The sequence below is a fragment of the Roseicyclus persicicus genome, assembly GCF_012395815.1.
GTDB lineage: Bacteria > Pseudomonadota > Alphaproteobacteria > Rhodobacterales > Rhodobacteraceae > Roseicyclus > Roseicyclus persicicus.
Map to the genome: position 1 here is coordinate 54114 of NZ_JAAZQQ010000007.1, position 55225 is coordinate 109338.

A 55225-nucleotide genomic window follows, 5' to 3' on the forward strand; every position below is an offset into this window, starting at 1 on the left:
GGTGTGGCCGATCACGTCCACCGTGGTGTTGGGATACTGCTGCAGGTTGCGCGCCAGCGCCCGCAGGTCGGCCTGCAGCGAGGCGCGGATCGCGGCGCTGTCGATGTCGAATAGGATGCCCTCGGGCATGGTCACGACCAGCTCGTTGCCGGTGTTCTGGATGCGGATGTCGTCGTTGGCCAGCGTGCCGCGCAGGTCCTGCGCCTGCCGGTCGAGCGCCGCGCCGATGGCGCCGCCCGCGATGGCGCCGGCCGCCGCCCCGAGCGCCGCGTTGCGGGCGCGGTTGTCGTCGTCGGCGGTGGCGCCGAGGAAGCCGCCCAGCATGCCGCCGATGATGGCGCCGCTCTGGGTGCGCTCGCCCATGGGTTGCCCGCCGGTGCCCACGCAGCCCGTCAGGGCCAGCGCCGAGCCGGTGGCGAGGATCGTCAGTTTGATGCGCGAAATCATGGGTCTACCCTTCCGGACTGCTCTGGGCCCGGTTCCTCCGGGCGCCGTTTCGGGCCCTTTATAGCAAGCTGGCGCCGGCTGCGCAGGGGGAAATCGCGCCAAGGCGGAAACCCGCGCATCACGCGCGGGCGGCCGGTTCGGTGGTCGCCGCCTCCCAGGCGAGCATGGCGCGCTTGACCGGCAGGCCCCAGTGGTAGCCGCCCAGCCCCCCCGACCGGCGCAGCGCGCGGTGGCAGGGGATGAGCCAGCTGACCGGGTTGCGCCCCACCGCCGTGCCGACGGCGCGGGCGGCCCGCGGGCTGCCGATCGCGCGGGCGATCTCGGAATAGGTGGTGACGTGGCCGGTGGGGATGGCGAGCAGCGCCTCCCAGACCTTGATCTGGAACGGCGCGCCGATCAGGTGCAGCTGCGCCGCGCCCGCGCCCGCGCCTGCGCCCGCCCCGAAGGCCGCGGCGGCCAGCGGGGCGATGGCGGCGGCGTCCTCGACGAAAGCGGCGCCGGGCCAGCGCGACATGAGGTCGGCCAGCGCGGCCTCCTCGCCGGTCTCGGCGGTGAAGCCCAGCCCGCAGATGCCGCGGTCGGTCGCCATCACGATCGCCGGGCCGAAGGGGCTGTCGACCCCGGCCCAGCGGATCGTGAGGCCCGCGCCGCCCATCGCGAACTCGCCCGGCGCCATCGCCTCCCAGGTCAGGAACAGGTCGTGCAGCCGCCCGGCCCCGGACAGGCCCACGGCCTGCGCGGTCTCGAGCGTTGTGAAGCGGTCGCGCAGGAGCGCGCGGGCGTGGCCGAGCGCGAGGTACTGCTGGTAGCGTTTCGGGCTGACGCCCACCCAGCGCGAGAAGACGCGCTGGAAATGTGCGGGGCTCATCTGCATCCGGGCGGCGAGCGCCTCGAGGCTGAGCGGTTCCTCGGCGGCGTCGATCAAGTCGATCGCGCGGCGGATGACGTGGTAATGGTAGCGGGTGTCCTCGGTCATGGCGCGACCCTAGCGCGCGCCGGCCCCCGCCCGCGACCCGGAACTTGCGCCAAAACGCCCTTGCCGGGCCGGGCGCGAGCGGCCAAAAGAACCCCATGGCCAAGCAGCTGCCCTATCCCGTGATGCGCGAGATCTTCGCGCGGTTCCAGGCCGCCGAGCCGGAGCCGAAGGGCGAATTGCACCACACCAACGCCTTCACGCTGGTCGTCGCCGTCGCCCTGTCGGCACAGGCGACGGACGTGGGCGTGAACAAGGCGACGAAGGCGCTGTTCGAGATCGCCGACACGCCCGAGAAGATGCTGGCGCTGGGCGAGGAGGGCCTGATCGAGCACATCAAGACCATCGGGCTGTTCCGCAACAAGGCCAAGAACGTCATCAAGCTGAGCCGCATCCTCGTCGAGCAGTACGGCGGCGAGGTGCCGTCGAGCCGCGCGGCGCTGCAGTCGCTGCCCGGGGTGGGGCGCAAGACGGCGAACGTGGTCCTGAACATGTGGTGGCGGTTCCCCGCGCAGGCCGTCGACACCCACATCTTCCGCGTCGGCAACCGCGCCGGGATCGCGCCGGGCCGCGACGTCGACGCCGTGGAACGCGCCATCGAGGACCATGTCCCGGCCGAGTTCCAGCTCCACGCCCATCACTGGCTGATCCTGCACGGGCGCTACATCTGCGTGGCGCGCAAGCCGAAATGCGGCGCCTGCCTGATCCGAGACCTGTGTTCTTACGAGGAAAAGACCGAATGACCCAGACCTACGACCTTGTCGGGATCGGCAATGCCATCGTCGACGTCATCAGCCATGGCGACGACAGCTTTCTCGACAACATGGGGATCGAGAAGGGGATCATGCAGCTGGTGGACCGCGAGCGCGCGGAGCTGCTCTATGCCGCGATGCGCGACCGGGTGCAGACGCCCGGGGGCTCGGTCGCCAACACCATCGCGGGGGCGGGGACGCTGGGCCTGAAGACGGCCTTTCTCGGCAAGGTCCGCGACGACGCGCTGGGGCGGTTCTATGCCGCCGGCATGACCGACCAGGGGATCGCCTTTCCGAACCCGCCGGTCAAGGACGCGCCGGCGCCGACCTCGCGGTCGATGATCTTCGTCTCGCCCGACGGCGAGCGGTCGATGAACACCTATCTCGGCGCGGGCGCCGATTTCGACGCGGGCGACGTGGATGCCGAGGTCGCGGGCAACGCGCGCTGGCTGTTCCTCGAGGGGTATCTCTACGACAAGCCCGAGGGGAAATCGGCCTTTACCGCCGCGGCGGAGCATTGCCGCGCGGGCGGCGGCAAGGTCGGCATCACGCTGAGCGACCCGTTCTGCGTCGACCGGCACCGGGGCGATTTCCTGCGCCTGATCGAGGGGCAGATGGACTACGTGATCGGCAACCACGAGGAGTGGCTGGCGCTCTACCAGACCGCCGACCTCGACGCGGCGCTGGCGCAGGCGGCGACCATCTGCGACGTGGTCGTCTGCACCCATTCGGGCGAGCCGGTGAAGATCATCCGCGGGGCCGAGCGGGTCGAGGTGCCGGTGACGCGGATCACGCCGGTGGACGCGACGGGCGCGGGCGACCAGTTCGCGGCGGGCTTCCTCTACGGCATGGCGACCGGCCGCGACCTGCAGACCGCGGGCCGCATGGGCGTGGCCGCGGCGGCCGAGGTGATCCGCCACGTCGGGCCCCGGCCCAAACGCCCGCTGTCCGAGGTCTTCGCCGAGGCGGGGCTCTGAGCGGGGCCAGACCCTTGCAAGGGTCTGGCCAAGTCCTTGCAAGGACTTGGCGCGGTCCCTTGCAAGGGACCGGGCGATCCTTGCAAGGATCGCCGCCGCGGCCGCCCGCCGCGACACCGTCAGGGGCGACGCCGGACCGGCGGCGGCGCCGGCAAGGGAAAGGCACCGGCCATGGATGAAGCGCTTCTCCTGAACGGTATCCTGATCGTCGGGCTGGTCCTGAAGATCGGCGGGTTCCTGGTCCGGGACGAGCTCCTCCTGCGCCTGCTCGTCGCCGGCGGCATCGCCTGCGACGCGGCCTTCTACGGCTTCCGGCCCGAGCCGATCCTGCAGTCGGTGCTGGCGAACCTCGGGCTGGTGTCGATCAACCTCGCGCTGATCGCCCTGATCCTCTCCGAGCGCACCACCTGGCGCATGGGCCCCGACGACCGGGCGCTGTTCGCCCATTTCCCCACGCTCAGCCCCGGCCAGTTCCGCCGGCTCCGCCCGCTGATGACCCGCCGCACCGAGGAGGCGGGGGTGCAGCTCGCCTGGGAGGGGCGGCCGGTCGAGCACCTGATGCTGGTGTTCTCCGACCGGATCGAGATCCGCAAGGGCGGCGCGGGCTTTCCCATCGCGGGGCCGGCCTTCGTGGGCGAGATCGCCTTCCTGACCGGGCATCCGTCCTCGGCCGACGTGACGCTGCCCGAGGGGGGCACGGTGCTGCGCATCGACACCGCGGCCCTGCAGGCCCGGATGCGCCGCGCGCCGGCCCTGCACAACGCGATCGTGGCGCTGTTCGGCCGGGAGCTGGCGCGCAAGGTGGCCGACAGCGTGCCGATGGACCGCGCCGCGCGCGCCCGCCCGGTCGCCCCGGCGGCCGGCGCCCGGCCCGCGCAGCCCAAGGGGTGAGCGCGCGCGTGCCGCTAGGGTTTGCCAAGACCCGGGGTTTCGCCCATCCTCGCGCGCAGCGACCGCAGGGGGAGGCCACCCATGTCCCGTCGATCTGAGCCGCGGGCGCCGGGCCGGGCCGGGGCCGGGATGCGCCGGGCGCTGCTCCTGCTCGGGCTGGGGATGACGGCACTGATGCTGCTCCTGGCCTGGGCCGCGCCGCCGGTGCTCGACCGGGTCCGCGACCTGGTGTTCGACGGCTACCAGCGCGCCAGCCCGCGCCCCTACGACCCCTCGGTGCCGGTGCACATCATCGACATCGACGAGGCCGCGCTCGACCTTTACGGGCAATGGCCCTGGCCGCGCTCCTACCTCGCGGCGCTGACCGACCGGCTGGTCGACCACGGCGCGGCGGCGGTCGGCTACGACGTCCTGTTCGCCGAGCCCGACCGCACCTCGCCCGAGCGCATCGTTGAAAGCTGGAGCCGCTTTGCCGAGGGCATCCCGCCGGCGCTGCCCGACCTCGGCCTGCCGCCGCACGACGCGCGCTTCGCCGCGGCGCTGGCGGGGCGGCCGGTCGTGCTGGGGCTTGCGGGCGCCGCCGAGGGCGAGGCCCCCGTGGCCCGCGCGGGCGTGGCGGTGACCGGGCGGGTTCCCGACCGGATCACGCGCTTCCCCGCCGCGGTCGGCAACCTGCCCGAGCTGACCGCCGCGGCGGCGGGGCTGGGCACCATCTCGCTCGGGCGCACCGTCGACGGGGTCTCGCGCCGGGTGCCGATGGTCACCGACATCGGCGGCGTCCTGATGCCCGCCTTCTCGGCCGAGCTGTTGCGGGTGGCGCAGGGCGCGGGCGGGCATGTCCTGCGCACCTCCGAGGCCTCGGGCGAGGTCTCGGGCGGGGTGGCCAGCGCCGTGGGCATGCGCATCGGCGCGGTCGAGTTCCCGGTCGAGGCCGACGCCCAGTTCCGCATCCACTTCGCCGGGCAACAGGCGGCCCGCGTCACCCCGGTGGGCGAGGTGCTGGCTGCGGACGGCATCGACGCGCGGCTGGCCGACCGGATCGCGGGGCGGATCGTGCTGGTGGGCTCCTCGGCCGAGGGGCTGTTCGACATCCGCACCACGCCGCTCGACGGGCAGGTGGCGGGCGTCGTCCTCCATGCCGAGATCCTCGAGCAGATCCTGTCCGGCCAGTTCCTGTCCCGCCCCGACTGGATGCCCGGGCTCGAGGTGCTGCTGGTGCTGGTGGCGGGCCTCGTGCTGACGGTGCTGCAGTGGCAGGACCGGCCGCTCCGGGGGTTGGTCGCCGCGCTGGCGCTGGCGGGGGGCGCAGTGCTGGGCGGGCTCGTCGCCTTCGACCGGGCGGGGCTTTTGTTCGACCCGATCCTGCCGGTGCTGACGGTGCTGACGGTCTACCTGCCGGGCACCACGCTGGGCCTGTTCGCCAAGGAACGCGCGCGCCGGGCGATCCGCGACCGCTTCGCCTATTTCCTGCCGCCCACCCTGATCGGCCGGATCGAGGCCGACCCCGAGGCCGCCCTGACCCCCGGCGGGGCCGAGCGCGAGCTGACCATCCTGTTCGCCGACATGCGCGGCTTTTCCACCGTGACCGAGGGGATGCCGCCCGACCGGGTGGTGGCGCTGGTCAACACCTGGCTGTCGGCGCTTGCCGAGGCGCTGGTCGCCCATGGCGCCACCATCGACAAGTTCATGGGCGACGCGGTGATGGCGTTCTGGAACGCGCCTATCGCACGGGCCGACCACGCCGCGGCGGGGCTGGGCGCCATCGCCGGGCTGGAGGCGGCGGCGGCGCGGGCCAACGCGGCGCTGGCCGCGCAGGGGCTGCCGCCGGTCGCGCTGGGGATCGGGGTGAACACCGGGCCAGCCTCGGTCGGGCTGATGGGGTCGCGCGACCGGCTCAGCTACACCGCCATCGGCGACAGCGTGACGCTGGCCGCCCGGCTCGAGGGGCTGACGCGGATCTACGGGGTGCCGAACTGCGTCGGCGACGCCACCATCGCGGCGCTGCCGCCGGACCTGCGGGCGGTGCAGCTCGACCGGATCGCGGCCAAGGGCCTGTCGCGGGCCGCGCCCGTGCACCTGGTGCTGCCCGCCGCGACCGAGGGGCTGGAGAGCTTCGCCGCCACGCTGGAGGTGGCGCGCGCGGCCTATCTCGCGCGGAACTGGACCACCGCCGAGGACCGGTTCACCGATCTCGCGCAGCTACGGGTGGGGTTCTGCGACACGCCGCGCCTGGCGCAGCTCTACCTCGACCGGATCGCGGGCTTCCTGCGCCAGCCGCCGCCGCCCGACTGGGACGGGGCGGAACAGGCGCTGGCCAAGCGCTGACACCGGCGTCGCCGCTGCCGTCGTCAGCCGCCTTCGCCCCCGCTGCCACCGCCCAGCACCTCCATCAGGAAGTTGACGAAGGCGTCGTCGTCGAACAGCGCGGGGTCGAATTCTTCGCCCTCGGGCGACACCGGCCCGCGGTCCGACGGGTTCGGCCCGCCGATCCCGGTGCCCGGCCCGGACCCGGGCCCGAGCGGCGGCAGCCCGTCGAGGAGCCGCAGCAGATCGGCGAGGAACGCCCCCGACACCGAGCCCATGTAGCCGCCCGGCCCCAGCACCCCGCCCTGGCGGCTGGTGCAGCTGCGGGTGCCGCCCACGGTGATGCAGAGCCGGTCGCCGGCGATGAAGATCGCGTAGGTCTCGGACCCGCGGTGCAGGACCAGCGTGGTGGAGCCGCGGATGCCGATCGAGGCGGTGGGGGTGGTGATCGTCGCCTCCTGCCCGCGCGACAGGGTGCCGCCGATGAAGCGCAACGCGCCCTCGGTCAGACGCAGGCCCATCTCGCCCGCGCCGGTGGCCGGGTCGAACACGAAGCGGTCGAGCACGATGGTGGTGTTCGGCGCCAGCGTCAGGGTGCTCTGGTCGAGGAATAGGAGTTGGCCCCGCCCGCTGGCGGAGCTGGCCACGGTCTCGTCCTGCACCAGCCCCGTGCCGATGGCGAGGGTGCGCGTGGCGGCGCCGGGCGGCGTGCCGCGGAGCGTGGGTTCGGACGAGGCGACGGTGCCGATCTGCTGGGCCGCCGCGGGGGCGGCGAGCAGGGCGGTCAGGCACAGCAGGGGCAGGAGGCGCGGCATCTCAGAACTCCCATCCGATCTGGACCCCGTAGAAGGTCTCGGTCTGCACGAAGCCGAAGCCGAAATCGCGCTCCATCCGGCCGCCGCGGAGGTCGAGGAACACCGCCTCGGTCACATAGGCCCGCAAGGCCCCGCCATAGAGCGTGTCGGTGGTCTCGGAGGTGAAGAAGCCGAAATCCTCCTCGACCACGGCGCGCTGCACGAAGGCGCCCACCTCCCAGTTCCGGGGCAGGGCGCCCCGCAGCGCGCCGCCGCCGATGTCGAAGCTGTGCTGCGCCTCGATCCGCAGGCTGTGGGTGGTCTCGACCAGGCCGAAGTCGAAATCCTCCTGCCGCCAGCCCAGCGTGGCGCGGATCCGCGTGTCGCGCGAGGGCCGGTAGCCGGCCCCCAGCCGCGCGTCGTGGAAGCGGAACCCCTGGGAGAAGGAATTGACCGGATCGGCCTCGCCCGCCTGCAGGTCGGCATAGACCGTCCAGCGGGCGTCGATCGGGTTCTGGTAGGCCAGGCCGATGGCGACGCTGTCGTAGCCGTCGGTGAAGAACACCGAATCCTCGCGCAGCCAGGTCAGTTCCACGTAGGGCTGCAGCCGCGGCCCGTAGGCATCCCCGGCCAGCCGGAACTCGGGGCCGCTGCGCAGCCGCGTCACCTCGCGCTGGGAAAAGGTCTGCTCGCCCGGCAGGTAGGCGGCGTAGCTGAGCGCGGTCACCCACTGGGTCGCGTGACGGTCGCCGAGGTCGATCCGCCATTCCAGCGCGGCGCTGCCGAAGCCGCCCTGCAGGTCGGCCTCCCGCGTCCAGCCGCGCCCCAGCGCCACGAAGCCCTGCAGCTGCTGCGGCGCGTCGCGCTCGGCGGTCTCGTCGCGGTAGCGGGCGACCTGCGCCGCCTGCTCGGGCGTCAGCGCGCCCGACGCCTCGGCGGCGGCGAGGTGGTAGGCGGCCACGTCGTAGGCCCCGAGGGCGAAATAGGCGATGGCCAGCTCGATCCGCGCGCCGACGTTGCGCGGCTCGAGGTCGACGAAGCGTTCCAGCGTCGCCGCCGCGGCCTCGAAGTCGCGCAGCTGCACCGACAGCCGGGCGTATTGCAGCATCAGGGCGCGGTCGGCGGGGGCGGCCAGAAGCTGGGCAAAGACCGCCTGCCGCTGGCTCTCGAGCGCGGGCGCCTGGGCGGCGGCGGGACCGGCCAGCGCCAGGGTGGCGGCGACGGCCAGGGCGGTACAGGTCGGCAGGACACGGGACAGTGCAAAGGCCATGTCACCCTCCGGACGGGAACAACCACGCGAAACAGCGTCAGGCTAGGCACCGAAAGCGCTTCGAATCAACACCGGCGTGCGCCGAACCCGCGCCCGGGCCGCGATTGCGTCCTTGCGGCAACGCCCGGCCGGTCAGTCGCCCAGCTTGGCGTGGATCTCGTCGAGGTCGATCTCGCCCACCGGCATCTTGTTGCCGGGGTTCTCGAAGTCGTATTTGAACAGCTCGAAATCGCGGTGGTAGATCTCGTAGACGAGGTGCATGGCGAGGTCGTCGAAATAGGCCTCGACGGGGTGTTCGCGCTTCGGCCCGTGCCCTTCGCTCTCGTTGAAGCGCGGCACCGCCTTGAGGTCGACGGGCTGCCGCGTGTCGATCGCGTCCAGCACCTGCTGCATGCCCTCGTCGAACTTCTCGGTCCAGAAGATGCGGTCGTAGCGGCCGCCGTTGGCGATCAGCGTCGAGATGTGGCCCGCCATGGCGGACCAGTGGATGTCGGGCTCCATCGGGCGGCGCCAGCGGATGGTGTCGCGGGCGAACAGCAAAAAGCGCCGGAACGACGCGATCTGGTCGAACTCGCCCTTGCCATCCTCGCCGCCTACCTCGATCCCGTACTTCTGGATCAGGAGCGGCACCAGGTTGCCCCGGTAGCGCTTGCCGTTGCGCTGGATGCCGCAGATCTTGTCGAAAAACGACGACAGGATGCGGGTGTAGGGGTTGCGCACGCAGGTGAAGGTGAAGGACTTGTGCGCCTTCACGTTGCCCTCGATCAGGGGCTGGCTGGCCTCGATCGACCACTTGTGCAACCCCGACGTCGCATCGTGGATGTCACCGTCGTAGTAGGTGCCGTGGTCGGAGTAGTACATGATCTGCCCGATGGTCGAGCAGGCGCATTTCGGCACCACGCGGTAGACCACGCTTTCGCTTTCCGTCATCCAGGTTCCGGGAAACCCCATGCCCTCGCCTCGTTCCGTTGTCGTGTGCCCGGCCCCGCCGGCGTCGTCGCCATAAAGAGCAAACAAGACGTGCGTCTTCAATCTGCGTTAGGTATTGGTATGGGAACAAAAAGGAAAGATTGAGGCGAGCTGTTTCCGGCATGGCGAAGATAGCCTTCATCCTGCTCTGCCATAAGGATGTCCCCGCGATCATCCGCCAGGCGCAGCGCCTGACGGCGACGGGCGACTGCGTCTCGATCCACTTCGACGCCCGGTCCAAGGCGGCGGACTACGCCATGCTGACCGAGGCGCTGGCCGACAACCCCGCCGTCGCCTTCGCGCGCAAGCGGGTGAAATGCGGCTGGGGCGCCTGGAGCCTCGTGCGCGCCACGCTGAACGCGCTCGAGGTCGCCGAGGAGCGGTTCGCCGACGCCACCCATTTCTACATGCTGTCGGGCGACTGCATGTCGGTGAAATCGGCGGCCTACGCCCATGCCTTCCTCGACGCGCACGACCGCGACTACATCGAGAGCTTCGACTTCTTCACCTCGGACTGGATCAAGACCGGCTTCAAGGAGGAGCGGCTGATCTACCGGCACTGGTTCAACGAGCGCACGCAGAAATGGCTGTTCTACCGCAGCTACGAGTTGCAGAAGGCGCTGGGCCTGAAACGCGCCATCCCCGACGACATCGAGGTGCAGATCGGCAGCCAGTGGTGGTGCCTGCGCCGGCGCACCATCGAGAAGGTGCTGGAGTTCTGCCGCCAGCGGCGCGACGTGGTGCGCTTCTTTTCCACCACCTGGATCCCCGACGAGACCTTCTTCCAGACGCTGGTCCGCCACCTCGTGCCCGAGCGCGAGATCGAAAGCCGCACGCTGACCTTCAAGATGTTCAGCGATTACGGGATGCCGGTCACCTTCTACAACGACCAGTACGACCTGCTGCTGAGCCAGGACTACCTGTTCGCGCGCAAGATCAGCCCCGAGGCGACCTTGCTCAAGGACCGGCTGGGCGCGCTGTGGGAATCCGACCGCACCCGCTTTGCCGTCAGCCAGGAAGGCGAGAAGCTGCACCAGTTCCTGACCGGCCGCGGGCGCATCGGCAAGCGCTACGGCACGCGGTTCTGGGAACGCGAAAGCACGCTGGGGCCCGACCGCACGCTCTACATGCTGGTGTGCAAGAAATGGCACGTGGCCAAGCGGCTGCTCCATGCCGCCTCGGACCGGCTCGACGTGCGGGGGGTCGAATACCTGTTCGACGAGGCCACCTGCCCGGTGCCGCACCTGGGCGGGCTCGAACGCACGCTGGAAAAGCGCAACCGCCACCGCCGCGCGCTGATGCGGATGCTGTTCGACTACTACGGCACCGACCGCCTGATGATCTGCCTCGACCCCGGCAACATCGCCCTGATGAAGGATTTCATGTCCGACCGGGCCAACGCGCGCATCCTGGAACTGCAGTGCGTCTTCGACGACCAGTATCTCGTCGGCCACGCGCACCGGGTGGGGCTGGCCACCTCGGACACGCCGGGCGAGGTGATCGCGCGGATGCTGCCGACGCTGCGCCACGAGTTCGCCGACGAATCCGTGCGCATCCGCGACGCCGAGTTCCCGCGCCACTGGCGCATCCGCCAGGACCGTGACGCCCGCGAGAACGCCGAGGTGCTGGCCGATTTCTTCGACGCCGACCGCGACACCGCCCGCGCGCTGGCCGAAACCCCCTACCTGTTCGCCGACTGACGGAGCCCCCGATGCCCTACGCCTACGATCCCCAGAACATCTTCGCCAAGATCCTGCGCGGCGAGATCCCGAACCGGACCGTGCTGGAAACCGAGCACACCCTGGCCTTCGAGGACATCTATCCGCAGGCGCCGATCCATGTGCTGGTGATCCCGAAGGGGCCCTATGTGTGCGCCGACCATTTCGCGCTGGCGGCCTCGGACGCCGAGATCGTGGATTTCACCCGCAGCATCGGGCGCATCTGCGCCGATCTGGGCATCCAGCCGGGCGAGGGCGGGCAGGGGTTCCGCACCATCTCGAACGCGGGCGAGGTGGCGGTGCAGGAGGTGCCGCATTACCACGTCCACATCCTGTCGGGGCGGCCGCTGGGCCGGATGCTGCAAAAGGCGGGGTGAGCCGGTAACCGCGGGAAAACTCGAGTTTTCCCGTGCGAAAGACTCGAGTTTTTCGCCACGGAACCCGCGCGTTTCCCGCCGCCCCCGCGACGCCCGCGCCCCTTGCCCGGTGGCCTGCAACCTGCCATATCGCCCAGCGACGACCGCAGCCGAGGACAGACCCATGCCCATCGCCCCGCCCGAAACCGAGATCGTCACCGCCTGGCGCGTCGCCTGCGACGGCGGCGAGGGCGCGCTGGGCCATCCGCGCGTCTGGCTGTCGATCCCGCAGGACCGCGGCTGGGTCGAATGCGGCTACTGCGACAAGAAATTCGTCCACGCCGACTTCGCCGACACGGTGAAGGCGTCCGACTGACCATGCTGCGCGCCGTCCTCCGGGGCCTCCGGCGCGCGGTCACGGCGCTGGGCCTCGGGCTCGGCGCCTTTCTCGCCGCGGCGGCGCTGGGCGGCCTGATCCCCGGCCGCGCGGCCGACCTTCCGGCGGGCGACACGGTCGAGATCGCGCTGCTCTACGGGCCGATCCATGTCGATTTCCTGCTGCCCGCCACCGACGAGACGCGGGCGGCCTTTGGCTTCGCCGCCGGCGCGGGCGTGCCGGTGGGCCACCCCGACGTGCGGCACCTGATGGTCGGCTGGGGCGCGCGGGAGTTCTACACCACCGCCGGCACCTTCGCCGACATCACCGCCGCCGCCACGCTGCGCGCCGTCACCGGCGACGCCTCGGTCCTGCGCATCGAGGTGATCGGAGAGTTCCCGCCCGGCTTCGACCCGCCGCGCCTGCGCCTGTCGCGGGACCAGTATGCCGCGCTCCTGTCGGCCATCGCGGCCACCGCCGACGGCCCGCCGATCCCGACCGCGGGCTTCACCCCGACGGACGGGTTCGTCACGGCGGCGGGGCGGTTCCACCTGTTCCGCACCTGCAACACCTGGGTGTCCGACATGCTGCGCGCCGCGGGCATCCCCGCCGGGGCCTGGACGCCCACGCCCTACGCCGTCCGCCTCGGGCTGTGGCGCGCGGGGCTTCCGGGCTGAAAACCGGGGTCGCGGCCTGCGCCGGCCCGCGCTAGAACGGACCCGAATGAGGAAGCGGAAGGGGCACGGCATGGCATTCGGCAAGGGACATCACCTGCATCTCGTCGACGGCTCGGCCTTCATCTTCCGCGCCTACCACGCGCTGCCGCCGCTCACGCGGAAATCCGACGGCCTGCCCATCGGCGCCGTGTCTGGCTTCTGCAACATGATCCACCGCATGATCGAGGCCAACACCGGCCCCGAGGCGCCGACCCATGCCGCGGTGGTGTTCGACAAGGGCAGCCACACCTTCCGCAACGATCTCTACGATCTCTACAAGGCCAACCGCGACGAGATGCCCGAGGACCTGCGCCCGCAGATCCCGCTGACCCGCGAGGCGACCCGCGCCTTCAACATCGCCTGCCTGGAGCTGGAGAACTACGAGGCCGACGACATCATCGCCACGCTGGCGCGGCAGGCGCGCGAGGCCGGCGGCCGCGTCACCATCATCTCGTCCGACAAGGACCTTATGCAGCTCGTGGGCGGCGGCGTCGAGATGTTCGACGCGATGAAGAACACCCGCATCGACAGCGAGGGCGTCGAGGCCAAGTTCGGGGTCTCGCCGGACAAGGTGGTGGACGTGCAGGCGCTGGCCGGCGACAGCGTCGACAACATTCCCGGCGCGCCCGGCATCGGGGTCAAGACGGCCGCGCTCCTGATCAACGAGTTCGGCGACCTCGAGACGCTGCTGGCGCGCGCCGACGAGGTGCCCCAGCCCAAGCGCCGCCAGACCCTGATCGACTTCGCCGACCAGATCCGGCTGTCGAAGCGGCTGGTCACGCTGGATGCCCACACGCCGATCGACGTGACGCTGGACGACCTCGAGGTGCGGGAGCCCGACCCCGAGACGCTGCTGGCCTTCCTCGGCAAGATGGAGTTCCGCACGCTGACCAGGCGCATCGCGGACGGCATGGGCGTCGAGGCCCCCGCCATCCCCGACACCGACCCGCGCGGCGCCGATCCCGTGGCCGAAGAGGCGCCCAAGGCGCCCCCCATCGACCGGTCCACCTATGAGACCGTGCGCGACGCCGCGGCGCTCCGGTCCTGGATCGACCGCGCGATGGCGCGTGGCGAGGTGGCGCTCGACACCGAGACCACGGGCCTCGACGAGATGACGGCGGACCTCGTGGGCATCTCGCTCGCCACCGGGCCGGGGGTGGCCTGCTACATTCCCCTGACCCACAGGGCCGAGGCGGGCGAGGGGCTGTTCGGCTCCGACGCGCTGGCGGACGGCCAGATGCCGCTCGACGACGCGCTGGCGATGCTGAAGCCGCTGCTGGAAGACGGCTCGGTCCTCAAGATCCTGCAAAACGCGAAATACGACGTGAAGATCCTTGCCCGCTACGGGATCGACGTGGCGCCGATCGACGACACGATGCTGATGTCCTACGCGATGAACGCAGGGCTCCACGGGCACGGCATGGACGCGCTGAGCGAGCGCTACCTCGGCCACAACCCCATCCCCATCAAGGAGCTGATCGGCTCGGGCAAGAGCCAGGTCACCTTCGACCGGGTCAAGATCGCCGACGCCGCGACCTATGCCGCCGAGGATGCCGACGTCACCTGGCGGCTCTGGCAGGCGTTCCGCCCCCAGCTCCACCGCGCCCGTGTCACCACCGTCTACGAGACGCTGGAACGCCCGCTGGTGCCGGTGCTGGCGCGGATGGAAATGGCCGGCATCAAGGTCGACCGCGACGTGCTGTCCCGCATGTCCAACGCCTTCGCGCAGAAGATGGCGGGGCTGGAGGCCGAGATCCACGAGCTGGCCGGCGAACCCTTCAACGTGGGCTCGCCCGCGCAGCTGGGCGAGATCCTGTTCGAGAAGCTGGGCCTGCCCGGCGGCGAAAAGGGCAAGACCGGCAAGTATTCCACGCCCGCCGACGTGCTGGAGGACCTCGCCACCGAGCACGACCTGCCGGCCCGCGTGCTCGACTGGCGGCAGCTGTCCAAGCTGAAATCCACCTACACCGACGCGCTGCAGGGCCACATCAACCGCGACACGGGGCGGGTGCACACCTCCTACGTCATCGCGGGCGCGAACACCGGGCGGCTCGCGTCCACCGACCCCAACCTGCAGAACATCCCCGTGCGGACCGAGGAAGGCCGCCGCATCCGCGAGGCCTTTGTCGCCGACGCGGGCAAGGTGCTGGTCAGCCTCGACTATTCCCAGATCGAGCTGCGCATCCTCGCCCATATCGCGGGGATCGACGCGCTGAAGCAGGCCTTCCGCGAGGGGCAGGACATCCACGCCGCGACGGCGTCGGAGATGTTCGGCGTGCCGCTCGACCAGATGACGCCGGACGTGCGGCGGCAGGCCAAGGCGATCAACTTCGGCGTGATCTACGGGATTTCCGGCTTCGGCCTCGCGCGCAACCTGCGCATCCCGCGGGCCGAGGCGCAGGGCTTCATCGATCGCTATTTCGAGCGGTTTCCCGGCATCAAGGACTACATGGAGGCGACCAAGGGCTTCGCCAAGGCGAACGGCTACGTGCAGACGCTGTTCGGGCGCAAGATCCACACGCCCGAGATCAACGCCCGTGGCCCCGGCGCGGGCTTCGCCTACCGCGCGGCGATCAACGCGCCGATCCAGGGCACGGCCGCCGACATCATCCGCCGCGCGATGATCCGCATGGACGACGCCATCGCGGGCCTGCCCGCCCGGATGCTGCTGCAGGTCCACGACGAACTGCTCTTCGAGGTCGACGAGGGCGCCGCCGACGCGCTCATCGCCCGCGCGCGGGAGGTGATGGAGGGGGCCGCGCACCCGGCCGTGCATCTCGACGTGCCGCTGGTGGTGGACGCGGGGCAGGGCGCGAACTGGGCCGAGGCGCATTGAGCCGCCCCCGCCCAAGGCCCCGGACGCCCAAGGGCGAGACGCGGCTGATCGCGTTCAACAAGCCGATGGACGTGCTGAGCCAGTTCACCGATGACGGCCACTGGCCGGGGCTGAAGCGGTGGCTCGACATGCCGGGGATGTATCCGGCGGGGCGGCTCGACCGGGATTCCGAGGGGCTCCTGTTGCTGACGAACGACGGCATCCTGCAGGCGCGGCTGACCGATCCGAAATCGCACACGCCCAAGACCTACTTCGCGCTGGTCGAGGGCACACCCACGGCCGGGGCGCTCGATGCGCTGCGGGCCGGCGTCACGCTGAAGGACGGGCCGACGAGACCGGCCAGGGTCGAGGAGGTGGCGGCCCCCGGCTGGCTCTGGCCGCGCGACCCGCCGGTCCGGTTTCGGCTCAACGTCCCCGAGGCCTGGCTGAAACTGACCATCACCGAGGGCCGCAACCGGCAGGTGCGCCGCATGTGCGCCCATGTCGGCCTGCCCGTGCTGCGCCTGATCCGCTGGTCGGTCGGCCCCCACACGCTCGAGGGGCTGCCCCCCGGCACCTGGAAGGCGCTTCAGCCTTGATCTTGTAGAAGAATCACGCCAGCTGGTCGTAGGCCTCGATCGCCTTGGCCCCGTACATGTAGCCCGGGCCGCCGTTCATCAGGACGCAGACGTTGATCGTCTCGGCCACCTCGTCGCGGGTGGCCCCGGCGCGGATCGCGGCCTTCACGTGGAAGCCGATGCAGTCGACGCACTGCTTGGACACCGCGATGGCCAGCGCGATCAGCTCCTTTTCCTTGGTGGTCAGCGCCCCCTCGGCCAGCGCCGCGTCGTGCAGCTCGTGAAAGCCCCGGGCCGTGGCCGCCTGCTCGGCGCGCAGCGGCTTGAGGATCGCGGAGGTGTGGCGGAGCGTGTCTTTCCAGTCCATCGTCGGGCCTTTGCAACAGGGGGTGTCGCCCCCCGTTAAGGCCGCCGCCGGCCACGGGCCTTGCGGCAGATCAAACAACCGGCCGCCCCGAAAAAGACGAGGCCGCAGCGGTCATCCCGCGCGGCCCCGTCCTGTACGCGGCGCCACTCCTCCCCCGGACGCCGCTATTCCTTGCTCATGCAAGCATGACCATGGGAGACTCGAGGTTGTCAACGATAGCCTGCAGCAGCTCGGCCCCCAGCGCCCCGTCGATGACCCGGTGATCGACCGACAGGGTGACCGACATCACGGTCGCCACGGTCAGCTCGCCGTCCTTGCCCACCACGGGTTTCTTGACGCCCGCGCCGACGGCAAGGATCGCGCCGTGGGGCGGGTTGATGACGGCGTCGAAGTTGTCGATGCCGTACATGCCGAGGTTCGAGATCGCGAAGGTGCCGCCGACATATTCATGCGGCGCCAGCTTGCGGTCGCGGGCGCGGGTGGCGAGGTCCTTCATCTCGGACGACAGCGCCGAGAGGGATTTGGCGTGCGCGTCCTTGAGGACGGGGGTGAAGAGGCCCCCGTCGACGGCCACGGCCACGGCCACGTCCGACGGCTTCAACCGCAGCATCCGGTCGCCGGCCCAGACGGCATTGGCCGCCGGCACCTGCTGGAGCGCGTTGGCACAGGCCTTGATGATGAAGTCGTTCACCGACAGCTTGACGCCGCGCCCTTCGAGCTGGGCGTTCAGCTGGGCGCGGAACTTCATCAGCGCGTCCAGCTTGATGTCGCGCCGCAGGTAGAAATGCGGGATCGTCTGCTTGGCCTCGGTGAGGCGCGCGGCGACGGTCTTGCGCATCCCGTCGAGCTTGACCTCCTCGTAGGCGCGGCCCTCGTACATGCGCATGACCTGCGCCGCGTCCGGGCCCGCGGGCATGGCGGCGGGCTTGGCCGGGGCGGCCGGCGCGGCGGCGGCGGCGGCCGGGGCAGGGGCGGCGGCCTTGGGCGCGGCGGTCGCGCCCTCGACGTCGGCCTTCACGATCCGGCCATGGGGGCCCGAGCCCGCGATCTGCGCGAGATCGAGGCCCTTGTCCTTGGCGATGCGCCGCGCCAGCGGCGACGCGAAGACGCGGCTGCCGTCGGCGGCGGCCGGCGCGGCGGGCGCCGGGCTGGCGGCCGGGGCGGGGGCCGCGGCGGGGGCGGCTGCGGCCGGGGCAGGGGCCTCGGCCTTGGCCGGGGCCTTGGCGGCGCCCATGTCGGCGGCGCTTTCGCCCTCGCCCAGCAGGATGGCGATCGGGGCGTTCACCTTCACGCCCTCGGTGCCTTCTTGTACAAGGATCTTGCCGATCACGCCCTCGTCGACGGCCTCGAACTCCATCGTCGCCTTGTCGGTCTCGATCTCGGCCAGGATGTCGCCGGACGCGACGGTGTCGCCTTCCTTGACCAGCCACTTGGCCAGCGTGCCCTCCTCCATCGTGGGGGAGAGCGCCGGCATCAGGATTTCCGTGGGCATCGCGTTCTCCTCAGCGGTAGGTGACGGACTTGACCGCCTCGATCACCTCGGCGGTCGAGGTGAGCGCCAGCTTCTCGAGGTTGGCGGCGTAGGGCATCGGCACGTCCTTGCCCGTGCAGTTGATGACCGGCGCGTCGAGGTAATCGAAGGCGTTCTGCATGATGTAGGCCGACAGGTGGTTGCCCATCGAGGCGACCGGGAAGCCCTCCTCGACGGTGACGCAGCGGTTGGTCTTCTTCACGCTCTCGATCACGGTGGCGTAGTCGATGGGGCGCAGCGTGCGCAGGTCGATCACCTCAGCCTCGATGCCCTCCTTCGCCAGCTTCTCGGCGGCGTCGAGGGCATAGGTCATGCCGATGCCCCAGCTGACGAGCGTCACGTCGGACCCCTCGCGCCAGATCTTCGCCTTGCCGAAGGGGATGGTGAAATCCTCCAGGTCCGGCACCTCGAAGCTGCGGCCGTAGAGGATCTCGTTCTCGAGGAAGATCACCGGGTTCGGGTCGCGGATCGCGGTTTTCAGCAGGCCCTTGGCGTCGGCGGCCGAGTAGGGCTGCACCACCTTGAGGCCGGGGATCGAGGAGTACCAGGCGGCGTAGTCCTGGCTGTGCTGGGCCGCCACGCGGGCCGCGGCGCCGTTCGGGCCGCGGAACACCATCGGGGCACCCATCTGGCCGCCCGACATGTAGAGCGTCTTGGCGGCCGAGTTGATGATGTGGTCGATGGCCTGCATCGCGAAGTTGAAGGTCATGAACTCGACGATGGGCTTGAGGCCCCCGAAGGCCGCGCCGACGCCGATCCCGGCAAAGCCATGCTCGGTGATCGGGGTGTCGATCACGCGCTTGGCGCCGAACTCGTCGAGGAGGCCTTGGGTCACCTTGTAGGCGCCCTGGTATTCGGCGACCTCCTCGCCCATCACGAAGACGGTGGGGTCGCGGCGCATTTCCTCGGCCATGGCGTCGCGCAGCGCTTCGCGCACGGTCTGGGTCTTCATCTTGGTGCCGGCGGGCCAGTCGGGGCTGCGGTCGACCTTGGCGGCCGCGGGGGCCGCGGCGGCGGGGGCCTTCTCGGCCGCCTTCGGGGCCTCGGCGGCGGGGGCGGCTGCGGCAGGCGCCGGGGCGCTCATGTCCTCGCCGGCCTCACCCAGCACCGCGATGGGCGTGTTCACCTTCACGCCCTCGGTGCCTTCGGCGACGAGGATCTTGCCGATCACGCCCTCGTCGACGGCCTCGAACTCCATCGTCGCCTTGTCGGTCTCGATCTCGGCCAGGATGTCGCCCGCCTTGACGGTGTCGCCTTCCTTGACCAGCCATTTCGCCAGCGTGCCCTCCTCCATCGTGGGGGAGAGGGCGGGCATCAGGATCTCGGTTGCCATGTCGTTCTGTCCCCCTCAGGCGTCCTGCGGCGCCACGTCGGCGTAGATGTCGGTCCAGAGCTCGGAGAGGTCCGGCTCGGGGCTTTCCTTCGAGAACTCGGCGGCCTCGTTGACGATCTCCTTGATCTCCTTGTCGATCTTCTTGAGGTCGTCCTCGCTGGCGTGGCCGCCGGTCAGCAGCATCTGCCGCACGTGCTCGATCGCGTCGCGCTTCTCGCGCATCTCCTGCACCTCCTCGCGGGTGCGGTATTTCGCGGGGTCGGACATGGAGTGGCCGCGGTAGCGGTAGGTCATGACCTCGAGGATGTAGGGGCCCTTGCCCGCGCGGCAGTGGGCGACGGCGCGCTGGCCGGCGGCCTTGACCGCGAGCACGTCCATGCCGTCGACCTCCTCGCCGGCGATCCCGTAGGCCTCGCCGCGCTTCCACAGCGCGGGCGACTTGGTCGCGCGCTTGACCGCGGTGCCCATGGCGTACTGGTTGTTCTCGATCACGAAGATCACCGGCAGGTCCCACAGCTGCGCCATGTTGTAGGTCTCGTAGACCTGGCCCTGGTTCGCCGCGCCGTCGCCGAAATAGGCGAAGGTCACGCGGTCGTTGCCGAGATACTTGTCGGCGAAGGCGAGGCCCGCCCCGATCGGCACCTGCGCGCCCACGATCCCGTGGCCGCCATAGAAGTGGCGCTCCTTCGAGAACATGTGCATCGAGCCGCCCTTGCCCTTGGAATAGCCGCCGATGCGGCCGGTGAGCTCGGCCATGACACCCTTGGCGTCCATCCCGCAGGCCAGCATGTGGCCGTGGTCGCGGTAGGAGGTGACGCGCTTGTCGCCCTCGTCCGCCGCGGCCTCGAGGCCCACCACCACGGCCTCCTGGCCGATGTAGAGGTGGCAGAAGCCGCCGATCAGGCCCATGCCGTAGAGCTGGCCGGCCTTTTCCTCGAAGCGGCGGATGAGCAGCATCTCGCGGTAGTAGCGCTTGAGCTCCTCGGCCGAGACGTTCGGCGTGGCTGCCGTCGTCGCAGCGGCGGTCTTGCGTGGTGGCATGCCGGTGATCCTCCCCCGGTCGCAGAGATAGTTTAACGTTAAACATCCCTCTAGCAGACGCAACCGCGGATTGCACCCGGCAATCCTGACGCAGGGGGTTGCGCGCGGTGCAAGGCTGACCCGGCGGCGGTGCGGGCGGCGGGCGGGTCATGCGTATTTGGGGAAAGATGAAGGGGCGGGGGGCGGAGAGATGGGGCTATCCTGCGCCATCCAATGGGGACCAAGCCTTTCGGGAGGCCGCTTTGCGGCCCCCTGTCGGCCAACGCGCCCGCCGCAGGCGGACGCTAGGGCAGGATGATCTCGTCGGCGCGGACGTAGCCCAGCACGTCGCGGACCTGTTCGTCGAGCAGGTCGAGGTCGAGGAAATCGTCGGACAGGCGGCGGGTCAGGATCTCCATCCGGGCGACCTCGGCCGAGAGGCTGGCGAGCTGCTCGTCCAGCCGGTCGGCCTCGGCCTCGATCTGGATGCGCTGGAACAGGCCGTAGTTGCCCTGCACCGCGGTAAAGGTGAAGTAGGCGCCGATGAACAGGAGCGCGACGGGCAGGATCAGCCCCGAGAGCGGTGCGCTGCGTGTCATGGATCTTGCCACTGCCTCTGGTCCCCTGCGCCCTCTCGCGGGGCACTGAGGACAGAGTCGCACATTGATATGAAAAAGGGAATCCCCCTTGGGCGAGGAGCGGCCGTTTTCCGCGCCGCGCCCTAGCGGGTGTCGCGGGTGAAGGCGAAGGCGCCCGCGACGGCCACGCAGACATCGTCGCCGGTGCAGACGCGCCCCTCGTAGCGGGCGCGGATGCGGTCGCGGCCCGGCTCCTGCGGCACGATCTCGGTCACGCGCACGGTGCCGCTGCCCTCGTGGGGGATCGCGGTGCCGTCGGCTGCGGGGAGCAGGACGAAGAGGCGCTCGGTCGGGGCGCTGCCGGCCCGGTCCCCGGGCAGGCGCGCCTGCAACGACAGGCTCGCGGCCGCGTTCCCGCCGTCGACCCGGAGCCGCACCCCGCCGCCGGCGTCGGCCGGCCCGAAGCTGCCCCGGATGCCGAAGCTGGGTGGCGGATGCACCATGCGGCCATCGGCATGGAGGTTCGCCTCGCCGTTGTCCTCGACGACGCTGACGATGCCCTGGAACACCGCCCCCTCGCCGGCGACGGGGGTGTGCTGGCAGGCCCCGAGCCCAAGCGCCAGCAGCAGCGCCGCGGCGCGCCTCACGCCACCGAGGCCGCGTGGATCGCGTCGATCGCCGCGGCCAGCGCCGTGTCGAACTCGGCGTCGGACTGCTGCGCCGACAGGCCCTCGGTCAGGGCGCGGCTGAAGCTCGCGATCATGCCGTGGTTCTCGGCCAGCCGGGCGCAGGCCTCCTCGCGGCTGTAGCCGCCCGACAGCGCCACGACACGCAGCACCTTGGAATGCGCGATCAGCGGCGCATAGAGGCCCGCCCTGGACGGGATCGACAGCTTGAGCATCACCTTCTGCCCCTCGGGCACGGCCTCGAGGCCCTTCAGCAGCTCGGCCAGCAGGATCTCCTCGGCGACGGCCTTGTCGGGGGCCTTGATGTTCACCTCGGGTTCCAGGATCGGGACGAGGCCCTTGTCGAGCACCTCGAGGCCCAGGTCGACCTGCTGCGCCACCACGTCGGCGATGCCGCCCGCGTTGGCCGCGTTGATGACCGAGCGTTCCTTGGTGCCGAAGATGCCGGCCGCGGCCGCGCGGTCGAGCAGCGCGGACAGGCCCGGGATCTGCTTCATCAGCTGCACGCCGTTGGCCTCGGCCTCCAGCCCCTTGTCGATCTTGAGGAAGGGCACCACGCCCTTGTCTTCCCACAGGTAGCGGGCCGAGGGCTTGCCGCCGATCTCGCGGTCCATCGTCATCTCGAACAGGATCGCGCCGATCACCTTGGCCCCGGTGAAGGCGGGCGCGGTCGCGATCCGGGCGCGCATGGCGTGGATCAGGTCGAACATCTCGGCCTCGGAGCCATAGGCGTCCTCGGGGATGCCGTAGAGGCGCAGCGCCTTCGGGGTCGAGCCCCCGGACTGGTCCAGCGCGGCGATGAAGCCCTTGCCGGTTTCCATCTGGGTTCTCATGGCGTCGGTGGACATGCGCGCGCTCCTCTCAGGGGGGTCAGGATTTGCCCTTCTGTGCCAAAGCCCCGCGCGGCTGTCCACAATGGTGGCGCAAACAGCGGCGTCAGCCCGCCTGCTCCAGCGCCGCGACGCCGGGGAGCGTCTTGCCCTCCATCCATTCGAGGAAGGCGCCGCCCGCGGTCGAGATGTAGGTGAAGCGGTCGGCGGCATGGGCCTGGTTCAGCGCCGAGACCGTGTCGCCCCCGCCCGCCACCGACACCAGCCGCCCCGCCTCGGTCAGATCGGCCGCGGCCCTGGCGGCGGCGACGGTGGCGCGGTCGAAGGGCGCGATCTCGAAGGCGCCGAGCGGGCCGTTCCAGATCAGCGTGCGCGCGCGCTCGAAGGCGGCGACGATGCGCTCCACCGTGTCGGCGCCGGCGTCCAGGATCATGGTCTCCGACGGCACCGCGGTCGCGGCCACCGTGGTGTGGTCGGCGCCGGCGGCGAACTCCTCGGCCACCACCACGTCGGAGGGCAGCAGGATCTCGCAGCCCGTCTCCTGCGCCTTGGCCATGATGGCGCGCGCCGTGTCGGCCAGGTCGTGCTCGCATAGCGAGCGGCCCACGTCGAGCCCGTCGGCGGCGAGGAAGGTGTTCGCCATGCCGCCCCCGATCACGAGGATGTCGACCTTCTCGATCAGGTTGCCCAGCAGGTCGAGCTTGGTCGACACCTTGGCGCCGCCCACCACCGCCACCACCGGCCGCGCCGGGTTCCCCAGCGCCGCGTCGAGCGCGCGCAGCTCCGCCTCCATCAGCCGACCGGCGCAGGACGGCAGCAGGCGCGCCACGCCCTCGGTCGAGGCGTGCGCCCGATGCGCCGCGGAAAACGCGTCGTTGCAGTAGACATCGGCAAGGTCGGCCAGCTCGCGGGCGAGCGCCGGGTCGTTCTTTTCCTCGCCGGGGAAGAAGCGGATGTTCTCCAGCAGCAGCACCTCGCCCGGCCCCATGGCCCCGATCGCCGCCTCGAAATGGTCCTCGGCGAAGCGCACCGGCTGGCCCAGCGCGGCCTCCAGCGCGGGCAGCGTGACCTTGAGCGACATCTCCGGCACCACCTTGCCCTTGGGCCGGCCGAAATGCGCGACGAGCACGGGCTTGCCGCCCCTGGCCAGGATGTCGCGGATCGTCGGCACGATGCGGGTGATGCGGGTGTCGTCGGTGACCTGGCCGTCCTGCACCGGCACGTTGATGTCGACGCGCGTCAGCACCACCTTGCCCGCAAGGTCCATGTCATCAAGGGTTTTCCAGGTCATCTCGGCCTCCGTCGCGCTGTCACGGCGCCGGTTTACCATGGCCCCGCGGGCAGGCCAGAGACTTCGATGCCTCAGGCCCGCGTATTTTCGGAAAGATGAACGACAATTCGATGAAAATTGTCCTTCATCTTTCTCCAAATACGCAATCCCGACGGTCGCCGCCCCTTACAGGTGGCGGCCCATCTCGACGGCGGTATCGGCCATGCGGCAGGAGAAGCCCCACTCGTTGTCGTACCAGCTGAGGATGCGGCACAGGTTGCCGTCCATCACCTTGGTCTGGTCGGTGGCGAAGATCGAGGAATGGGCGTCGTGGTTGAAGTCCATGCTCACCAGCTTCTCGTCGGTGACGCCCAGGATGCCCTTGAGCGGCCCGCCTGCCGCGGCGTGGATCGCGGCGTTGATCTCCTCCACGCTGGTGTCGCGGGCGGCCTCGAAGGTCAGGTCGACGACCGACACGTTCGGCGTCGGCACCCGCACGGCCACCCCGTCGAGCTTGCCGTTCAGCGCGGGCAGCACCAGGCCCACCGCCTTGGCCGCGCCCGTCGAGGTCGGGATCATGCTGAGCGCCGCGGCGCGGGCGCGGTAGAGATCCTTGTGCATCGTGTCCAGCGTCGGCTGGTCGCCGGTGTAGCTGTGGATCGTGGTCATGAAGCCGCGATTGATGCCGATCGCCTCGTGCAGCACATGGGCCACCGGGGCGAGGCAGTTGGTCGTGCACGACGCGTTCGAGACGATCAGGTCGTCCTTCGTCAGCGTCTTGTGGTTCACGCCGTAGACGATGGTCTTGTCCGCGCCCTTGGACGGGGCCGAGACCAGCACGCGGCTGGCGCCGTTTTCCAGGTGCACGGCGGCCTTGTCGCGGTCGGTGAAGATGCCGGTGCATTCCATCACGATGTCGACGTGGGACCAGGGCAGCTCGGCGGGGTTGCGGATCGCGGTCACCTCGATCGGCCCGCGGCCGACGTCGATGGTGCTGGCGGTGGTCGTGACGGTCCCCGGGAAACGGCCGTGCACGCTGTCGTAGCGCAGCAGGTGCGCGTTGGTTTCCACGGGCCCGAGGTCGTTGATCGCCACGACCTCGATGTCGGTGCGGCCGTTCTCGACGATGGCGCGCAGCACGTTGCGCCCGATGCGTCCGAACCCGTTGATGGCGACTTTCACGGTCATGTCTCTCTCCCGTCCGTTGCGGTGCCGGTGCCTGCGCGTCAGCCTGCCACGGCTGCGGCGAAATCCCAAATGCCGGCGCGGTCCGCAGGGCATGTTAGCGGTAACATGACCTGTGTAGCGGCGCCCGCGCGGCTTGGGAAGGGGGCACTAGCGCCAGAAGGCGAGCCAGCCCAGCAGGTCGGCAAATCGCCGCCCGAGCGCGACGGACAGGTCCCAGCCGAACAGGGTGGCGTCGACGGCCAGGAACCCCGCGATGCAGATCGCCAGAAAGATCGCCAGCCCGTTGCTCATCCGTCGCCCTGTCCCTGCCTGCCGCAGCGCGACCGTGCCACGGGCCCGCGGTGGGGCAAAGCGGAAATGCGCCGCCCTCTGGGGGGCGGCGCATCCGGGCCGTGGCCGGGTCACGGGCGCCGGCCGAGGGACGTCCGGCGCCCGCTCCCTGCCCAGGCCTAGCGCACGCAGGTCACGTGGCGCAGCCCGTCGCAGCCCGCGGGACAGATCTGGTTCGACCCCAGCACCAGCGTGCGCTGGCCCGGGTACCGTTCCCACGCCGACGCCCGCGTGTAGCCCTGGCTCTGGCAGAAGTTGTCGGCCCCGGCCTGGCCGCAGTTCGTGCCCCAGGTCACGCACCAGTCGACGATCTCGCCGTTGACCCGCGGCAGGTCGTAGTTGCGCGACTGCGACGGCGGCGGGGGCGGCGGGGGCGGGGGCGGCAGCGCGCCGCCCGCGGCCCGCAGCGTCAGGGTCGCCGGGCAGAGCGCGGACCCGTAGGTGCCGACCCAGATGTCGTAGGTGCCGTTGCCCGGGTTCGGCAGCGTGATCGACGGGTTCAGCGAGCCGCCCGAATCGTCGTCGAAATGCCACTGGCCATAGGCGTCGTTGACCAGCAGGACGGTGTCGCAGCTGCCGTTCACGCCCAGCGTCAGGGACTGGCCCGGCATCGCGCCGCTCAGCTGCAGCTCGAAGTCGGGCGCGGCGACGATCCAGCCATGGCCGGGCACGCTGCCGCAGTTGCGCAGGTCGATGTTGCCGCCCGCGGTCACGGCCGCCGACTGGCCACCGCCGAAGAGCGCGCCCATGCCGTAGACCAGCTGCTGCCCCGACAGCCCCGCGTTGGGGCAGGTCGCCACCGGCGGCGGCGGGGGCGGGGGCGGCGGGGCGCCCGCCGTGCGCAGCGTCAGCGTCGCCGGGCAGAGCGACGATCCGTAGGTGCCGACCCAGATGTCGTAGGTGCCGTTGGCGATGTTCGGGATGGTGATCGACGGGTTCAGCGAGCCGCCCGAATCATCGTCGAAGTGCCACTGGCCATAGGCGTCGTTCACCAGCAGGACGGTGTCGCAGCTGCCGGTGGCCCCGAGCGTCAGGGACTGGCCCGGCATCGCGCCGCTCAGCTGCAGCTCGAAGTCGGGCGCGGCGATGACCCAGCCGTGCCCCGGTATGCTGCCGCAGTTGCGCAGGTCGATGTTGCCGCCCGCCGTCACGTTCACGGACTGGCCGCCGCCCAGCGACCCGGCGGAATAGACGAGCTGCTGCCCCGAGAGCCCGACGTTCGGGCAGGACGCCACCGGCGGGGGCGGCGGCGGAGGCGGAGGAGGAGGCGGCGGCGGCGGGGGCGGCGGGGCGCCCGCCGTGCGCAGCGTCAGCGTCGCCGGGCAGAGCGACGACCCGTAGGTGCCGACCCAGATGTCGTAGGTGCCGTTGGCGATGCTCGGAAGGGTGATCGACGGGTTCAGCGACCCGCCCGAATCGTCGTCGAAGTGCCACTGGCCATAGGCGTCGTTGACCAGCAGGACGGTGTCGCAGGTGCCGTTCACCCCCAGCGTCAGGGACTGGCCCGGCATCGCGCCGCTCAGCTGCAGCTCGAAGTCGGGCGAGACGATGATCCAGCCATGCCCCGGCACGCTGCCGCAGTTGCGCAGGTCGACGTTGCCGCCCGCCGTCACGCTGACGGATTGCCCGCCACCGCCCAGCGACCCGGCGGAATACACCAGTTGCTGTCCCGACAGCCCCACGTTGGGGCAGGTCTGCGCCGCCGCCGGGGCGAGCGCACCCATCAGGAACAGGAGAAGGGCGCCGATGATCCCCGTCGGCACGGCGGGTCGCAGTGGTTGCAACATGTCCGGATCCTCCCAGCTGGCCTGTTATGGCCATACGGGAGGATCGTTTCACAGGTCAGGACCTGCGTAATTGACACGCGTCAACGGCGCCGCCGGGCCCCCGGCCTCAGTGCAGGAGCCGCCCGATCGCGGCCGACACGTCGGCCATCCGCGCCGAGAAGCCCCACTCGTTGTCGTACCAGGCCAGCACGCGCACGGTGCGGCCGCCCACGACCTTGGTCTGCTCGGGCGCGAAGATCGACGAATAGGTGGTGTGGTTGAAGTCGATCGACACCTTGGGCTCGGGGTCGTAGGCCAGCACGCTGCGCATGTGGCCCTCGGCCGCCTCGCGGACGATCTCGTTCACGTCGGCGACGGTCACGTCCTTCTTCGCCTCGAAGGTCAGGTCGACGCAGGACACGTTGGGCGTGGGCACCCGCAGGGCGGTGCCGTCCAGACGCCCCTCCAGCTCCGGCAGCACCTCCTTCAGCGCCTTGGCGGCGCCGGTCGAGGTCGGGATCATCGCCATCGCGGCGGCGCGGGCGCGGTACAGGTCCTTGTGCCGGCGGTCGAGCGTCGGCTGGTCGCCGGTGTAGCTGTGGATCGTGGTCATGATCCCGCGCTCGATGCCGATGGCGTCGTTCAGCACCTTGGCCAGCGGCGCGAGGCAGTTGGTGGTGCACGAGCCGTTCGACACCACGTGGTGTTCGGCCAGCAGCTCGCGGTGGTTCACGCCGTAGACGATGGTCTTGTCGGCGTTCTTGGCCGGCGCCGAGACCAGCACGCGCTTGGCGCCGCGGGTCAGGTGGACGGCGGCCTTGTCGCGGTCGTTGAACTTGCCGGTGCATTCGAGAACCACGTCGCAGCCCTCCCAGTCCAGCTCGGCGGGGTCGTAGGTGGAGAACACCTTCATCGGCCCGCGGCCGAGGTCCATGGTGTCGCCCTTGACGCGCACCTCGCCGGGAAACCGGCCGTGGACGCTGTCGTATTTCAGAAGGTGCGCGTTGGTCTCGATCGGCCCGGTGGCGTTGATCTTGACGACCTGCACATCATTGCGGGCGGCCTCGGTGATATGGGCGAGCGTGCAGCGCCCGATGCGGCCGAACCCGTTGATGCCGAGCGTGATCGTCATGGTGAACCTCGTCGTCTGTCGCGCGTGAACCTGGCGACCGCATACCGAAGCATGCCGATGGGGCCAAGGAAAAAGCATCCTTTCTCCGTATGTTAGCGTAACCGTTAGCGGCAACATGCCCTTTTTGCGCTAACACTTGCCGTCCCCGGAGGCAGGGTTAGGATCAGGGCCGGACCGGCAGACGGGGCAGGGCACATGGCAGGCGGGCTTCTGGCACTTCTCGACGACGTGGCGGCGATCGCCAAGGTCGCGGCGGCCTCGGTCGACGACGTGATCGGGCAGGCCGCCAAGGCGGGCGCCAAGGCCGCGGGCGCGGTGATCGACGACGCCGCGGTGACGCCGAAATACGTGCACGGCTTCGAGGCCGCGCGCGAGCTGCCCATCGTGTGGAAGATCGCCAAGGGCTCGATCTTCAACAAGGTGGTGATCCTCCTGCCCGCGGCGCTGCTGCTGTCGGCCTTCGCGCCCTGGGCGATCGCGCCGCTCCTGATGCTGGGCGGCCTCTACCTGTGCTACGAGGGGGCCGAGAAGGTCTGGCACTGGCTGCGCCCGCCCGCGCCCTCCGACGTGCCGCTGGACGAGGCGCTGCACGATGCCGCGCATCTCGAGGAGCAGAAGGTGAAGGGCGCGATCAAGACCGACTTCATCCTGTCGGCCGAGATCATGACCATCGCGCTGGCCGCGCTCGAGACCGACTCGATCTGGTTCGAGGCGGCGGCGCTGCTGGTCGTCGGGCTGGCCATCACGGCCATGGTCTACGGCTCGGTCGCGCTGATCGTGAAGGCCGACGACGTGGGCCTCCACCTCGCGCAGGAGGGGCGGACGGGCGCCATCCGCGGGCTGGGCCGCGGGATCGTGCGGGGGATGCCGGGGTTCCTGCGCGCGCTGATGGTGGTGGGCACCGCCGCGATGCTCTGGGTCGGCGGCGCCATCATCACCCATGGCCTGGCCGAGATGGGCCAGCACGGCCCCGAGGACGTGATCCACGGCATCGCCCACGCCTTCGCCGCCCTCGGCGCCGTGGCCGAATGGCTGGCCGGCGCCGCGATCCACGGGGCGCTGGGCTTCGTGCTGGGCACCGCGCTGATCCCGCTCGTGCACCGCGTCCTTGCGCCGGCGCTGGCCGCGCTCGGGGTCGGGGGCGGCGCCGCGCACTGATCCGCGCCCGCGATGACCGGCGTCAAGGCGCGTGCCGCCGCGCCGTGCTGGGGTGGCCCCGTCACAGCCACGAAAGGACCGGCCATGAGCGCGCTCGGCCTCAAGATCATCGACGAGTCCGTCCAGCAGGCGAACACCTGGATCAACGAGGTCGACTACCGCGCCGGCCTCGTCAGCAAGCAAAAGGCCTACCGGATGCTGCGCGCCGTGCTGCAGGCGCTGCGCGACCACCTGACGCCCGACGAGGCCGCGCAGCTGTCGGCGCAGCTGCCGATCTTCGTGCGCGGGGTCTACTACGAGGGCTACGACCCCTCGAAGACGCCGGTGGTGGAACGCAGCCGCGCGGGCTTCCTGGCCCGCGTGGCCGAGGTGCATGGGCCGGGCCTTCCCGATGACGTGGACGCCGCCGTCGCGGCCGTGTTCGACGTGCTCGACGCCCATGTCTCGCCGGGCGAGATGGCGCAGGTCCGCGCGTCCTTCACCGCGCCGATCCGGGCGCTCTTCGCCGACTGACACGGCCGGCGCGCCGCCCCCAGTGGCGCAAGGCCCTTTTCATTCCTGCCCGGCTCGCCTATGCACCGCCAAACTTGGCGCGACGTGCCCCGCGAGAAGACCACCGACCTTGACCGAGATCCTGACCACCACCGACGCGCTGGCCGCCTTCTGCACCCGGGCCGCCGCCGCGCCCTATGTCACCGTCGACACCGAGTTCCTGCGCGAACGCACCTATTTCGCCCAGCTCTGTCTTGTGCAGCTGGCGCTGCCCGGCGAGGGCGACGCCGACGCCGTGCTGGTCGACCCGCTGGCCGACGGCATCTCGCTCGCGCCGCTCTACGAGCTCTTCCGCAACCCGAACGTCGTCAAGGTGTTCCACGCCGCGCGGCAGGACCTGGAGATCTTCCACGTCGAGGGCGGCGTGGTGCCCGCGCCGCTGTTCGACACCCAGGTCGCGGCGATGGTCTGCGGCTTTGGCGACCAGGTCGGCTACGAGACGCTGGTGCGCAAGATCGCGCGGGCGAACCTCGACAAGTCCTCGCGCTTCACCGACTGGTCGCGCCGCCCGCTGACCGAGGCGCAGAAGACCTATGCGCTGGCCGACGTGACCCACCTGCGCCGCATCTACGAGCACCTCGCCCGCGAGCTGGAGCGCAGCGGCCGCACCCACTGGCTGGAGGAGGAGCTGTCCTCGCTCACCGACGCCTCCAGCTACGTGGTCACGCCCGAGGACGCCTGGCAGCGGCTCAAGCTGCGCTCGGGCGCGGGCAAGATGCTGGCCATCGCCCGCGAACTCGCCGCCTTCCGCGAGACCTACGCCCAGCAGAAGAACATCCCCCGCAGCCGCGTCATCAAGGACGACGCGCTGCTGGAACTGGCCTCGACCAAGCCCAAGTCGCTGAACGACCTGTCGAAATCGCGGCTCCTGCTGCGCGAGGCGCGCAAGGGCGAGATCGCCGAGGGTCTGATCGCCGCGGTCCAGCGCGGGCTCGACACCCCGCCCGACCGGCAGCCGAAGATGCCCGAGGGGCGCGACCGGTCCGGCATGAACCCGGCGCTGGCCGATCTCCTGCGCGTGCTGCTCAAGGCCAAGGCCGAGGAGGCGGGCGTCGCGGCCAAGCTGATCGCGTCGTCCTCGGACCTCGACGACATCGCCTGCGGCGAGCATGACGGGATCTGGGCCACCGGCTGGCGCCGCGAGGTGTTCGGCGCCGACGCGCTGCGGCTGCTGCGCGGCGAGATCGCGCTGTCGGCCCAGGGCGACAAGGTCAGGATCGTCCCGGTCTGAGCCGGGCCGGGCGGCTCAGCGGCGGCTGACGCTGCGGCGGTTCTCGGCCCCGATCACGGTGATCGTGCGGATCCCCTGCAGGTCGAAGTTGCTGAGCTGGGTGCCCACCACGACCTCGCGCGACTGCGGCGTGCCCGCGGGCGTCGCGGTCAGCGGCGGAAAGACGCGGAACTCGTAGACGATGCCGCCCTCGGCGCGCTCGACCTCGACCAGCTCGGCCTCCCAGAACCCCTGCACCGGCGGCCGGCCCATGGCGCGCACGATGGCGCCCTGCGGGGTCGGCTCCACCGACAGGTCGACGATCTCGGTCACCAGCCCGCGCAGGTCGCGCGGGTCTTCGGGCACCGTCTGCTCCACCCGGATGCGCTGCTCCCGGTCGCCGCCGAACCAGTTGAACGGGTTCAGCCGGCTGCCGCAGGCCGCAAGGCTCGTGACGAGGGCCAGGGCAAGGATCACGCGCAGCATCGGGGGTCTCCGTCGGGGTCGTCCGGGGACTTGGGTAGCGCAAGGCGGGCGCGAAGGAAAGCCGCCACTGGACGGGGCGGGCGCGGGGACATAGGTCAGGGGCAGACCTGCCACAGCCACCCGGAGGACCCCGACATGGCCAGCCCCGCCTTCGAGGAGATCGCCGAGACCTTCGAGTTCCTCGACGACTGGGAGGAGCGCTATCGCCACGTCATCGATCTGGGCAAGGCGATGCCGGCCCTGGAGGACGCCGTGAAGGTGCCCGCGACCAAGGTGACGGGCTGCGCGAGCCAGGTCTGGATCCTGCCGCAGATCGAGGGCGAGGGGCGCGGCGCGGTGTTCCGGTTCCGCGGCGACAGCGACGCGATCATCGTGCGCGGGCTGATCGCGGTGCTTCATGCGCTCTACGACGGGCTGACGGTGGGCGACGTGCTGACGGTGGACGCGGGCCGGGAACTCGCGCGGCTGGGGCTGAACGATCACCTGTCCTCGCAGCGGTCGAACGGCCTGCGCGCGATGGTGGAGCGGATCCGGTCGCTGGCGGCGGAGACGGCGGCCGCCTGAGGGGGGCGAAAAACTGCAGTTTTTCGCACCGGAAAGCTGCAGCTTTCCGTGCCGGAAAACTCGAGTTTTCCGCCGCCTCAGAGGTGCTTGAGCGCGACCTCCAGATCGCCGTAGCCGGTAAACCGCCGCTCGAAGTCGAGCTTGAGGAACGCCGCGCAAGCCCTTGCCTTTTCGGTCAGATCCGGGTCGTCCGTCTGGGCCTGGTAGACCAGCTTGGTGTAGTTCCCGAAATACATGTCCCGCAGCTGCGGGTGCCGGTCCAGCCCCAGCGGCCGCGTCACGAAGGCGTCGAACTGGCGCACCAGGAAATCGGTCAGGTAGAAGGCCGTCATCTCGTCCCGCCCCGCGAACACCGCGTTGCCCTCGAAGAAGCTGTAGCAGTGCGGCCCCTCCAGCATCCCCACGCCCAGCCGTGCGCAGGTCGCCTGCAACAGCCCCCCGGTGCCGCAATCGGCGTAAAGGACGAACACCTCCGCGTAGTCGCCGCGCCGCGCCGTCACCGCGGCCTCGACGGCGGCGGGGATCTTCTCGGGATGGTTGTGCAGGATCGCGGGCAGGCAGTGCAGGTCCAGGTGGTCCCAGCCGTTCGCGGCGGTCAGGTCCAGCACCTCGCGCGCCAGCGCCCCGCAGCCGATCAGCAGCACCCGGCCCCGGCCCTCGGGGGCGAGGCCGGTCTCGGTCAGGGTCTGGTCGTCGAGGCGGGTCATGGGGCCGATCATGGGGCAGGGGGCGGCCGCCGCGCAGCCCTGCGCGCGACATGGCGCGGCCCCAGAACGGCAAGGGCCAACCCCGCCAGCACCGTCAGCCCCGCCAACGCCTCGGCCGCCGTGACCCGCTCGCCCAGCACCACCGCGGCCGTGGCCAGCCCCACCACCGGGATCAGAAGCGCGAAGGGCGTCACCTGCGCCGCCGGGTGCCGCGACAGGAGCGTGCCCCAGATCGAGTAGCCCAGCACCGTCGAGATCAGCGCCACGTAGACCACCGCCCCCCATCCCGCCGGGCTGAGCGCGGCCACCGTCGCCAGCGGCGCCGCCCCCTCCAGCCACAGGGACAGGCCCAGCATCGGCAGCGGCGGCACCAGGCTCGCCCACAGGAACAGCGCCAGCATGTCCACGCCTTGCAGCCGCCGGAACACCAGGTTCCCGCAAGCCCAGCACAGCGCCCCGCAGAGAAGAAGCCCCAGCCCCAGCGCCGTGATGTTGCCCCCCGAGGCCAGCCCGAATCCCGCCAACCCGCAGACGGCCAGCCCGATCCCCAGCCCCTGCAGCCGCGTGATCCGCTCGCCGTAGACCGCCCAGGCCAGCAGGATCGTCAGCGGCGCCTGGCTCTGCAGGATCAGCGAGGCGAGGCCGGCGGTGACATCGGCCCGCATCGCGCTGAACAGGAACCCGAACTGGCCCGCGTTGATCAGCGCGCCGATGGCGAGGATCGCGGGCCAGCCGGCCGGGCGGGGGAAAAGGGCGATCAGCGGGACCAGGATGGCGAAGCGCAGCGCGACGAACAGCAGCGGCGGCAGCTCGTCGAGCGCGATCTTCATCGCGCTGAAGTTCGACCCCCAGGCGAGGATCACGAGGGCCACGAGGGCAAGGTCGCGGGGCGGCATCACGGCAGCACCCGCACCGGCACGCGGCCCGTGGGCGTCAGCAGCGCCACGGCGCGCCCCTCGATCGCCACCGCCGACAGCGGCCCGCCAAAGGCCGCGCCGGTGTCGATGGCCAGCCGGTTGGGGTGCAGCTCCACCTCGGGCACCGGGGTGTGGCCGTGCACGATCAGCGCGCCGTGATCGCGCCGGTCGGACAGGAAGGGCGCCCGGATCCACAACAGGTCCTCGGCGGCCTGCGCGTCGAGCGGCAGCCCGGGCCGGATGCCGGCATGGACGAAGGCGCAGCCGCCCGCCCGGTGCATCAGCGGCAGCCGCGACAGGAAGGCCCGGTGCGCGGCCGGCACCGCGGCGCGCAGGGCCGCACGCAGCCGCGGCGCGGGCAGGCCGGGGTCGACCCCGTAGGACCGCAGCGTCGCCGCCCCGCCGATGCCTGCGCCCAAATAGCGGTCGAGCGGCAGCTCCGGGTCGCCGGCGAGCACCGCCTCGAACAGCGCATCGTGGTTGCCCTTGAGCACCACCACGCGGGCATCCTCGGCCGCCCGTCCGGCGAGCCAGCCCACCACGCCCGCGCTGTCCGGCCCCCTGTCGACGAGGTCGCCCACATGGACCAGCGGCGCCGCCCCGGTGCCCATGCGCGCCCGGTCCGCCGCGACGCGGTCATGGGCCGCGCGCAAAAGGTCGAGGTGGCCGTGGATGTCGCCGATGGCATAGAGCGTCATGGCGCGGAGGAAACCGGGGCGCCGGCGACGCCGCAAGGGGAAAGCGCCCGCGTGGCCGAAAAGCTGCAGGGCCCCGCCGCCGCGCCGGCGGGGGCTGGATCGCGCGGCCCCGGCCAGGGTAAGGGGCCCCATCGCCGCCGGCCCCCGGCGGCCCGGAGCGTTGATGTCAGAGCTTGTGACGATCGGCCCGGGCAGCGCCTGACGAAGCTGTCCACGACCCCGGCCGGGGCCCCCGCGCAATGCGGGCCTCCGGTCATGGCCGAATGTTACCGGACAGATCCCATGAACATCTCGAAACCCGAACAGCGCGTGCTGCACGTGCTGGCGCAGGGTGGCGTCATCCGGGCCGACCGCGGCCCGGGCGGCAAGGTCACGGGGGTGCTTTGCGTCACCCGCGACGGCCTCGTGCTGGAGGATTGCACGCTGCCCCTGTTCCAGCGCCTGCGCGCGCGGCGCCTGATCCACTCCGCCGGCGGGCGTCCCTACCGCATCTCGCGGGCGGGGCGGTTGGCGGTGCGGGCCCAGCCCGACAACCGCTGAGCCGGCCCTCAGGGCGCCAGGTCGAGGGTGAACATCGCAAGGTTCTCCCCGGTCTGGCGCCAGCCGAGGCTTTTCCAGAACCCCGTCGCCTCGGGCGTGGGGTCGGCCACGACCCAGATCGCGGTGCAGCCGAGCCTGCGCGCGTGGTCGGCGCAGGCCAGCACCAGCCGCGTGCCCACCCCCTGCCGCCGCCACGGGGCCGCGACGCCCAGCTCGTTGATCCACCATTGCGCCGGCTTGTCGGGGTGGTGGTAGACCACGCCCGAGCACATGCCCACCATCAGGTCGCGCTCCACCGCCACCGCGATGTGCAGGTGCGGCGCGGCAAGGAAGCCGTCCACCAGCATCGGGTCGGGCGGCGCGTCGAACACGTCCGCGTGGACGTTGGCGAAGAGGCCAGCGTCGATGCGGCGGGCAAGGAAGACGGACACGGCCATGTCCGCCCTTATGCCCGAAGCGCGCGTCGCGGCAAGCGGTGGCTGCAGCCGCCGTGGCGGCGCCGCCGCCCGGGGGGAGGCGGCCGTGGTCCGCGCACCCCCCCCCCCGGGAGGAGCATCGGCCGCAGTCCGGGGCGGGATCGCCACCCGGGTGCCCCGGTCCGGCCCCTGCATCGGCTGCCACGACCCGCATGGTCACGCCCCTCGGGTCCGCCTCGCTCCCGCGGCACCGCCAGCCGGTCGCGGCCAACCCGCTGGCGGCGCAAACCGAGGCCGGCCGGCGCGGCCGGGGCCGCCCCGGCGACCGCTGTGGCCGCCCTTCAACAATTGACGACGAAAAATTCCGAGGCCGCTTGCGTGAAACCGGGAACGGGCGCAGCGTTCCCGGCCATGTAGCCACCAGAGGGTGCAATCATGGCCTCGAAGCTTCTTCCCGCCCTTTTCCTCACCGTGTGCCTTCCGGTTGCGGCGGCGGCGCAGGACGCCAGGTCCTGGGCCGGGCCCTATGTCGGCCTGCAGTACGCCATCGGCAACGGCGCGCAATCCTACGGCGCCGGGAGCGACTACGACCTCGAGGGAACGGGTGTCGGCCTGTACGGCGGTTATCTCTGGGCCCACGGGGCCTGGGCCTTCGGGGCCGAACTGGCCTATGCGCGGACCGACTATGTCGAGGTCGATCCTGCGACCGGCGAAAGTTTTTCCGATTACGTGTTCACCTACACGGTCGATCTGAAGGCGCGCGTCGGCTACGCGGTGGGTCCGGCGCTGATCTATGGCGTCCTCGGCTACGGCCATTCCGAATACGAGGACGGCGCGCCCGAAGACCTCTTCCACATCAACGCGCCGATCTACGGTCTGGGCGTGGACTACATGGTCTCGGACCGGTTCGTCGTCGGCCTCGAGGTTCTGCGCCGCGACCTGGACGCCGATTCCAGGTTCACCGCCGACCTCACCACGGTCACCCTGCGGGCGGCGCTCCGGTTCTGATCGCCGCCGGGCGCGGAGGGCGGCGCCTGTCTTGACGGTCGCCCTCAGTGGCGTCTGGCGCCGGCACGACGGCCCGGCCTGTCCCGATCCAGACCCCTGATGCCGGTGCGTGTCGGGCCCAGGGTCCCCCGCGGCGCGGCAATACCCGCGGGGTCAGCTGGCCCGGCGCCGGGGCGCCGGGCCATGCCGGGGGCGGTCCCGCGCCTCAGGCGCGGGCAGCCATCTGGTTGTGCTTGCGCATCACGAAGTCCTTGGCCGTCTCGACCGCCACGGCCGCGTCGCGGCAATAGGCGTCGGCGCCGATGGCGCGGCCGAATTCCTCGTTCAGCGGCGCGCCGCCGACCAGCACGATGTAGTCGTCGCGGATGCCCTTTTCCTTCAGCGTGTCGATCACGACCTTCATGTAGGGCATGGTCGTGGTCAGCAGCGCCGACATGCCGAGGATGTCCGGCTGTTCGGTCTCGAGCGCGGCGAGGTACTTCTCGACCGCGTTGTTGATCCCGAGGTCGACCACCTCGAAGCCCGCGCCCTCCATCATCATGGCGACGAGGTTCTTGCCGATGTCGTGGATGTCGCCCTTGACGGTGCCGATCACCATCTTGCCGATCCGCGGCGCGCCGGTTTCCACCAGCAGCGGCTTCAGGATCGCCATGCCGCCCTTCATGGCGTTGGCGGCCATCAGCACCTCGGGCACGAACAGGATGCCGTCGCGGAAGTCGTTGCCGACGATCGTCATGCCGCCGACCAGCGCCTTGGTCAGGATGTCGTAGGGCGTCCAGCCGCGCTCCAGCAGGATGTTCACCGCCTCCTCGATCTCTTCCTTGAGACCGTCGTAGAGGTCGTCGAACATCTGCTGGACAAGCTCGTCATCGTCGAGCTCGGAAAGGATGATCTCGTCGTCGTCCGACATGGGCGCGTCTCCTGTCACTTGGGCCCCGCGCAGAGCGCGTCAGGGCGGTGGTAGATGAATTGCAGAAACCGGGATGGCCGATTGCGACATGGGCCACGCGCGGCGCGACCTGCCCTTGCCGATGTTCCTGTTCCGTTCTAGTCATGGGACCATGATGCAGCCCAGCGACCCCCTTGCCGACCGCGCCCGGGGCCGGGCCGCGCGGACCAACGCCGCCGGCCGGTTCGAGCGGTTCGCCCGCACGGCCGAGGCGGACGGCTGGGACGCCGACGCCGACCTGCCGCCGCTGCGCACCGAGGTGAGCGAGGAACGCCCGCGGACGGCGATCACGCGCAACACCTCGCCCGACCTGTCCTTCGACCGCTCGATCAACCCCTACCGGGGCTGCGAGCACGGCTGCATCTACTGCTTCGCCCGGCCGAGCCACGCCTTCCTCGGCCTGTCGCCCGGCCTCGACTTCGAGACCCGGCTGGTGGCCCGCCCCGACGCGCCCGCGGTGCTGGAGGCCGAGCTGCGCGCCCGCGGCTACGTGCCCGCCCCCATCGCCATCGGGACGAACACCGACCCCTACCAGCCGATCGAGCGGGATCGCCGCATCATGCGGCGGGTGCTGGAGGTGCTGCACGCCTTCCGCCACCCGGTCGCGGTGGTGACCAAGGGCAGCCTGGTCGAGCGCGACGCCGACATCCTGGGCGAGATGGGGCAGGCGGGGCTGGCGCGGGTGGGGATCTCGGTGACCACGCTCGACGCCGACCTGTCGCGGAAGATGGAGCCGCGCTGCCCCTCGCCCGCGCGGCGGTTGCAGACCATCGAACGGCTGACCCGCGCCGGCGTGCCGGTGCGCGTCATGGCCTCGCCGCTGGTGCCGGGGCTGACCGACCACGAGCTCGAGGCGATCCTGCAGGCCGCCCGCGACGCCGGTGCGGTCGCGGCCTCGACCATTCCGCTGCGCCTGCCGCGCGAGGTGTCGGGGCTGTGGCAGGACTGGCTCGCCGCGCAGTACCCCGAGCGGGTGGGGCGCGTCATGGGCAAGATCCGCGACATGCACGGCGGGCGGGACTACGACCCCGCGTGGGGCCGGCGCATGACCGGGCAGGGGCTCTGGGCCGACCTGATCGCGCAGCGTTTCGCCCGCGCGACGCGGGCGCTGGGCCTGGCCGAGCGGATGCCGCCCCTGCGCTGCGACCTGTTCCGGGCGCCGGCGCGGGCGGGCGACCAGCTGAGCCTGTTCTGAACGGCGCGCCGGGAGAGTTTTGCAAAACTCTCCCCACGCCCTTGCAAGGGCGTGGGCCAGAGCCTTGCAAGGCTCTGGGCAGGCTTTTGCAAAAGCCTGCCGCGCGTCACTCCAGCGGGCGGATCGGGGCGGCGTTGCAGAACACCACCACCTGCCCGCCGTTGAGGAACGCGCGATAGCCGCGGCGGCGCAGTTCGGCCCTGAAGCGCGGCCAGCCCACGATGCGCTCCACGTCGCGGGTCTTGCGGCGGACGACGCCGCCCTCCCGCGCCGCCCTGGACGAGAACAGGTGCAGGAGCCAGGCCTCGGCGTCGAGGCTCGGCGGGTAGGGGGGTGCGATCGAGAACAGGTCGTCCATGCCGCCATGGGTGGCACAGCTCCGGTTAAGGACGCGTTACCGAGCGGCAGGGGCGGTCAGGCCCCGCGCCGGCGGCCGCGCCGCTCGCGGGTGGGGGTGTCGTCGCCGGTCCCGTCCGAGCCGGAGGAGAAGCCGCCAAGCTCCTCGGCGATCTGCTCCAGCGTCGGCGCGGGGCCGCGCGCCGTGGTTTCCAGCGCGGTCTTCATCGCGCGCAGGTGCTCGGCGGTGGTGCCGCAGCAGCCGCCGATGATCGTCGCGCCCGCGTCGCGCGCCAGCACCGCGTAGCGCGCCATCAGCTCGGGCGTGCCGTCGTAGTGGATGTGGCCCTCGTGGTATTTCGGGATGCCGGCGTTGCCCTTGGCGATCACCGGCCGTTCCGCCCCCGCCGCGCGGAAGCCCAGCACCGTGCGCAACAGGTCCGAGGCCCCCACGCCGCAGTTCGCCCCGAAGGCCGTGGGCGCATTGGGCAGCCGCTCGACCATCTCGACCATGCCCGCCGAGGTCAGGCCCATCATCGTGCGCCCCGCCGTGTCGAAGCTCATCGTGCCGCACCAGTCCATGCCCGCCAGCCGGCAGGCCTCGGCCGCGGCGGCGTATTCCTCGGGCGCGCTGATCGTCTCGACCCACAGCACGTCGGCGCCGCCCGCCTTCAGCCCCTCGGCCTGTTCGTGGAACATCTCGACCGCGACCTCGTGGGTCAGCGGGCCCATCGGCGCCATGATCTCGCCGGTCGGCCCCATCGAGCCCGCCACCAGCACCTTGTGCCCCGCCGTGTCGGCCACCTCGCGCCCGATCTCGGCCGCGCGCCGGTTCAGCTCGAACACCCGATCTTGCGCGTTGTGCAGCTTCAGCCGCGAGCGCGTGCCGCCGAAGGAGTTGGTCAGGAACAGGTCCGACCCCGCCTCGACCGCGCCGCGGTAGAGCGCGGCGATGCGATCGGGGTGCTCCTCGTTCCACAGCTCGGGCGCGTCGCCCGACTGCAGGCCCATGTTGAACAGCGTCGTGCCGGTGGCGCCGTCGGCCATCAGCCAGTCGCGGGTCTTGAGCATCTCGGCGAGGGGCGAGGTCATGGGGGTCCGATCTCCGTCTGGGCGCGCGAGCCTGATGTGGACGCTGCGCGGATCATGAGCAAGGCGCAAAATGCGCATGAAGATGATGAAGGCGTTTCATGTCAGCGCCGGGGCCGCCGCCACAAAACCGGCGGGTTTTCGGGGCAAGCCGTCGGGATGAAACAGGAAACCCTGCAAGCTATGGCCGACATCGGCGTCGTGGGCGCGCCCGGCCGCGGCCCATCCGCCCTTTTCGTCGACGGCGAGAACCTCCACCCCTGGGCGGCCGCGGCCCTGCGCGCCATCGCCGGGGGCCTGCCCGATCTGCGGGCCTGCCGGGTCTACGGCAGCGTCCCTCGGATCGACGGCTGGCTGTCGGTGCCCGGCTTCGAGCCGGTCCATGCCGGGGTCTCAGGCAGCTCGGGCGAGGCCAAGAACGCCGCCGACATCCGCATCGCGGTCGACGCGATGGAATTCGCCCTGCGGGACGGGGGCGGCACGGTGGTGCTGTGCAGCTCCGACCGGGATTTCACGCCGCTCGCCTGGGCGCTGCGCCGCCACGGCTGCCGGGTGATCGGGGTGGGGGAGGCCAAGACGTCCCCGGTGTTCCGGGAGGCCTGCAGCCGCTTCGACCTGCTTTCGCCGCCGCCGGGCGCGAACAGCGGCAGGGCCTCCTGCACCCGGAAAGGCATCGACCGAAAGATCTTCGACGCCGTTGAACGCCTCGGCGGGCGGGGCGACGGCTGCCCTGTGGCTGCGCTGAACCCCGAGCTGCGGAAGACCGACCAGTTCAACATCTCCAGCCTACCCGACCCGGCGGATCGCCAGTGGCGCAGGTATCTCGCGAACCGACCGGGCACCTATCGGCTCGACCCGAGGGGGCCGGACGCGCGGGTCTGGATCATCGAGGCCGTCGGGCCGAAAGACTGAGGGCCGCGATCCGGTCAGGATGCGGCCCCCGAACGGCGGGATGGCGGTGTGCGCCCCCCTTCAGGCTTCGTCGAGCAGCTGCCCCTTGGCCACCGCCAGCAGCGCGTCGTACTTCTTGCGCACCTCGGCCTCGGCCACGCGCCCGCCGAGATCGGCCAGCACCTTGCGCATCACGTCCTCGTGGCCGGCCTCCTCGAAATCGGCCTTGACCACGGCGCGGGCATACTCGGCCGCCTCCTCGCCCGACTTGCCGAGGATGTCGGCCACCCACAGCCCCATCAGCTTGTTGCGCCGCGCCTCGGCGCGGAACTGCATCTCCTGGTCGTGGGCGAACTTGTTCTCGAACGCGTTCTCGCGGTCGTCGAAGGTGGTCATGCGGGGCTCTCCGTCTTCGTGTGTGGCCTGTCGGGCCGAGTTTACGGCCCCACGCCGACCACCTGCAAGCGCCGATCCCCGCGCTCGCTTGCGACACAGCGCGCTTTGCCCTATAGCGCAGCCAGACCAAGGGCGCGTTGCGACGACGGCGCCCCAACGACTCATCCGGGAAGACAGCATGGCACGCCGCAAGAAGGTCTACGAGGGCAAGGCCAAGATCCTCTATGAAGGCCCCGAGCCCGGCACGCTGGTGCAGTATTTCAAGGACGACGCCACCGCGTTCAACGCGGAAAAGCGCGCCACCATCGAGGGCAAGGGCGTCCTAAACAACCGCCTGTCCGAGTTCTTCATGTCGGGGCTGAACGCCATCGGCGTGCCGACCCATTTCATCCGCCGCCTCAACATGCGCGAGCAGCTGATCCGCGCGGTCGAGATCATCCCGCTGGAGGTGGTGGTCCGCAACGTCGCCGCCGGCTCCATCTCCAAGCGCCTCGGCATCGAGGAGGGCACCGCCCTGCCGCGCCCCATCGTCGAGTTCTACTTCAAGAACGACGAGCTGGGCGACCCGCTGGTGTCCGAGGAGCACATCATCGCCTTCGGCTGGGCCACCCAGCAGGACCTCGACGACATGGTCAGCCTCGCGCTGCGCGTGAACGACTTCCTGTCGGGCCTGATGCTGGGCGTCGGCATCAAGCTGGTGGACTTCAAGATCGAGATCGGCCGGATCTGGGACGGCGACTACATGCGCCTGATCGTGGCCGACGAGATCAGCCCCGACTCGTGCCGGCTGTGGGACATCGAGACCGGCAAGAAGCTGGACAAGGACGTGTTCCGCCGCGACCTCGGCAACCTGGCCGACGCCTACACCGAGGTGGCGCGCCGGCTGGGCGTGATGCCGGGGCCGGGCACCGGCGTGACCAAGCCCACGCTGATCAACTGACGGCGCGGGCGCGACCGCCGGGATTGCGTATTTGAGGAAAGATGAAGGGGGCGGGCGCATGAAGGCCACCGTGACCGTGATGCTGAAGCAGGGCGTGCTGGACCCGCAGGGCGAGGCGGTGAAATCGGCGCTGAGGACGCTGGGCTTTGCCGGCGTCGAGGGCGTGCGGCAGGGCAAGGTGATCGAGCTCGACCTGGCCGCCGGCACCACCGAGGCCGAGGTGACGGCCATGTGCGAGAAGCTGCTCGCCAACACCGTGATCGAAAGCTACCGGGTGGAGATCGGCTGATGCGGGCCGCCCGGCTGACCGGCTGGCGCGCGCCCCTCGAGATCGCCGATCTGCCCGATCCCGCCTGCCCGCCCGACGGGGTGGTGGTGCAGGTGCTGGCCTGCGGCATCTGCCGGTCGGACTGGCACGCCTGGACCGGCGCCGACCCCGACGTGCAGCTGCCCCATGTCCCCGGCCACGAGTTCTGCGGCGTGGTGCTGGAGGCCGGCCCCGAGGTCACGCGCTGGCGCAGGGGCGACCGGGTGATCGCGCCCTTCATCCTGGCCTGCGGGCGCTGCCCCGACTGCCAGCAGGGCAACCAGACCATTTGCGCCACGCAGGTCGTGCCGGGCTTCACCGTCGACGGCGCCTTTGCCGAGGCCATCGCGGTGCCGCGGGCCGACGTGAACCTGGCGCGGCTGCCGGACGGCATGGACCCGGCGCTGGCCGCCGCGCTCGGCTGCCGGGTGACGACGGCCTGGCACGCGCTGACGGGGCGGGCGGCGCTGAAGCCCGGTGAATGGCTGGGCATCTGGGGCGCGGGCGGCGTGGGCCTTGCGGCGCTGATGCTGGGGCGCGCGATGGGGGCGCGGGTCGCCGTGGCCGACGTGGTGCCGGAGAAGCTCGCGCTGGCGCAGGCGCTGGGGGCCGAGGTCGCCATCGACGCCCGCGGCGAGGACCCGGCGCAGGCGATGAAGGCCGCCACCGGCGGCGGCGCCCATGTCGCGGTCGAGGCGCTGGGGTTTCCCGTCACCGCCGAGGCGGCGCTCAGGTCGCTGCGCAAGCTCGGGCGCATGGTGCAGGTGGGGATGCCCGCGGGCGATCACGCCCGCGTCGCGCTGCCCTGGGACGTTGTCTATTCCGGCCAGCTCGCCATATACGGCACGCGCGGGATGCCCGCGCACCGCTACCCCGCGCTTCTCGACTTCCTGACCGCCACCCGCCTGGACCTGACGCCGATGATCGCCCGCCGCGTGGCCCTGTCCGATGCCTCGGCGGAACTTGCCCTGTTCGACGGCCCCGCGCCCCCCGGCGTCGCCGTCATCTCCGACTTCACCCGCTAGACCCCGCGAAAGGACCACACCCCATGCGCGCCGCCGTCCTCGTCTTCCCCGGCTCCAACTGCGACCGCGACCTTGCCGTGGCCTTCCGCGCCGCGGGCTTCGACACGGCGATGGTCTGGCACAAGGACGCGGCCCTGCCCGAGGGCACCGACATCGTCGGCGTGCCGGGCGGGTTTTCCTACGGCGACTACCTGCGCTGCGGCGCCATCGCGGCGCAGTCGCCGATCATGCGGGCGGTGGCGGCCCATGCCGAGCGGGGCGGCTACGTGCTGGGCATCTGCAACGGGTTCCAGGTGCTGTGCGAGACGCGGCTTCTGCCGGGGGCGCTGATGCGCAACGCGGGCCTCAAGTTCGTCTGCAAGATGCAGGCCCTGCGGGTCGAGACCGCCGACAGCGCCTTCACCGCCGGCTACCGGGCCGGGCAGGAGATCGCGGTGCCGGTCGCGCACCATGACGGCAACTACGTCGCCGACCCCGAGACGCTGGCCGCGCTCCGGGCCGAGGACCGGGTCGCCTTCCGCTATGTCGGCAGTCCCAACGGCGCGATGGACGACATCGCCGGCATCCTCAGCCCCAACCGCCGCGTGCTGGGGATGATGCCGCACCCCGAACGGGTGGTGGACGCCGCCCAGGGCGGCACTGACGGGATGCCGATGTTCCGCAGCCTCGCCGACGCGCTGGTCTCGGCCTGAGGCGCCGCCCTTGAGCGGCGGTCCCCGGGCACCTAGCATGTCGCCCATGAGCCTCGCCGAGACCCAGAGCCAGCCCGACAGCCGCCAGCGCCGCCGCGCCTGGGTGCTGCGCGGCCTGCTGGTCCTGTTCCTCGCCGCCGCGGTGGCGGCGATCTGGGTGTCGAACGCCTACCTGACCCAGCGCTTCACCGAGACCACGCGCAACCGCGCCGAGATCCGGCTGGCGATCTACTCGGGCACCGTGCAGTCGGAATTGCAGCGCCATTCGGTGGTGCCGCTGCTGCTGTCGCGCGACCCGGTGCTGATCCGGTCGCTGGAGCAGATGAGCTTTACCGACACCTCGCAGCGGCTGATCTCCTACGTCGACGAGATCGGGGCGGCGTCGCTGGTGCTGCTGGACCGCGAGGGGCGGATCGTGGCCGCGACCGACCGGTCCCGGCTGGGGCAGCTGCGCAACAGCGACCCCTTCTTCGTGCAGGCCGCGCGCTCGCCCGACACGGTGTTCACCTCGAATGAACCCGACACCGGGCGCTACGACTTCACCTTTTCCCGCGCCATGCGCGGGCAGGACAACCGGCTCCTCGGCGTGATCCTGGTCGAGGTGGACCTTGCCCGCATCGTCGACCGCTGGCGCGGCGCCTCCGAGGCGGTGTTCCTGGTCAACAGCCAGGGCGAGATCATCCTGTCGACCGAGCCGCGCTGGCGCGGCCGCACCGAGGCCGAGGCGCTGGCCCTGCAACCGCCGCAAAGCGCGATCCAGCGCGCGCTCGAGGCCACCGGCGAGTTCGCCTTCGGTGACCGCCGCCCCGATTTCTTCGGCTCCGACACGATCCGGCTGGAAAGCCGCATCCCGTTCCGCGGCTGGCGCATCGTCAGCTACACCGCCTACACCTCGGTGCGGGAGCGGGTGAACGCGGTCCTCGCGCTCGAGATCATGGGATTCGCGCTCCTGCTGGCGGGCGGCTTCTACGTCGTCAGCCGCCGCGCCCGGAGCCAGTCGGTCCGGCTCCTGCGGGAATCGGCGGAGTTGCGCCGCCTGAACGCGCGGCTGCAGCGGGAAATCGCCGAGCGCCAGAGGGTCGAACGGACGCTGGAGGAGGCCGAACAGAGCCTCGCCCAGAGCCAGAAACTCGCCGCGCTCGGCGAGATGTCGGCGGCCGTGTCCCACGAGCTGAACCAGCCGCTCGCCGCGATGAAGACCTACCTCGCCGGGGCGCGGCTGCTCCTCCAGCGCAAGCGGGTGGAGGAGGCGGCCTCCAGCTTCCAGCGGATCGACGACCTGATCGACCGGATGGGCGCGATCACGCGGCAGCTGAAATCCTATGCGCGCAAGGGCGGCGACGCCTTCGAGCCGGTCGACCTGCGCGACGCGCTGAAGGGCGCGATGACGATGATGGAGCCGCAGCTGCGCACCACCCGCGTCGAGATCACCCAGAGCCTGCCGCGCCGCCCGGTCATGGTGATGGCCGACCGGCTGCGGCTGGAGCAGGTGATCATCAACCTCCTGCGCAACGCGCTCGACGCGATGAAGGACGTGCCCAAGCGCGAGCTCGACCTGCTGATCGCCGAGGGCGAGGAGGCGGTGCTGACCGTGCGCGACAGCGGCAAGGGGATTGACGATCTCGACGCCTTGTTCGAGCCCTTCTACACGACCAAGAAGGCCGGCGAGGGGGTGGGGCTGGGCCTCGCCATCTCGTCGGGCATCGTGACCGACCTCGGCGGGCGGCTGACCGCCCGCAACGGCGAGGGCGGCGGCGCGGTGTTCGAGGTCCGGCTGCCGCTGATCGGCGGCGAGGGCGCGCAGGCGGCGCAATAAGGAAAGGACGACCCGCGATGAAGATTGCGATCGTGGACGACGAGCAGGATATGCGGCAGTCGATCAGCCAGTGGCTGGCGCTGTCGGGCTTCGAGACGGAAACCTACGCCTCCGCCGAGGAGGCGCTAAAGGCCATCGGCCCCGACTGGCCGGGCGTGGTGGTGACCGACGTGAAGATGCCGGGCATGGACGGCATGGCCTTCCTCAAGCGCCTGATGGGCGTGGACAGCGGCCTGCCCGTGATCCTCATCACCGGCCACGGCGACGTGCCGATGGCGGTGGAGGCCATGCGGATCGGTGCCTACGACTTCCTGGAAAAGCCCTTCAACCCCGACCGCATGACCGACCTCGCCAAGCGCGCGGCGCAGCAGCGGCGGCTCACGCTCGACAACCGGGCGCTCCGGCGCGAGCTGTCGGACGGCACCGTGCTGATGCGCAAGCTGATCGGCACGAGCGGCGTGATGGAGCGGCTGCGCGAGGATATCCTCGACCTCGGGCAGGCCGACGGGCATGTGCTGATCACCGGCGAGACCGGCACGGGCAAGACGCTGGTCGCCCACGCGCTCCATGCCGTGGGGCCGCGCGCGGGGAAAAGCTTCGTCACCCTGTCCTGCGCTGCCCATGACGAGGCGACGCTGGCCGCCAAGCTCTTCGGGCCGGTGGGCGAGGATCAGGACAAGCCGCTGGTGGAACAGGCGCGCGGCGGCACGCTGGTGCTGGAGGATATCGAAAGCCTGCCGCAGCCGCTGCAGGCGCGCCTGCTGACCGTCATCAACGAGCAGGGCACGCCGGCCGAGACGCGCATCGTCGCCATCTGCAACGCGCCCGAGCCCGAGCAGTGCGAAAGCGCGCTCCGCCCCGACCTGTTCTACCGGCTCGCCGCCATGCGCATCGACCTGCCCCCCTTGCGCCAGCGCGGCGAGGACATCCTGACGCTGTTCACCCGCTTCGGCGAGCAGTTCGCCGAGGAATACGGCACCGAGGCGCCGCAGGTCACCGCGCAGGAGGCCGCGCAGCTGTTGCAGGCCCCCTGGCCCGGCAACGTGCGCCAGCTCATCAACATCGCCGAGCGCGCGATCCTGCAGCAGCGCCGCGGCTCGGGGTCCATCGCCTCGCTCCTGATGGCCGACAACGCCGAGATCGCGCCGCAGGCCATCGGCGAGGGCAAGCCGCTCAAGGAATACGTCGAGGCCTTCGAGCGCATGCTGATCGACAACACCATGCGCCGCCACCGCGGCTCCATCGCCTCGGTGATGGAGGAGTTGTGCCTGCCGCGCCGGACGCTGAACGAGAAGATGGCGAAATACGGCCTCAGCCGGTCCGACTACCTGTGAGGTTAGGGCGCGGCGCCGCGGCGGCGCCGCCCCTCCGACCCGTCTACCGGCGGTCGACGTCGGTCAGGCGCGACCAGCGCCCATCGACCAATCCCTGCATCCATTGGCCGGGCGATACCAGATGGGTGTCGCCGACGCCCATCCAGAATTCGGCGTAGGGCGAGGGGTAGGGGCCCGTCCAGGCCCGGACGTATCGCCGATAGGGCGGGGTCTCGAAGGAGAAGACCCAAGGCTCGCGGGACCGGTCCACGCGGTAGTGCCAGTAGCCCTCCGCGGGCGCGCCGTCGCTTGCACCGAGGACGTGCGCGGCGTCTTCCTCGCTTTCGGTCAGGCCCGCGCCGAAGCTCGCCTCGACACGCCGCACGCCAAGAAGGTGGCGCGGTATCTCGACCTCTTCGCGGTCTCCCGGCCAGAGGGTCACCCGCTGAGAGACCCCCGATCCGCCGACAATGTCGGCAAACCAGACCCGGACCGTCATGTCGTCGGCGCCGGAGTTGAGGAGGATGAGCTTGCGCCCGGACCATCGCATCCGCAGCGACCCGCAGGCCGGGCCGGAACAGGGGGGCACGCCCTTTTCCGTCCCGCCCACCAAGCTGACCTCGATGGGTCCTTCGGGTGTGTAAATCGGCTGTCTCATCGACATTTTCCAACCTCCTCAAACACTTCATGAACCCGTGAGCCTGCAATCCCGGCGCCGGCCACGTCAACCCTCGGGTTCAGGAAGGGCCGGTGGACCTCGTCCACGCCCTTTGGAGGCCCCGGCCTCCCCGTCACGAATTGGCATTGCCATTTCCGCGCGCCGCCCCTTAATGTGTCCTGACCGGCCCTTGCGCCGGTCCAACCAGTTTCTCTGCATCCCTCATCCGCGCCGTGAAACCTGCGCGACAGGGACCGCAGGTCACTCGGGCCGCGGGCGCGACCGTCCTCCGGCCCATCCCGAACCGCCCCCGCAACGGGGCATGAGTGGCCGCCTCGGGGCACCCGGAGCGGTCGGAGACAGACGCGATGCACCGCACGGGCACAGACATGGCGAGACGGAGGGGGCTTGATGCACCCGCCGCGGCCAGCGCCCCCGGGCTCGCCCTTCAGACATATCGCGACATGGCCCCCGCCGTCCGGTGCGACGCACCGCCGGGGCGCGCGCGCGGCCCGTCGCGGGCAAGGATACAATGGCAAAGAAGATGCTCATCGATGCCACCCACCCGGAAGAGACCCGGGTCGTGGTGGTCGACGGAACCAAGGTCGAGGAGTTCGATTTCGAGTCGCTGAACAAGCGGCAACTCGCAGGCAACATCTACCTGGCAAAGGTCACGCGGGTCGAACCCTCGCTGCAGGCCGCCTTCGTCGATTACGGCGGGAACCGGCACGGCTTCCTCGCCTTCTCGGAAATCCACCCCGACTACTACCAAATCCCCGTCGCCGACCGCGAGGCGCTCTTGCGCGAGGAGCGGGAATACGCCGAGGCCATGGCCGAGGAGGCCGAGGAGGAGGCGAAGCCCAAGCGCGCCCGCCGCACCCGCCGCCGCAAGACCTCCGACACCCGCGCCGAGGCCGCCGCCTCCGACGCCGTGACCACCGGCGAGGCCGGCGTGCCCTCCGGGATGGAGGTGCTGGACTTCAGCGAGGACGACGACCCCGAGGCCGCCGACGGCGCCGAGGACACCGCCGCCGATGAGGCCCCGGCCGCCGGGACGGACGAGGCCGCCGGCGACGACCACGACCACGCCGACGACCACCACCACGACCACGATCACCCCGAGGACGAGGCCGAGGCGCCCACCGCCGCCGAGACCGTGTCCGACGACGACACCGCCGAGGACATCCGCCCGACTCGCAAGCCGCGGCCGCGGAAGTACAAGATCCAGGAGGTCGTCAAGGTCCGCCAGATCATGCTGGTGCAGGTCGTCAAGGAGGAGCGCGGCAACAAGGGCGCGGCGCTGACCACCTACCTGTCGCTCGCCGGCCGCTACTGCGTGCTGATGCCCAACACCGCGCGCGGCGGCGGCATCTCCCGCAAGATCACCAACGCCGCCGACCGCAAGAAGCTCAAGGAAATCGCGCAGGGCATCGACGTGCCGCAGGGCGCGGGCCTGATCATCCGCACTGCCGGCAGCCAGCGCAACAAGACCGAGATCAAGCGCGACTACGAATACCTGCAGCGCCAGTGGGAACAGATCCGCGAGCTGACGCTCAAGTCGATCGCGCCCGCGCCGATCTACCAGGAAGGCGACCTGATCCACCGCTCGATCCGCGACCTCTACACCCGCGAGATCGACGAGGTGATCGTGGAGGGCGACGCCGGCTACCGGCACGCCAAGGACTTCATGAAGATGATCATGCCGTCCCACGCCAAGAACGTGAAGCACTACACCGACCCCACGCCGCTGTTCGCGCGCCACAAGGTCGAGGGCTACCTCGCCGACATGTTCAACCCCACGGTGCAGCTGAAATCCGGCGGCTACATCGTGATCGGCGTGACCGAGGCGCTGGTCGCCATCGACGTGAACTCCGGCCGCGCCACCAAGGAAGGCTCGATCGAGGAGACCGCGCTCAAGACCAACCTCGAGGCCGCCGAGGAGATCGCCCGCCAGCTGCGCCTGCGCGACCTCGCGGGCCTGATCGTCATCGACTTCATCGACATGGACGAGCGCCGCAACAACGCCGCCGTCGAGAAGAAGCTGAAGGACAAGCTCAAGACCGACCGCGCCCGCATCCAGGTGGGCCGGATCTCGGCCTTCGGTCTGCTGGAGATGAGCCGCCAGCGCCTGCGCCCCGGGATGCTCGAGGCCACGACCCAGCCCTGCAAGCATTGCCACGGCACCGGCCTGATCCGGTCGGACGACAGCCTCGCACTGTCGATCCTGCGCCAGCTCGAGGAGGAGGGGCCCAAGGGCCGCGCCAAGGAGGTGAAGGTCACCGCGCCCGTCGGCATCGTGAACTTCCTCATGAACGAGAAGCGCGACTACATGACCGCCATCGAGGCGCGCTACGGCATGGCCATCCGCATCGAGGCGGACCCGTCGATGGTGCCGCCCGACTACAAGATGGAGCGCTTCAAGACCGCGACGCGCCGGATCGTGGCCGTCGCGCCCGTCATCGCCATGGACGCCTCGCTGATGGATGACCTCGTCGAGGAGGAGGAGGACATCGTCGAGGCCGAGGAGGAGGAGGTCGAAGAGACCGCCGCCGCCGCGCCCGCCGCGCCTGCCGCCCCCGAGGGCGCCGCCGGCGACGAGCAGCCCCGCAAGAAGCGCCGCCGCCGCCGCGGGGGCCGTGGGCGCCGCAAGAAGAACGGCGAGATGATGGAGGGGTCCGAGAACGGCGACACCGGCGCGGATGACGACGACGGCGACGAGGGCGACGACGACACCGCGGAGGGCGGGGCCGCGACCGGCGCCGACGCCACGGTCGACGCCGACGCGGCCCCTGAGGCCCCCGCCGAGGAGGCCGCACCCGCGGCCGAGGAGGCGGCCGAACCCGCCCCCGCCGCCAAGCCCAAGCGCACCCGCGCCCCGCGCAGCCGCAAGAAGCCGGTCGAGGAAGCCCCCGCCGAGCCCGCGCCTGAGCCTGCCGCCGCCGAAGCGGAAGCCGAGGCGCCCGCCCCGGAGCCGGAGCCCGCGCCCGCGCCTCAGCCCGAACCGGAGACCGCCGCCGCGCCCGCGCCGCAGCCCGAGCCCGAGCTGGCCCCGGCCGCCGCCGAGGACGGCCCGCCCAAGCCCAAGCGCCGCGGCTGGTGGTCGCTCGGCTGACCGCCATCCCCCACAACGAAAAAGGGCGCCCCTCGGGGCGCCCTTCCTGTTTCCGGGACAGGCCGGCGTCAGTTCACGCTGCGCACCATGTCCACGATCTCGATCATCGCATCGAGCGGCACGTAGCCCCGCACCATCTGGTCGCCGAACACGAAGCTCGGCGTCCCCGAGATCGCCAGCCGCTGGGCCAGCGCGTGGTTGTACTCGATCGTCGCCTCGATCAGCGGGTCGCCCATCGCCGCCATGATCGCCGCGCTGTCGAGCCCGTTCTCCTCGGCCAGCGCCATCAGCGCGGGCTCGGTCACGTCGCCGCGCATCTCCATCAGCGCGTCGTGGATCACGGCATAGCCCTCGTCCCCCAGCGCGATGCGGGTCGCGATGGCGAAGCGCGAGGCCAGCACCGACTGCTCGCCCAGGATCGGGAACTCCTTCACGACCAGCCGGATGTTGCCGTCGAGCTCCAGCAGGTCCACCACCTCGGGGTGCGCCCGCCGGCAGTAGCCGCAGCGGTAGTCCATGAACTCGACGATGGTGATGTCGCCCTCGGGGTTGCCCAGCACCACGTCGTAGGCCGAGGCGAACAGCGCGTCGGCATTGGCCGCCACCGCCATCGCGTCGCGCTCCACCTCGGCGGCGGCCTGCCGGTTCTCCAGCACGGCGATGGCCTCCATCAGCACCTCGGGGTTGTCGAGCAGGTAGGCCCGCACCTCGGCGCGGAAGGCGGCGCGCTCGGCCTCGCTCATGTTGTCGAGGTCGATGGCGCCGGCGGGGGCGGCGAGGCTCAGGGCCAGGCCCAGGGCCAGGGCAGGGGCGGCGAACAGCGGTCTCAGCACGGGTGGGTTCCCTCGTTGTCGGGCGTTTCCCCCTCCTAGCACATCGCGCAGCCCCTGCCAGCCGCGATGCGGCCGCGCCCCCCTCACAGGCCCGTGACCGCCGACAGGGGCGTTGACGCAGGCCGCCCCGGCTGGTTCAAGGCCCCCGGACCAGCCCGGAGGATCCCCCATGCGCGTCTCGCGCCGCAGCGCCGTCGATCCGTTCATCGTCATGGATGTCATGGAGGCCGCCCGCGCCGCCGAGGAGGCCGGCCGCTCCATCATCCACATGGAGGTGGGCCAGCCCGGCACCGGCGCCCCCGCCGCCGCCCGCGCCCGGCTGGCCGCCGAGATGGAGAAGGGGCCGCTCGGCTACACCGTGGCCCTCGGCCGCCCCGACCTGCGCGCGGCCATCGCGGCGCTCTACGGCGAGTGGTATGGGATCGACCTCGACCCCGCCCGCGTGATCCTGACCTCGGGCGCCTCGGGCGGGTTCCTGCTGACCTTCTCCGCCCTTTTCGACGCGGGCGACCGGGTGGGCCTGGGCGAGCCCTGCTACCCCTCCTACCGCCAGATCCTGACGGCGATGAGCCTGACGCCCGTTGGCCTGCAGACCGATCTGGACACCCGCTACCAGCCGACGCCCGACCACCTGTCGGACGATCTCGCCGGCCTGATCGTGGCCAGCCCCGCCAACCCCACCGGCACCATGCTGGGCAAGCCGGAGCTGGCCGCGCTGGCCGACGCCTGCGCCGGGCGCGACATCGCGCTGATCTCCGACGAGATCTACCACGGCCTGCAATACGACGGCCCCGCCGTCAGCGCGCTCGAGGTCACCGACGACGTCTACGTCATCAATTCCTTCTCGAAATACTTCTCGATGACCGGCTGGCGGCTGGGCTGGATGGTGGTGCCGCCGGATCATGTCCGCGTGGTCGAACGCCTCGCCCAGAACATGTTCATCTGCCCCGCCCACGCGAGCCAGGTCGCCGCCCTCGGCGCGCTCAGCCCCGAGGGCCGGGCCGAGCTCGACGCCCACCGCGAGGTCTATGCCCGCAACCGCCGCATCCTGATCGACGGTCTCGCCGCCGCGTGCCTCACGCGCGTGGCGCCGGCCGACGGCGCCTTCTACCTCTACCTCGACGTCTCGCACCTGACCGGTGACAGCCTCGCGCTGTCCGCCGAGATCCTCGACAAGGCCGGCGTCGCCGTCACCCCCGGCCTCGATTTCGACAAGTCCCGCGGCGCGGGGTTCCTGCGGCTCTCCTACGCCCGCTCGACCCCCGAGATCGAGGAAGGGGTCGCGCGGCTGGCCGCCTTCTTCGCCGCGCGCGGCTGATCTGGTCTTGGGCCGGACGGCGGGCTCTGCTAGTCTGCCCGAACCCCCACCAGACCCGGGACAGAACCCCGTGCGCCGAGCAGTCCTGATGCCCCTTCTGGCCGCGCTCGCGGTCTGCCTCACCGCCCTCGCCGCCCCGGCGCAGGGCTTCGGCGCGCTGGCCCGGCTCCTGCCCGAGGAGACGCGGCTGCACGGCGGCGAGACCGGCATCGACATCACCCTCGGCCTCAGCCAGCCGGTGCCCTTCCGCGTCTTCACCCTGGCCGACCCGGCCCGCGTGGTGGTGGATTTCCGCGAGGTGGCCTTTGGCGACTGGGCCGACACCGCGGATCTGCCCCCCGGCATCGAGGCGATGGAGGCGGGCCCGGCGCGCACGGCGGGCTGGTCGCGCCTCGTGCTGACCCTGTCCGCGCCCTTCGCGCCGACGACCGCCGCGATGACGACCGACCCCGCCACCGGCCGCGCCGCCGTCGCGCTGCGCCTCGTGCCGGTGCCCGAGGCCGAGTTCCGCGCCGCCGCCGGCACCCCGCCCGAGGCCACGGCCCCCCCCGCGGTGCTGCCCGAGGGGGCGGGCGCGGCGGGCGACGGGCGCCTTGTCGTGGTGCTCGACCCCGGCCATGGCGGCGTCGACCCGGGCGCCGTGCGGGGCGAGCATACCGAGGCCGACCTTGTCCTGACCTTCGCGCGCGAACTGCGCGACGCGCTCCGCCGCAGCGGCCGGGCCGAGGTGGTGCTGACCCGCGACGCCGACCTCTTCGTGCCGCTGCCGACCCGCGTGACGCTGGCGCGCGCGGCCGGGGCCGACCTGTTCATCTCGATCCACGCCGACGCGCTGGCCGAAGGCACCGCGCGCGGCGCGACGGTCTACACGCTGTCAGACACCGCGTCGGACGCCGCCGCCGAGGCGCTGGCCGAACAGCACGACCGCGCCGATCTGTTGCAGGGCATCGACCTGCACGGGGCCGACGACGTGGTGGCCGGCGTGCTGATGGACCTCGCCCGGCTGGAGACCGCCCCGCGCAGCGCCGCGCTGGCCACCGCGCTGGTCGAGGGGATCGGCGCGGCGGGGCTCAGGCTCCATCCCGACCCGCAGGGCGAGGCGGGCTTCACCGTGCTGCGGGCGGCCGACATCCCCTCGGTGCTGCTGGAGATCGGCTTCATGTCGGATGCCCGCGACCTCGGCGACATCCTCGACCCCGACTGGCGCGCGCAGATGCAGGCGGCGCTGGTCGAGGCGATCCTCGGCTGGGCCGAGGCGGATGCCGCGCGCATGGCGCTGGCCCGGCAATAGGGGGCGGCGGAAAACGCGCGTTTTCCGCAAGGGAAACCTCGAGGTTTCCCGTGCGTTTTCCTCGAGGAAAACGCTCCCTGCGGAAACCCGCGCATGTGATTTGCCCGGACAGGGGGTTGCAGGTATAGCATCCCCAACAGGAACGGGCGGCCCCCATGATCCGATTCACCATTGGCTTCTTCGGCGCGATCTTCACCGCCGTGACGCTCGGCATCTTTGCCGTGGCGGTGGCCGTGGGCGGCATCCTCTACATGTATTCCCGCGACCTGCCCGACCACGAGGCGCTGGCCAACTACCAGCCCCCCACGATCAGCCGGATCTATTCCCGCGAAGGCATGATCGTCGACGAGTTCGCCACCGAGCGCCGCCTGTTCGTGCCCGCCGAGGAGATCCCCGACCTCGTTGCCCATGCCTTCGTCTCGGCCGAGGACCGGAACTTCTACGAGCACGGCGGCTACGACCCCCGCGCCATCGCCGCGGCCTTCGTCGAGGCGGTGCGCAGCCGCGGCCGCGACGTGCGCGGCGCCTCGACCATCACCCAGCAGGTGATGAAGAATTTCCTGCTCGACGGGTCGCGCACGGTGGAGCGCAAGGTGCGCGAGATCATCCTCGCCGCCCGGATCGAGACCGCCCTGTCGAAGGAGCGCATCCTCGAGCTTTATCTCAACGAGATCTTCCTCGGGCAGAACTCCTACGGCGTCGCCGCCGCGGCCCAGACCTATTTCAACGCCAATCTCGAGGACCTGACGCTGGAACAGGCGGCCTACCTCGCCGCGCTGCCGCAGGCGCCGTCGAACTTCCACCCGGTGCGCGACTACGAGCGCGCGGTCAGCCGCCGCAA

General features: G+C 71.1%; 56 protein-coding genes (2 of these 56 only partly in view). 28 read left to right on the forward strand and 28 right to left on the reverse strand.

Annotated features, from left to right (window positions below):
- Positions 1–447, reverse strand: partial view of a YiaD family glycine zipper/OmpA-like lipoprotein gene (locus HCU73_RS17210; RefSeq protein ID WP_168624725.1) — the 5' portion only. 207 nt of this gene lie to the left of the window's left edge; only the first 447 of its 654 coding nucleotides appear in the window; it begins with the start codon at positions 445–447; its stop codon lies beyond the left edge, outside the window.
- A gap of 118 nt (positions 448–565) precedes the next feature.
- Positions 566–1423 (reverse strand): methylated-DNA--[protein]-cysteine S-methyltransferase, encoded by an 858-nt coding sequence (locus HCU73_RS17215; RefSeq protein ID WP_168624726.1) that lies wholly within the window; start codon positions 1421–1423, stop codon positions 566–568.
- Between the two features lie 95 nt (positions 1424–1518).
- Between HCU73_RS17215 and nth the strand changes: the two genes are divergently transcribed.
- From nth to HCU73_RS17235, 4 genes are all read left to right on the forward strand, one after another.
- Complete coding sequence (gene nth, locus HCU73_RS17220) at positions 1519–2163, forward strand: endonuclease III (protein ID WP_168624727.1); 645 nt, start codon at positions 1519–1521, stop codon at positions 2161–2163.
- The gene (locus HCU73_RS17225; RefSeq protein ID WP_168624728.1) at positions 2160–3149 is read left to right on the forward strand and encodes an adenosine kinase; all 990 of its coding nucleotides are present in this window, start codon (positions 2160–2162) and stop codon (positions 3147–3149) included. Before nth ends, HCU73_RS17225 begins: the two co-directional genes overlap by 4 nt.
- Positions 3150–3320: 171 nt before the next feature.
- Positions 3321–4040 (forward strand): Crp/Fnr family transcriptional regulator, encoded by a 720-nt coding sequence (locus HCU73_RS17230; protein WP_168624729.1) that lies wholly within the window; start codon positions 3321–3323, stop codon positions 4038–4040.
- 81 nt (positions 4041–4121) lie between these two features.
- Complete coding sequence (locus HCU73_RS17235) at positions 4122–6365, forward strand: CHASE2 domain-containing protein (protein ID WP_168624730.1); 2244 nt, start codon at positions 4122–4124, stop codon at positions 6363–6365.
- 23 nt (positions 6366–6388) lie between these two features.
- Here the strand turns inward: HCU73_RS17235 and HCU73_RS17240 are convergent, their stop codons facing one another.
- From HCU73_RS17240 to HCU73_RS17250, 3 genes are all read right to left on the reverse strand, one after another.
- A complete protein-coding gene (locus tag HCU73_RS17240) occupies positions 6389–7159 on the reverse strand; it encodes a FecR family protein (protein WP_168624731.1) in 771 nt (256 codons plus the stop codon).
- A 1-nt stretch (position 7160) separates the two neighbouring features.
- A complete protein-coding gene (locus HCU73_RS17245; RefSeq protein ID WP_168624732.1) occupies positions 7161–8408 on the reverse strand; it encodes a tetratricopeptide repeat protein in 1248 nt (415 codons plus the stop codon).
- A 132-nt stretch (positions 8409–8540) separates the two neighbouring features.
- Entirely contained in the window at positions 8541–9359 is an 819-nt protein-coding gene (locus HCU73_RS17250) for a sulfotransferase family protein (protein WP_168624733.1), read from the reverse strand.
- Between the two features lie 140 nt (positions 9360–9499).
- Between HCU73_RS17250 and HCU73_RS17255 the strand changes: the two genes are divergently transcribed.
- The 6 genes from HCU73_RS17255 (at position 9500) to HCU73_RS17280 (ending at position 15957) form a co-directional block, all read left to right on the forward strand.
- Positions 9500–11077 (forward strand): DUF5928 domain-containing protein, encoded by a 1578-nt coding sequence (locus HCU73_RS17255; protein ID WP_168624734.1) that lies wholly within the window; start codon positions 9500–9502, stop codon positions 11075–11077.
- An 11-nt stretch (positions 11078–11088) separates the two neighbouring features.
- Positions 11089–11472, forward strand: coding sequence for an HIT domain-containing protein (locus HCU73_RS17260; RefSeq protein WP_168624735.1), 384 nt, complete (start codon positions 11089–11091; stop codon positions 11470–11472).
- A 163-nt stretch (positions 11473–11635) separates the two neighbouring features.
- Positions 11636–11827 (forward strand): zinc-finger domain-containing protein, encoded by a 192-nt coding sequence (locus tag HCU73_RS17265; RefSeq protein WP_168624736.1) that lies wholly within the window; start codon positions 11636–11638, stop codon positions 11825–11827.
- Between the two features lie 2 nt (positions 11828–11829).
- The gene (locus HCU73_RS17270) at positions 11830–12504 is read left to right on the forward strand and encodes a DUF2459 domain-containing protein (RefSeq protein WP_168624737.1); all 675 of its coding nucleotides are present in this window, start codon (positions 11830–11832) and stop codon (positions 12502–12504) included.
- 70 nt (positions 12505–12574) lie between these two features.
- Positions 12575–15379 (forward strand): DNA polymerase I, encoded by a 2805-nt coding sequence (gene polA, locus HCU73_RS17275; protein WP_168624738.1) that lies wholly within the window; start codon positions 12575–12577, stop codon positions 15377–15379.
- Positions 15376–15957, forward strand: coding sequence for a pseudouridine synthase (locus HCU73_RS17280; RefSeq protein WP_275403043.1), 582 nt, complete (start codon positions 15376–15378; stop codon positions 15955–15957). The genes polA and HCU73_RS17280 overlap by 4 nt, the downstream gene beginning before the upstream one ends.
- 13 nt (positions 15958–15970) lie before the next feature.
- On the opposite strand, the gene HCU73_RS17285 is transcribed toward HCU73_RS17280, so the two are convergent.
- The 12 genes from HCU73_RS17285 to gap (HCU73_RS17340) form a co-directional block, all read right to left on the reverse strand.
- The gene (locus HCU73_RS17285; RefSeq protein ID WP_168624739.1) at positions 15971–16303 is read right to left on the reverse strand and encodes a carboxymuconolactone decarboxylase family protein; all 333 of its coding nucleotides are present in this window, start codon (positions 16301–16303) and stop codon (positions 15971–15973) included.
- Positions 16304–16478: 175 nt separating this feature from the next.
- On the reverse strand, positions 16479–17795 hold the full coding sequence (locus tag HCU73_RS17290) for a pyruvate dehydrogenase complex dihydrolipoamide acetyltransferase (protein WP_168624740.1): 1317 nt from the start codon (positions 17793–17795) through the stop codon (positions 16479–16481).
- A 10-nt stretch (positions 17796–17805) separates the two neighbouring features.
- Complete coding sequence (locus HCU73_RS17295; protein ID WP_168624741.1) at positions 17806–19167, reverse strand: pyruvate dehydrogenase complex E1 component subunit beta; 1362 nt, start codon at positions 19165–19167, stop codon at positions 17806–17808.
- A gap of 15 nt (positions 19168–19182) precedes the next feature.
- Positions 19183–20208, reverse strand: a complete 1026-nt coding sequence (pdhA, locus tag HCU73_RS17300; protein WP_168624742.1) for a pyruvate dehydrogenase (acetyl-transferring) E1 component subunit alpha — start codon at positions 20206–20208, stop codon at positions 19183–19185.
- Positions 20209–20492: 284 nt separating this feature from the next.
- Complete coding sequence (locus tag HCU73_RS17305; RefSeq protein WP_168624743.1) at positions 20493–20786, reverse strand: FtsB family cell division protein; 294 nt, start codon at positions 20784–20786, stop codon at positions 20493–20495.
- A gap of 122 nt (positions 20787–20908) precedes the next feature.
- Positions 20909–21412 carry a hypothetical protein gene (locus HCU73_RS17310; protein ID WP_168624744.1) on the reverse strand — a complete coding sequence of 168 codons (504 nt, stop codon included), beginning with the start codon at positions 21410–21412 and terminating at the stop codon, positions 20909–20911.
- Positions 21409–22299, reverse strand: a complete 891-nt coding sequence (locus HCU73_RS17315) for a fructose bisphosphate aldolase (RefSeq protein ID WP_168624745.1) — start codon at positions 22297–22299, stop codon at positions 21409–21411. Before HCU73_RS17315 ends, HCU73_RS17310 begins: the two co-directional genes overlap by 4 nt.
- Positions 22300–22387: 88 nt before the next feature.
- Positions 22388–23572, reverse strand: coding sequence for a phosphoglycerate kinase (locus tag HCU73_RS17320; protein ID WP_168624746.1), 1185 nt, complete (start codon positions 23570–23572; stop codon positions 22388–22390).
- 165 nt (positions 23573–23737) lie between these two features.
- A complete protein-coding gene (gene gap, locus HCU73_RS17325; protein ID WP_168624747.1) occupies positions 23738–24739 on the reverse strand; it encodes a type I glyceraldehyde-3-phosphate dehydrogenase in 1002 nt (333 codons plus the stop codon).
- Positions 24740–24886: 147 nt separating this feature from the next.
- Complete coding sequence (locus HCU73_RS17330) at positions 24887–25030, reverse strand: hypothetical protein (protein ID WP_168624748.1); 144 nt, start codon at positions 25028–25030, stop codon at positions 24887–24889.
- Positions 25031–25188: 158 nt separating this feature from the next.
- Positions 25189–26856: a hypothetical protein gene (locus HCU73_RS17335; RefSeq protein ID WP_168624749.1), complete on the reverse strand. Its 1668-nt coding sequence runs from the start codon at positions 26854–26856 to the stop codon at positions 25189–25191.
- Positions 26857–26962: 106 nt separating this feature from the next.
- The gene (gene gap / locus HCU73_RS17340; protein ID WP_168624750.1) at positions 26963–27967 is read right to left on the reverse strand and encodes a type I glyceraldehyde-3-phosphate dehydrogenase; all 1005 of its coding nucleotides are present in this window, start codon (positions 27965–27967) and stop codon (positions 26963–26965) included.
- Positions 27968–28162: 195 nt separating this feature from the next.
- Between gap (HCU73_RS17340) and HCU73_RS17345 the strand changes: the two genes are divergently transcribed.
- The 3 genes from HCU73_RS17345 (at position 28163) to rnd (ending at position 30908) form a co-directional block, all read left to right on the forward strand.
- A complete protein-coding gene (locus HCU73_RS17345; RefSeq protein ID WP_168624751.1) occupies positions 28163–29125 on the forward strand; it encodes a DUF808 domain-containing protein in 963 nt (320 codons plus the stop codon).
- Between the two features lie 84 nt (positions 29126–29209).
- Positions 29210–29638, forward strand: a complete 429-nt coding sequence (locus HCU73_RS17350) for a DUF2267 domain-containing protein (protein ID WP_168624752.1) — start codon at positions 29210–29212, stop codon at positions 29636–29638.
- 109 nt (positions 29639–29747) lie between these two features.
- A complete protein-coding gene (gene rnd / locus HCU73_RS17355) occupies positions 29748–30908 on the forward strand; it encodes a ribonuclease D (protein ID WP_239025619.1) in 1161 nt (386 codons plus the stop codon).
- A gap of 15 nt (positions 30909–30923) precedes the next feature.
- On the opposite strand, the gene HCU73_RS17360 is transcribed toward rnd, so the two are convergent.
- Positions 30924–31373 carry a hypothetical protein gene (locus tag HCU73_RS17360; RefSeq protein ID WP_168624754.1) on the reverse strand — a complete coding sequence of 150 codons (450 nt, stop codon included), beginning with the start codon at positions 31371–31373 and terminating at the stop codon, positions 30924–30926.
- Between the two features lie 135 nt (positions 31374–31508).
- Here HCU73_RS17360 and HCU73_RS17365 point away from each other — a divergent pair, with 135 nt between their 5' ends.
- Positions 31509–31937 carry a SufE family protein gene (locus HCU73_RS17365; protein ID WP_168624755.1) on the forward strand — a complete coding sequence of 143 codons (429 nt, stop codon included), beginning with the start codon at positions 31509–31511 and terminating at the stop codon, positions 31935–31937.
- Positions 31938–32014: 77 nt separating this feature from the next.
- Here the strand turns inward: HCU73_RS17365 and HCU73_RS17370 are convergent, their stop codons facing one another.
- Genes HCU73_RS17370 through HCU73_RS17380 form a run of 3 tightly spaced genes read right to left on the reverse strand, consistent with a single transcriptional unit; the run spans position 32015 to position 34259 of the window.
- Positions 32015–32644 carry a DUF1638 domain-containing protein gene (locus HCU73_RS17370; protein WP_168624756.1) on the reverse strand — a complete coding sequence of 210 codons (630 nt, stop codon included), beginning with the start codon at positions 32642–32644 and terminating at the stop codon, positions 32015–32017.
- Positions 32645–32652: 8 nt separating this feature from the next.
- Positions 32653–33540 (reverse strand): EamA family transporter, encoded by an 888-nt coding sequence (locus HCU73_RS17375; RefSeq protein WP_168624757.1) that lies wholly within the window; start codon positions 33538–33540, stop codon positions 32653–32655.
- Positions 33540–34259: a metallophosphoesterase gene (locus tag HCU73_RS17380; RefSeq protein ID WP_168624758.1), complete on the reverse strand. Its 720-nt coding sequence runs from the start codon at positions 34257–34259 to the stop codon at positions 33540–33542. The genes HCU73_RS17375 and HCU73_RS17380 overlap by 1 nt, the downstream gene beginning before the upstream one ends.
- 282 nt (positions 34260–34541) lie before the next feature.
- On the opposite strand from HCU73_RS17380, the gene HCU73_RS17385 reads away from it, so the two are divergent.
- Complete coding sequence (locus HCU73_RS17385; protein ID WP_168624759.1) at positions 34542–34799, forward strand: YjhX family toxin; 258 nt, start codon at positions 34542–34544, stop codon at positions 34797–34799.
- A gap of 8 nt (positions 34800–34807) precedes the next feature.
- Here HCU73_RS17385 and HCU73_RS17390 read toward each other — a convergent pair whose 3' ends face one another.
- Positions 34808–35236 (reverse strand): GNAT family N-acetyltransferase, encoded by a 429-nt coding sequence (locus HCU73_RS17390; protein WP_210730693.1) that lies wholly within the window; start codon positions 35234–35236, stop codon positions 34808–34810.
- Positions 35237–35650: 414 nt separating this feature from the next.
- Between HCU73_RS17390 and HCU73_RS17395 the strand changes: the two genes are divergently transcribed.
- On the forward strand, positions 35651–36223 hold the full coding sequence (locus HCU73_RS17395) for a porin family protein (protein ID WP_168624761.1): 573 nt from the start codon (positions 35651–35653) through the stop codon (positions 36221–36223).
- 205 nt (positions 36224–36428) lie between these two features.
- On the opposite strand, the gene HCU73_RS17400 is transcribed toward HCU73_RS17395, so the two are convergent.
- Complete coding sequence (locus tag HCU73_RS17400) at positions 36429–37133, reverse strand: corrinoid protein (protein ID WP_168624762.1); 705 nt, start codon at positions 37131–37133, stop codon at positions 36429–36431.
- Positions 37134–37284: 151 nt separating this feature from the next.
- On the opposite strand from HCU73_RS17400, the gene HCU73_RS17405 reads away from it, so the two are divergent.
- The gene (locus HCU73_RS17405; protein WP_420853595.1) at positions 37285–38367 is read left to right on the forward strand and encodes a PA0069 family radical SAM protein; all 1083 of its coding nucleotides are present in this window, start codon (positions 37285–37287) and stop codon (positions 38365–38367) included.
- 106 nt (positions 38368–38473) lie between these two features.
- On the opposite strand, the gene HCU73_RS17410 is transcribed toward HCU73_RS17405, so the two are convergent.
- Complete coding sequence (locus HCU73_RS17410; RefSeq protein ID WP_168624763.1) at positions 38474–38725, reverse strand: N-(5'-phosphoribosyl)anthranilate isomerase; 252 nt, start codon at positions 38723–38725, stop codon at positions 38474–38476.
- A gap of 56 nt (positions 38726–38781) precedes the next feature.
- Positions 38782–39795: a betaine--homocysteine S-methyltransferase gene (bmt, locus tag HCU73_RS17415; protein WP_168624764.1), complete on the reverse strand. Its 1014-nt coding sequence runs from the start codon at positions 39793–39795 to the stop codon at positions 38782–38784.
- A 156-nt stretch (positions 39796–39951) separates the two neighbouring features.
- On the opposite strand from bmt, the gene HCU73_RS17420 reads away from it, so the two are divergent.
- Positions 39952–40704: an NYN domain-containing protein gene (locus HCU73_RS17420; protein ID WP_168624765.1), complete on the forward strand. Its 753-nt coding sequence runs from the start codon at positions 39952–39954 to the stop codon at positions 40702–40704.
- 60 nt (positions 40705–40764) lie between these two features.
- Here HCU73_RS17420 and HCU73_RS17425 read toward each other — a convergent pair whose 3' ends face one another.
- Positions 40765–41079, reverse strand: coding sequence for a DUF1476 domain-containing protein (locus HCU73_RS17425; RefSeq protein ID WP_168624766.1), 315 nt, complete (start codon positions 41077–41079; stop codon positions 40765–40767).
- Positions 41080–41257: 178 nt separating this feature from the next.
- On the opposite strand from HCU73_RS17425, the gene purC reads away from it, so the two are divergent.
- From purC to HCU73_RS17455, 6 genes are read left to right on the forward strand one after another with little or no spacing between them, the layout of a single operon-like run.
- A complete protein-coding gene (purC, locus tag HCU73_RS17430) occupies positions 41258–42019 on the forward strand; it encodes a phosphoribosylaminoimidazolesuccinocarboxamide synthase (protein WP_168624767.1) in 762 nt (253 codons plus the stop codon).
- A 58-nt stretch (positions 42020–42077) separates the two neighbouring features.
- Positions 42078–42308 carry a phosphoribosylformylglycinamidine synthase subunit PurS gene (gene purS, locus HCU73_RS17435; RefSeq protein ID WP_168624768.1) on the forward strand — a complete coding sequence of 77 codons (231 nt, stop codon included), beginning with the start codon at positions 42078–42080 and terminating at the stop codon, positions 42306–42308.
- On the forward strand, positions 42308–43351 hold the full coding sequence (locus HCU73_RS17440; RefSeq protein WP_168624769.1) for a zinc-dependent alcohol dehydrogenase family protein: 1044 nt from the start codon (positions 42308–42310) through the stop codon (positions 43349–43351). The genes purS and HCU73_RS17440 overlap by 1 nt, the downstream gene beginning before the upstream one ends.
- 23 nt (positions 43352–43374) lie before the next feature.
- Complete coding sequence (gene purQ / locus HCU73_RS17445; RefSeq protein ID WP_168624770.1) at positions 43375–44043, forward strand: phosphoribosylformylglycinamidine synthase subunit PurQ; 669 nt, start codon at positions 43375–43377, stop codon at positions 44041–44043.
- 46 nt (positions 44044–44089) lie between these two features.
- Positions 44090–45859 carry a sensor histidine kinase gene (locus HCU73_RS17450; RefSeq protein ID WP_239025620.1) on the forward strand — a complete coding sequence of 590 codons (1770 nt, stop codon included), beginning with the start codon at positions 44090–44092 and terminating at the stop codon, positions 45857–45859.
- A gap of 17 nt (positions 45860–45876) precedes the next feature.
- Complete coding sequence (locus tag HCU73_RS17455) at positions 45877–47193, forward strand: sigma-54-dependent transcriptional regulator (protein ID WP_168624772.1); 1317 nt, start codon at positions 45877–45879, stop codon at positions 47191–47193.
- 43 nt (positions 47194–47236) lie between these two features.
- Here the strand turns inward: HCU73_RS17455 and HCU73_RS17460 are convergent, their stop codons facing one another.
- A complete protein-coding gene (locus HCU73_RS17460) occupies positions 47237–47836 on the reverse strand; it encodes a hypothetical protein (protein ID WP_168624773.1) in 600 nt (199 codons plus the stop codon).
- A gap of 526 nt (positions 47837–48362) precedes the next feature.
- On the opposite strand from HCU73_RS17460, the gene HCU73_RS17465 reads away from it, so the two are divergent.
- Entirely contained in the window at positions 48363–50942 is a 2580-nt protein-coding gene (locus tag HCU73_RS17465; RefSeq protein ID WP_168624774.1) for an Rne/Rng family ribonuclease, read from the forward strand.
- Between the two features lie 68 nt (positions 50943–51010).
- Here the strand turns inward: HCU73_RS17465 and HCU73_RS17470 are convergent, their stop codons facing one another.
- Positions 51011–51775 (reverse strand): DsbA family protein, encoded by a 765-nt coding sequence (locus tag HCU73_RS17470; RefSeq protein WP_338052134.1) that lies wholly within the window; start codon positions 51773–51775, stop codon positions 51011–51013.
- A 169-nt stretch (positions 51776–51944) separates the two neighbouring features.
- Between HCU73_RS17470 and HCU73_RS17475 the strand changes: the two genes are divergently transcribed.
- The 3 genes from HCU73_RS17475 to HCU73_RS17485 all read left to right on the forward strand — a co-directional run.
- Entirely contained in the window at positions 51945–53093 is a 1149-nt protein-coding gene (locus HCU73_RS17475; protein WP_168624775.1) for a pyridoxal phosphate-dependent aminotransferase, read from the forward strand.
- Between the two features lie 88 nt (positions 53094–53181).
- On the forward strand, positions 53182–54384 hold the full coding sequence (locus HCU73_RS17480; RefSeq protein WP_168624894.1) for an N-acetylmuramoyl-L-alanine amidase: 1203 nt from the start codon (positions 53182–53184) through the stop codon (positions 54382–54384).
- A gap of 155 nt (positions 54385–54539) precedes the next feature.
- Positions 54540–55225, forward strand: partial view of a penicillin-binding protein 1A gene (locus HCU73_RS17485; RefSeq protein WP_168624776.1) — the start only. Its footprint extends 1888 nt past the window's final position; the window shows 686 of its 2574 coding nt (coding positions 1–686); it begins with the start codon at positions 54540–54542; its stop codon lies beyond the right edge, outside the window.

Excerpts from the sequence above, each read along its gene's own strand:
- HCU73_RS17400 (WP_168624762.1), bottom strand. The coding sequence starts at position 37,133 with ATGTCGGACGACGACGAGATCATCCTTTCCGAGCTCGACGATGACGAG.
- HCU73_RS17475 (WP_168624775.1), top strand. The coding sequence starts at position 51,945 with ATGCGCGTCTCGCGCCGCAGCGCCGTCGATCCGTTCATCGTCATGGAT.
- gap (WP_168624747.1), bottom strand. The coding sequence starts at position 24,739 with ATGACCGTGAAAGTCGCCATCAACGGGTTCGGACGCATCGGGCGCAAC.
- gap (WP_168624750.1), bottom strand. The coding sequence starts at position 27,967 with ATGACGATCACGCTCGGCATCAACGGGTTCGGCCGCATCGGGCGCTGC.
- HCU73_RS17330 (WP_168624748.1), bottom strand. The coding sequence starts at position 25,030 with ATGAGCAACGGGCTGGCGATCTTTCTGGCGATCTGCATCGCGGGGTTC.
- nth (WP_168624727.1), top strand. The coding sequence starts at position 1,519 with ATGGCCAAGCAGCTGCCCTATCCCGTGATGCGCGAGATCTTCGCGCGG.
- HCU73_RS17265 (WP_168624736.1), top strand. The coding sequence starts at position 11,636 with ATGCCCATCGCCCCGCCCGAAACCGAGATCGTCACCGCCTGGCGCGTC.
- HCU73_RS17225 (WP_168624728.1), top strand. The coding sequence starts at position 2,160 with ATGACCCAGACCTACGACCTTGTCGGGATCGGCAATGCCATCGTCGAC.
- HCU73_RS17405 (WP_420853595.1), top strand. The coding sequence starts at position 37,285 with ATGATGCAGCCCAGCGACCCCCTTGCCGACCGCGCCCGGGGCCGGGCC.
- HCU73_RS17425 (WP_168624766.1), bottom strand. The coding sequence starts at position 41,079 with ATGACCACCTTCGACGACCGCGAGAACGCGTTCGAGAACAAGTTCGCC.
- HCU73_RS17250 (WP_168624733.1), bottom strand. The coding sequence starts at position 9,359 with ATGGGGTTTCCCGGAACCTGGATGACGGAAAGCGAAAGCGTGGTCTAC.
- HCU73_RS17335 (WP_168624749.1), bottom strand. The coding sequence starts at position 26,856 with ATGTTGCAACCACTGCGACCCGCCGTGCCGACGGGGATCATCGGCGCC.
- HCU73_RS17345 (WP_168624751.1), top strand. The coding sequence starts at position 28,163 with ATGGCAGGCGGGCTTCTGGCACTTCTCGACGACGTGGCGGCGATCGCC.
- HCU73_RS17245 (WP_168624732.1), bottom strand. The coding sequence starts at position 8,408 with ATGGCCTTTGCACTGTCCCGTGTCCTGCCGACCTGTACCGCCCTGGCC.
- HCU73_RS17270 (WP_168624737.1), top strand. The coding sequence starts at position 11,830 with ATGCTGCGCGCCGTCCTCCGGGGCCTCCGGCGCGCGGTCACGGCGCTG.
- HCU73_RS17420 (WP_168624765.1), top strand. The coding sequence starts at position 39,952 with ATGAAACAGGAAACCCTGCAAGCTATGGCCGACATCGGCGTCGTGGGC.
- HCU73_RS17350 (WP_168624752.1), top strand. The coding sequence starts at position 29,210 with ATGAGCGCGCTCGGCCTCAAGATCATCGACGAGTCCGTCCAGCAGGCG.
- HCU73_RS17255 (WP_168624734.1), top strand. The coding sequence starts at position 9,500 with ATGGCGAAGATAGCCTTCATCCTGCTCTGCCATAAGGATGTCCCCGCG.
- bmt (WP_168624764.1), bottom strand. The coding sequence starts at position 39,795 with ATGACCTCGCCCCTCGCCGAGATGCTCAAGACCCGCGACTGGCTGATG.
- HCU73_RS17215 (WP_168624726.1), bottom strand. The coding sequence starts at position 1,423 with ATGACCGAGGACACCCGCTACCATTACCACGTCATCCGCCGCGCGATC.
- HCU73_RS17390 (WP_210730693.1), bottom strand. The coding sequence starts at position 35,236 with ATGGCCGTGTCCGTCTTCCTTGCCCGCCGCATCGACGCTGGCCTCTTC.
- HCU73_RS17360 (WP_168624754.1), bottom strand. The coding sequence starts at position 31,373 with ATGCTGCGCGTGATCCTTGCCCTGGCCCTCGTCACGAGCCTTGCGGCC.
- HCU73_RS17235 (WP_168624730.1), top strand. The coding sequence starts at position 4,122 with ATGTCCCGTCGATCTGAGCCGCGGGCGCCGGGCCGGGCCGGGGCCGGG.
- HCU73_RS17450 (WP_239025620.1), top strand. The coding sequence starts at position 44,090 with ATGAGCCTCGCCGAGACCCAGAGCCAGCCCGACAGCCGCCAGCGCCGC.
- HCU73_RS17380 (WP_168624758.1), bottom strand. The coding sequence starts at position 34,259 with ATGACGCTCTATGCCATCGGCGACATCCACGGCCACCTCGACCTTTTG.
- HCU73_RS17230 (WP_168624729.1), top strand. The coding sequence starts at position 3,321 with ATGGATGAAGCGCTTCTCCTGAACGGTATCCTGATCGTCGGGCTGGTC.
- HCU73_RS17315 (WP_168624745.1), bottom strand. The coding sequence starts at position 22,299 with ATGTCCACCGACGCCATGAGAACCCAGATGGAAACCGGCAAGGGCTTC.
- HCU73_RS17465 (WP_168624774.1), top strand. The coding sequence starts at position 48,363 with ATGGCAAAGAAGATGCTCATCGATGCCACCCACCCGGAAGAGACCCGG.
- HCU73_RS17240 (WP_168624731.1), bottom strand. The coding sequence starts at position 7,159 with ATGCCGCGCCTCCTGCCCCTGCTGTGCCTGACCGCCCTGCTCGCCGCC.
- HCU73_RS17365 (WP_168624755.1), top strand. The coding sequence starts at position 31,509 with ATGGCCAGCCCCGCCTTCGAGGAGATCGCCGAGACCTTCGAGTTCCTC.
- HCU73_RS17290 (WP_168624740.1), bottom strand. The coding sequence starts at position 17,795 with ATGCCCACGGAAATCCTGATGCCGGCGCTCTCCCCCACGATGGAGGAG.
- pdhA (WP_168624742.1), bottom strand. The coding sequence starts at position 20,208 with ATGCCACCACGCAAGACCGCCGCTGCGACGACGGCAGCCACGCCGAAC.
- purC (WP_168624767.1), top strand. The coding sequence starts at position 41,258 with ATGGCACGCCGCAAGAAGGTCTACGAGGGCAAGGCCAAGATCCTCTAT.
- polA (WP_168624738.1), top strand. The coding sequence starts at position 12,575 with ATGGCATTCGGCAAGGGACATCACCTGCATCTCGTCGACGGCTCGGCC.
- HCU73_RS17460 (WP_168624773.1), bottom strand. The coding sequence starts at position 47,836 with ATGTCGATGAGACAGCCGATTTACACACCCGAAGGACCCATCGAGGTC.
- HCU73_RS17295 (WP_168624741.1), bottom strand. The coding sequence starts at position 19,167 with ATGGCAACCGAGATCCTGATGCCCGCCCTCTCCCCCACGATGGAGGAG.
- HCU73_RS17285 (WP_168624739.1), bottom strand. The coding sequence starts at position 16,303 with ATGGACTGGAAAGACACGCTCCGCCACACCTCCGCGATCCTCAAGCCG.
- HCU73_RS17385 (WP_168624759.1), top strand. The coding sequence starts at position 34,542 with ATGAACATCTCGAAACCCGAACAGCGCGTGCTGCACGTGCTGGCGCAG.
- HCU73_RS17370 (WP_168624756.1), bottom strand. The coding sequence starts at position 32,644 with ATGACCCGCCTCGACGACCAGACCCTGACCGAGACCGGCCTCGCCCCC.
- HCU73_RS17480 (WP_168624894.1), top strand. The coding sequence starts at position 53,182 with ATGCCCCTTCTGGCCGCGCTCGCGGTCTGCCTCACCGCCCTCGCCGCC.
- HCU73_RS17440 (WP_168624769.1), top strand. The coding sequence starts at position 42,308 with ATGCGGGCCGCCCGGCTGACCGGCTGGCGCGCGCCCCTCGAGATCGCC.
- HCU73_RS17395 (WP_168624761.1), top strand. The coding sequence starts at position 35,651 with ATGGCCTCGAAGCTTCTTCCCGCCCTTTTCCTCACCGTGTGCCTTCCG.
- HCU73_RS17320 (WP_168624746.1), bottom strand. The coding sequence starts at position 23,572 with ATGACCTGGAAAACCCTTGATGACATGGACCTTGCGGGCAAGGTGGTG.
- HCU73_RS17305 (WP_168624743.1), bottom strand. The coding sequence starts at position 20,786 with ATGACACGCAGCGCACCGCTCTCGGGGCTGATCCTGCCCGTCGCGCTC.
- HCU73_RS17455 (WP_168624772.1), top strand. The coding sequence starts at position 45,877 with ATGAAGATTGCGATCGTGGACGACGAGCAGGATATGCGGCAGTCGATC.
- purQ (WP_168624770.1), top strand. The coding sequence starts at position 43,375 with ATGCGCGCCGCCGTCCTCGTCTTCCCCGGCTCCAACTGCGACCGCGAC.
- HCU73_RS17375 (WP_168624757.1), bottom strand. The coding sequence starts at position 33,540 with ATGCCGCCCCGCGACCTTGCCCTCGTGGCCCTCGTGATCCTCGCCTGG.
- purS (WP_168624768.1), top strand. The coding sequence starts at position 42,078 with ATGAAGGCCACCGTGACCGTGATGCTGAAGCAGGGCGTGCTGGACCCG.
- HCU73_RS17410 (WP_168624763.1), bottom strand. The coding sequence starts at position 38,725 with ATGGACGACCTGTTCTCGATCGCACCCCCCTACCCGCCGAGCCTCGAC.
- HCU73_RS17260 (WP_168624735.1), top strand. The coding sequence starts at position 11,089 with ATGCCCTACGCCTACGATCCCCAGAACATCTTCGCCAAGATCCTGCGC.